The sequence below is a fragment of the Scandinavium sp. genome, assembly GCF_051650185.1.
GTDB lineage: Bacteria > Pseudomonadota > Gammaproteobacteria > Enterobacterales > Enterobacteriaceae > Scandinavium.
Genome location: NZ_JBOFIN010000060.1, coordinates 1 through 42,027, shown reverse-complemented (window position 1 = coordinate 42,027; position 42,027 = coordinate 1). Strand labels below are relative to the sequence as shown.

43 protein-coding genes and 2 pseudogenes are annotated in these 42,027 nt (G+C 55.5%); 12 read left to right on the top strand and 33 right to left on the bottom strand.

Features of this window, described 5'->3' with window-relative positions:
- The 5 genes and pseudogenes from ACRCWW_RS07390 to ACRCWW_RS07370 all read right to left on the bottom strand — a co-directional run.
- Positions 1-105, bottom strand: a pseudogene (locus tag ACRCWW_RS07390) (IS5/IS1182 family transposase); the annotation flags it as partial.
- Positions 106-137: 32 nt separating this feature from the next.
- Positions 138-236 (bottom strand): annotated as a pseudogene (locus tag ACRCWW_RS07385) (D-allose ABC transporter permease); the annotation flags it as partial.
- A complete protein-coding gene (gene alsA, locus ACRCWW_RS07380; protein WP_438681828.1) occupies positions 215-1,747 on the bottom strand; it encodes a D-allose ABC transporter ATP-binding protein AlsA in 1,533 nt (510 codons plus the stop codon). The pseudogene ACRCWW_RS07385 and the gene alsA, both read right to left, overlap by 22 nt.
- A 137-nt stretch (positions 1,748-1,884) precedes the next feature.
- The gene (gene alsB / locus ACRCWW_RS07375; protein WP_438681827.1) at positions 1,885-2,820 is read right to left on the bottom strand and encodes a D-allose transporter substrate-binding protein; all 936 of its coding nucleotides are present in this window, start codon (positions 2,818-2,820) and stop codon (positions 1,885-1,887) included.
- A gap of 59 nt (positions 2,821-2,879) precedes the next feature.
- Positions 2,880-3,770, bottom strand: coding sequence for a MurR/RpiR family transcriptional regulator (locus ACRCWW_RS07370; protein ID WP_438681826.1), 891 nt, complete (start codon positions 3,768-3,770; stop codon positions 2,880-2,882).
- Between the two features lie 352 nt (positions 3,771-4,122).
- Here ACRCWW_RS07370 and rpiB point away from each other — a divergent pair, with 352 nt between their 5' ends.
- Together rpiB and yjdP are read left to right on the top strand one after the other, a co-directional pair.
- On the top strand, positions 4,123-4,572 hold the full coding sequence (gene rpiB / locus ACRCWW_RS07365) for a bifunctional allose-6-phosphate isomerase/ribose-5-phosphate isomerase RpiB (protein ID WP_438681825.1): 450 nt from the start codon (positions 4,123-4,125) through the stop codon (positions 4,570-4,572).
- Positions 4,573-4,641: 69 nt separating this feature from the next.
- Positions 4,642-4,983 (top strand): DDRRRQL repeat protein YjdP, encoded by a 342-nt coding sequence (gene yjdP, locus ACRCWW_RS07360; RefSeq protein WP_438681824.1) that lies wholly within the window; start codon positions 4,642-4,644, stop codon positions 4,981-4,983.
- Here the strand turns inward: yjdP and ACRCWW_RS07355 are convergent.
- Entirely contained in the window at positions 4,980-5,207 is a 228-nt protein-coding gene (locus tag ACRCWW_RS07355; protein ID WP_438681823.1) for a hypothetical protein, read from the bottom strand. The two genes, yjdP and ACRCWW_RS07355, sit on opposite strands and share 4 nt — an antisense overlap.
- Positions 5,208-5,570: 363 nt before the next feature.
- Between ACRCWW_RS07355 and ACRCWW_RS07350 the strand changes: the two genes are divergently transcribed.
- From ACRCWW_RS07350 to ACRCWW_RS07330, 5 genes are all read left to right on the top strand, one after another.
- Entirely contained in the window at positions 5,571-5,840 is a 270-nt protein-coding gene (locus tag ACRCWW_RS07350; RefSeq protein ID WP_438681822.1) for a DUF1471 domain-containing protein, read from the top strand.
- An 84-nt stretch (positions 5,841-5,924) separates the two neighbouring features.
- The gene (locus ACRCWW_RS07345; RefSeq protein WP_438681821.1) at positions 5,925-6,977 is read left to right on the top strand and encodes a DUF4331 family protein; all 1,053 of its coding nucleotides are present in this window, start codon (positions 5,925-5,927) and stop codon (positions 6,975-6,977) included.
- Positions 6,974-7,774 (top strand): DUF4198 domain-containing protein, encoded by an 801-nt coding sequence (locus ACRCWW_RS07340; protein WP_438681820.1) that lies wholly within the window; start codon positions 6,974-6,976, stop codon positions 7,772-7,774. The genes ACRCWW_RS07345 and ACRCWW_RS07340 overlap by 4 nt, the downstream gene beginning before the upstream one ends.
- Positions 7,771-8,340 carry a HupE/UreJ family protein gene (locus tag ACRCWW_RS07335; RefSeq protein WP_438681819.1) on the top strand — a complete coding sequence of 190 codons (570 nt, stop codon included), beginning with the start codon at positions 7,771-7,773 and terminating at the stop codon, positions 8,338-8,340. Before ACRCWW_RS07340 ends, ACRCWW_RS07335 begins: the two co-directional genes overlap by 4 nt.
- Before the next feature lie 18 nt (positions 8,341-8,358).
- A complete protein-coding gene (locus ACRCWW_RS07330) occupies positions 8,359-8,685 on the top strand; it encodes a cupin domain-containing protein (protein WP_438681818.1) in 327 nt (108 codons plus the stop codon).
- Between the two features lie 30 nt (positions 8,686-8,715).
- On the opposite strand, the gene phnP is transcribed toward ACRCWW_RS07330, so the two are convergent.
- The 13 genes from phnP to ACRCWW_RS07265 form a co-directional block, all read right to left on the bottom strand.
- Positions 8,716-9,474, bottom strand: a complete 759-nt coding sequence (phnP, locus tag ACRCWW_RS07325) for a phosphonate metabolism protein PhnP (protein WP_438681817.1) — start codon at positions 9,472-9,474, stop codon at positions 8,716-8,718.
- A 93-nt stretch (positions 9,475-9,567) separates the two neighbouring features.
- On the bottom strand, positions 9,568-9,999 hold the full coding sequence (gene phnO / locus ACRCWW_RS07320) for an aminoalkylphosphonate N-acetyltransferase (protein ID WP_438681816.1): 432 nt from the start codon (positions 9,997-9,999) through the stop codon (positions 9,568-9,570).
- On the bottom strand, positions 9,989-10,555 hold the full coding sequence (phnN, locus tag ACRCWW_RS07315) for a ribose 1,5-bisphosphokinase (protein WP_438681815.1): 567 nt from the start codon (positions 10,553-10,555) through the stop codon (positions 9,989-9,991). Before phnN ends, phnO begins: the two co-directional genes overlap by 11 nt.
- The gene (gene phnM, locus ACRCWW_RS07310) at positions 10,555-11,691 is read right to left on the bottom strand and encodes an alpha-D-ribose 1-methylphosphonate 5-triphosphate diphosphatase (protein ID WP_438681814.1); all 1,137 of its coding nucleotides are present in this window, start codon (positions 11,689-11,691) and stop codon (positions 10,555-10,557) included. The genes phnN and phnM overlap by 1 nt, the downstream gene beginning before the upstream one ends.
- Positions 11,688-12,368: a phosphonate C-P lyase system protein PhnL gene (gene phnL / locus ACRCWW_RS07305; RefSeq protein ID WP_438681813.1), complete on the bottom strand. Its 681-nt coding sequence runs from the start codon at positions 12,366-12,368 to the stop codon at positions 11,688-11,690. The genes phnM and phnL overlap by 4 nt, the downstream gene beginning before the upstream one ends.
- A gap of 103 nt (positions 12,369-12,471) precedes the next feature.
- On the bottom strand, positions 12,472-13,230 hold the full coding sequence (gene phnK / locus ACRCWW_RS07300; RefSeq protein WP_438681812.1) for a phosphonate C-P lyase system protein PhnK: 759 nt from the start codon (positions 13,228-13,230) through the stop codon (positions 12,472-12,474).
- Positions 13,227-14,072: an alpha-D-ribose 1-methylphosphonate 5-phosphate C-P-lyase PhnJ gene (locus ACRCWW_RS07295; RefSeq protein ID WP_438681811.1), complete on the bottom strand. Its 846-nt coding sequence runs from the start codon at positions 14,070-14,072 to the stop codon at positions 13,227-13,229. The genes phnK and ACRCWW_RS07295 overlap by 4 nt, the downstream gene beginning before the upstream one ends.
- Positions 14,065-15,129, bottom strand: coding sequence for a carbon-phosphorus lyase complex subunit PhnI (locus tag ACRCWW_RS07290; protein WP_438681810.1), 1,065 nt, complete (start codon positions 15,127-15,129; stop codon positions 14,065-14,067). The genes ACRCWW_RS07295 and ACRCWW_RS07290 overlap by 8 nt, the downstream gene beginning before the upstream one ends.
- A complete protein-coding gene (phnH, locus tag ACRCWW_RS07285; RefSeq protein WP_438681809.1) occupies positions 15,129-15,713 on the bottom strand; it encodes a phosphonate C-P lyase system protein PhnH in 585 nt (194 codons plus the stop codon). Before phnH ends, ACRCWW_RS07290 begins: the two co-directional genes overlap by 1 nt.
- Positions 15,710-16,162 carry a phosphonate C-P lyase system protein PhnG gene (phnG, locus tag ACRCWW_RS07280; protein WP_438681808.1) on the bottom strand — a complete coding sequence of 151 codons (453 nt, stop codon included), beginning with the start codon at positions 16,160-16,162 and terminating at the stop codon, positions 15,710-15,712. Before phnG ends, phnH begins: the two co-directional genes overlap by 4 nt.
- Positions 16,163-16,888, bottom strand: coding sequence for a phosphonate metabolism transcriptional regulator PhnF (phnF, locus tag ACRCWW_RS07275; protein WP_438681829.1), 726 nt, complete (start codon positions 16,886-16,888; stop codon positions 16,163-16,165).
- Positions 16,889-17,133: 245 nt separating this feature from the next.
- Positions 17,134-17,565 (bottom strand): VOC family metalloprotein YjdN, encoded by a 432-nt coding sequence (gene yjdN, locus ACRCWW_RS07270; RefSeq protein WP_438681807.1) that lies wholly within the window; start codon positions 17,563-17,565, stop codon positions 17,134-17,136.
- Positions 17,566-17,716: 151 nt separating this feature from the next.
- The gene (locus tag ACRCWW_RS07265; protein ID WP_330983707.1) at positions 17,717-18,052 is read right to left on the bottom strand and encodes a zinc ribbon domain-containing protein YjdM; all 336 of its coding nucleotides are present in this window, start codon (positions 18,050-18,052) and stop codon (positions 17,717-17,719) included.
- Between the two features lie 428 nt (positions 18,053-18,480).
- On the opposite strand from ACRCWW_RS07265, the gene crfC reads away from it, so the two are divergent.
- Both crfC and ACRCWW_RS07255 read left to right on the top strand, forming a co-directional pair.
- Complete coding sequence (gene crfC / locus ACRCWW_RS07260) at positions 18,481-20,814, top strand: clamp-binding protein CrfC (protein WP_438681806.1); 2,334 nt, start codon at positions 18,481-18,483, stop codon at positions 20,812-20,814.
- Complete coding sequence (locus ACRCWW_RS07255) at positions 20,811-21,683, top strand: diguanylate cyclase regulator RdcB family protein (protein WP_438681805.1); 873 nt, start codon at positions 20,811-20,813, stop codon at positions 21,681-21,683. Before crfC ends, ACRCWW_RS07255 begins: the two co-directional genes overlap by 4 nt.
- A gap of 89 nt (positions 21,684-21,772) precedes the next feature.
- Here the strand turns inward: ACRCWW_RS07255 and kdgT are convergent, their stop codons facing one another.
- On the bottom strand, positions 21,773-22,771 hold the full coding sequence (kdgT, locus tag ACRCWW_RS07250; protein ID WP_438681804.1) for a 2-keto-3-deoxygluconate transporter: 999 nt from the start codon (positions 22,769-22,771) through the stop codon (positions 21,773-21,775).
- Between the two features lie 742 nt (positions 22,772-23,513).
- On the opposite strand from kdgT, the gene proP reads away from it, so the two are divergent.
- Together proP and ACRCWW_RS07240 are read left to right on the top strand one after the other, a co-directional pair.
- Positions 23,514-25,016, top strand: coding sequence for a glycine betaine/L-proline transporter ProP (gene proP / locus ACRCWW_RS07245; RefSeq protein ID WP_438681803.1), 1,503 nt, complete (start codon positions 23,514-23,516; stop codon positions 25,014-25,016).
- Between the two features lie 222 nt (positions 25,017-25,238).
- Complete coding sequence (locus ACRCWW_RS07240; RefSeq protein ID WP_438681802.1) at positions 25,239-27,779, top strand: penicillin acylase family protein; 2,541 nt, start codon at positions 25,239-25,241, stop codon at positions 27,777-27,779.
- Positions 27,780-27,787: 8 nt separating this feature from the next.
- On the opposite strand, the gene ACRCWW_RS07235 is transcribed toward ACRCWW_RS07240, so the two are convergent.
- The 5 genes from ACRCWW_RS07235 to ACRCWW_RS07215 form a co-directional block, all read right to left on the bottom strand.
- Positions 27,788-28,744 (bottom strand): nickel/cobalt transporter, encoded by a 957-nt coding sequence (locus ACRCWW_RS07235; protein ID WP_438681801.1) that lies wholly within the window; start codon positions 28,742-28,744, stop codon positions 27,788-27,790.
- Positions 28,745-28,845: 101 nt separating this feature from the next.
- A complete protein-coding gene (cbpM, locus tag ACRCWW_RS07230; RefSeq protein ID WP_438681800.1) occupies positions 28,846-29,145 on the bottom strand; it encodes a chaperone modulator CbpM in 300 nt (99 codons plus the stop codon).
- The gene (gene cbpA / locus ACRCWW_RS07225) at positions 29,138-30,064 is read right to left on the bottom strand and encodes a curved DNA-binding protein (protein WP_438681799.1); all 927 of its coding nucleotides are present in this window, start codon (positions 30,062-30,064) and stop codon (positions 29,138-29,140) included. The genes cbpM and cbpA overlap by 8 nt, the downstream gene beginning before the upstream one ends.
- Positions 30,065-30,378: 314 nt before the next feature.
- Positions 30,379-30,681, bottom strand: a complete 303-nt coding sequence (locus tag ACRCWW_RS07220; protein ID WP_438681798.1) for a hypothetical protein — start codon at positions 30,679-30,681, stop codon at positions 30,379-30,381.
- 313 nt (positions 30,682-30,994) lie between these two features.
- Complete coding sequence (locus ACRCWW_RS07215) at positions 30,995-31,204, bottom strand: hypothetical protein (protein WP_438681797.1); 210 nt, start codon at positions 31,202-31,204, stop codon at positions 30,995-30,997.
- Positions 31,205-32,056: 852 nt separating this feature from the next.
- Between ACRCWW_RS07215 and ACRCWW_RS07210 the strand changes: the two genes are divergently transcribed.
- Positions 32,057-32,179 carry a hypothetical protein gene (locus ACRCWW_RS07210; protein ID WP_438681796.1) on the top strand — a complete coding sequence of 41 codons (123 nt, stop codon included), beginning with the start codon at positions 32,057-32,059 and terminating at the stop codon, positions 32,177-32,179.
- Between the two features lie 733 nt (positions 32,180-32,912).
- Here ACRCWW_RS07210 and ACRCWW_RS07205 read toward each other — a convergent pair.
- The 8 genes from ACRCWW_RS07205 to ACRCWW_RS07170 all read right to left on the bottom strand — a co-directional run.
- Entirely contained in the window at positions 32,913-34,319 is a 1,407-nt protein-coding gene (locus ACRCWW_RS07205; protein ID WP_438681795.1) for a VasL domain-containing protein, read from the bottom strand.
- Positions 34,320-34,373: 54 nt separating this feature from the next.
- Complete coding sequence (locus ACRCWW_RS07200) at positions 34,374-34,721, bottom strand: hypothetical protein (RefSeq protein WP_438681794.1); 348 nt, start codon at positions 34,719-34,721, stop codon at positions 34,374-34,376.
- A gap of 162 nt (positions 34,722-34,883) precedes the next feature.
- Positions 34,884-35,327: a type VI secretion system baseplate subunit TssE gene (gene tssE, locus ACRCWW_RS07195; protein ID WP_438681793.1), complete on the bottom strand. Its 444-nt coding sequence runs from the start codon at positions 35,325-35,327 to the stop codon at positions 34,884-34,886.
- 1 nt (position 35,328) lies between these two features.
- The gene (gene tssJ / locus ACRCWW_RS07190) at positions 35,329-35,865 is read right to left on the bottom strand and encodes a type VI secretion system lipoprotein TssJ (RefSeq protein ID WP_438681792.1); all 537 of its coding nucleotides are present in this window, start codon (positions 35,863-35,865) and stop codon (positions 35,329-35,331) included.
- Entirely contained in the window at positions 35,846-36,949 is a 1,104-nt protein-coding gene (gene tssG / locus ACRCWW_RS07185) for a type VI secretion system baseplate subunit TssG (RefSeq protein WP_438681791.1), read from the bottom strand. Before tssG ends, tssJ begins: the two co-directional genes overlap by 20 nt.
- Positions 36,904-38,667, bottom strand: a complete 1,764-nt coding sequence (gene tssF / locus ACRCWW_RS07180) for a type VI secretion system baseplate subunit TssF (RefSeq protein WP_438681790.1) — start codon at positions 38,665-38,667, stop codon at positions 36,904-36,906. The genes tssG and tssF overlap by 46 nt, the downstream gene beginning before the upstream one ends.
- 20 nt (positions 38,668-38,687) lie before the next feature.
- A complete protein-coding gene (gene tssA / locus ACRCWW_RS07175) occupies positions 38,688-40,283 on the bottom strand; it encodes a type VI secretion system protein TssA (RefSeq protein ID WP_438681789.1) in 1,596 nt (531 codons plus the stop codon).
- Positions 40,283-42,027, bottom strand: a 1,745-nt coding sequence (locus ACRCWW_RS07170) for an ImcF-related family protein (protein WP_438681788.1), incomplete at its 5' end; no start/stop codon positions are given. The genes ACRCWW_RS07170 and tssA, both read right to left, overlap by 1 nt.

The window sequence follows — 42,027 nt, the reverse complement described above, 5'->3', positions numbered from 1 at the left end:
GTTGATGAGAGCTTTGTTGTAGGTGGGCCAGTTGGTAATTTTGAACTTTTGCTTTGCCACGGAACGGTCTTCGTTATCGGGAGGATGCGTGATCTGATCCTTCAACTCAGCAAAAGTTCGATTTATTCAACAAAGCCGGCGAGGATAAAAAAGGTGCCGTATTTATCCCAGAATAGCGCGAAGTTGAACGGCTTTTTCTCCTGCGCGTCGCCCTTCATTCTTGTGGTAATGCCCATGCCATAATCTCCTCTTCGCTCATGTCGTCGCGATTGGTCAGGATTTGCGTCAGTCGCCCTTCGCAGAACACGGCGATGCGGTCGCAGACGGCGAGTATTTCGGGAAGTTCGGACGACACCATCAGGATGACTTTTCCGTCATCGGCCAACTGGCGCATCACTTTGTAGATCTCGGCTTTCGCGCCGACGTCGATGCCGCGAGTCGGTTCGTCAAAAATGATCACCTCCGGGTTGCAACACAGCCATTTGGAAATCAGCACCTTTTGCTGATTGCCGCCGGAAAGCTCGGTGATGTTCTGATCGACGCTATGGCATTTGAGCGCCAGCAGCTGGCGCTGCGACTCGGCGGTTTTGCGCTCTTCGCTTTCGGTCAGCAGCCCCATCGCGCCTTTAAAACCGCCCTGTTTCAGACTGCGGCTTACCGCCATGTTCTGGGCGATGGAAAAGTTGGGGAAAAAGCCGTTATCGCGGCGGCTTTCGGTGATATAGCCCATGCCCTTTTTCAACGCGTCCAGCGGGGAGCGCGGGGAGATAACCTTGCCGTTGAGGCAAATTTCGCCGCTGGCGCGTTTATCCACGCCAAACAGGCAGTCCATCAGTTCGGTGCGCCCACTGCCGACCAGCCCGGCAAAACCGAGGATCTCGCCACGATTGACGCTGAACGAGATATCGCGAACTTTTTTGCGATCGCGGCTGCTGACGTTTTTCACTTCAAAAACAGTGTCGCGTTCAACGTTGCCGGTGCTGGCCTTCATGGCGTTGAAGCGGCTTTGCAGCTCGCGACCGACCATAAGGCGCACAATGTCATCGTTGGTGACATCGCTGACGTTGCCGCTGCACACGCTGCTGCCGTCTTTCATCACCGTGTAGCGGTCACAGATGCGGCGGATTTCGGCGAGCTTATGCGAGATATAAACAATCGCCGTGCCCTCTTTACGCAGCTGGTTCATGATTAAAAAGAGATAATCCACTTCCTTATTGGTTAAGGAGGAGGTGGGCTCATCCATAATAATCACTTTGGCATCAAGCATTAACGTTTTGGCAATTTCCAGCATTTGCTTGTGGCTGATCGATAAATTGCCAACCTTTTCGTCCAGACTGACTTTTAAACCCACGCGCAATAACATCATGGCGGCACGGACGCGCATCTCTTTCCAGTCAATCACATTTAAGCCAAAGACTTTTTTCGTGGCATGTCGTCCAATATAGAGATTTTCCAGCACCGTTAATTCGTCGATGACGCTGAGTTCCTGATAAATAATGCCAATACCTAATTTCGCCGCCAGCTTATGATCAAGTTTGTCGTAGCGAATATCATTAATAATAATGGTGCCTTTGGTCGGCTCATGAATACCCGACAACACTTTCATTAACGTTGATTTACCGGCACCGTTTTCCCCAAGCAGGGCGTGAATTTCGCCAGGGAATACAGTTAAATCAACAGATTTTAAGGCGTGAACCGGACCAAAGGATTTGCCGATCCCCGCCATGGAAATATAGGGCGTGAGCATAGCTGGACCTCATATTGAACTAACACCCTCTCCCTAACCCTCTCCCTGAGGGAGAGGGAACCGCGTGGTGCGATTTTTGATTTTCTCCCTCTCCCTGTGGGAGAGGGCCGGGGAGAGGGCATCAGGCCGCACGGAAATTACTTCGTCACCAGCACCGAATCCACCAGCTTAAACTCCGGCGCTTTATCCTGCGGGATAACCTTGCCGGTTTTCGCTGCATCCACCAGCAGCTTCAGGCCTGTGGCGCCAATGTCTGCCGGGTTTTGCGCGACCGTGGCGGTCATTTGCCCGGCTTCTACCATTTTGCGGGCTTCCGGAATGCCGTCGGTGCCAACCACCAGCACTTTGCCGGTTTTACCTGCGTTGGCGACCGCCTGCGACACGCCCATCGCCATGGTGTCATTGGCGCAGTAGAAGGCTTTCAGGTTCGGGTTGCGCTGCAACACGTTTGTGGCGACATCCAGCGCTTTAATGCGATCCCAGTCTGCGGGCTGGCTGGCCACCAGTTTGATTTGGCTGGCTTTTTTGAAGGCTTCCGTCGCGCCATTGCGACGCGCTTCACCGGATGCATTGCCCGCTTTCCCTTCAATAATCGCCACTTCCCCGCCCTGTGCGCCGAGTTTATCGATAATGAAGTCTGCGCCCTTCGCGCCAACCGCCACGTTATCGGTGGTAACAAAAGCTTCCACGTTGCCGCCGGCTTTTTTCAGGTTATCCATATCGATTTTTTCATCGAGGTTCACCAGATAAATATTTTTCTTCCATGCGCGAGCCACCGGCATCACCAGGTTAACGGAAGAGAGCGGGGCAAACGCAATGCCCTTGTAATTCTTATTGCTTAAGTCTTCAAACAGCTGAAGCTGTGACTGGAAATCCCCTTCCGAGGGCGAAGCGAATACATCGACGCTGACGCCCAGCGTTTTGGCTTCTTCTTCAATCCCTTTTTTCATATCCACCCAAAACGGATTGGATAATGTTTTTAAAACCACTGCGTAATCGGCGGCTGCAAAGGCACTGGTGGATAACATCATGCCCACAGCAGCACCGCTGAAGAATTTCAGGTATTTATTCATAGCAATAATCTCAATATAGGGTAGGGGTAGCCGTTCCCTTTAAAAAGAACGGCTTGTTGTTATTTCAGGGCTCCTGGTGAAAAGAAATCCACAATGGCACCCGTTTTTTGCATATTTAACGTAGCCTGTTCAATATTTTGCTGTGCGACGGAAACAAATAAGGCATCTAATAATGTTAATTGTAATATACGCGCGGAGGCGTTTCGCCCTAATAAAGGGGTCTCTGGTGCTGGCGAACAAATAATAAAATCAGCAAGCCGGGCAATCGGTGAATGGTAGCTGTGGGTGATGCAAATAATTTTTGCGCCATTCTTTTTCGCTAACTCGACCGCGGCTTTTAAATCGCTGGTGCGCCCGGAGTGGGAAACCACCAGCACCACATCGCCCTCCTTTAACAAAGAGGCAGACATCATCATGATGTGCGCGTCCTGATAGGCCTGGCAGCGCACGCCGATCCGCAGGAATTTGTGCTGGATGTCCGCACAGATAGCGTTTGAGCCTCCGACACCGTACAGATCGCGCTGTCTGGCCTGAGCAAAAAAGCGGGCCGCGCGGTGGATCTCGTCGACATTGACGATCGACTGACCCTCCATAATGGTCCGCAGGGTGATGTTAAACACCTTGTTAACCACGTCCTCCGGCGCTTCATCAAACGCGAGCTCGGTGGGGAGCACCTGTTCCGATTGTGAGAAGTAATCCACCAGGGCGCTACGCAGGTTACGAAAACCGCTAAATCCAAGCAATTTGGACACCTTCACGATCATCGCTTCCGACACCATCAGGGCCTCGGCAACATCTTTGATCGCCGGGGCATCGCTCAGATTGCCGGGCTTCAGTAACCAGTCAACGATACGGCTTTCGTTCTCCGTCATCCCTTCCTGCTTCATGCGAAGCCAGGGGGCGAGGCCAATGCCGTTCGGCAGGGGTGCATCATTTTCTGACTGACTCATCACGCTCTCTTGTCCTTGAAGTGAAGACGCTACTATATCACCACAGTCTGGACAGAAAATATGCTGACAACTTCACAGTATTTATAAATTCATAAAGTTTTATGTTTTGTGAAGTTGGCCGTGTGTGGGTTTTTATAAAAGACGTTTAAAATCATGTTTATATAAATATTCTTGGTGAGTTGAATTAACGTGGCAGTTCCGCTATTGCTAAAAAATCACATTGCTCTGTAAAGCTGAACGGTGTAGAAGTGAGCACGAACCCGGCATCTTTGCCGATAAAGTGGGCAGTGAACCGGTCTTAAATCACGAAAGTTGTCGGGTTCGTAAAGTTAACAGCTAACACGAGGCGGATATGAAGAAAGTGGCATTCGGATGCGATCACGTCGGGTTTTTGATGAAGGCCGATATCATCGCGCATCTACAGGATCGGGGCATTGAGGTCGTGGACAAAGGCGCATGGTCAACGGAGAGAACCGACTATCCGCTGTATGCCAGCGCAGTGGCTGAGGCGGTTGTCGCGGGGGTAGTGGACGGTGGACTCCTGATTTGCGGCACGGGCGTAGGCATTTCCATTACCGCCAACAAGTTTCCGGGGATCCGCGCCGTGGTGTGCAGTGAACCCTACTCAGCGCAGCTTTCACGCCTGCATAACAACACTAACGTGCTGGCCTTTGGTTCGCGGGTGGTGGGACTGGAGCTGGCGAAAATGATTGTGGATGCCTGGCTGAGTGCCGATTTCGAAGGTGGCCGTCATCAGCATCGGGTGGAGGCGATTGCCGCCATTGAGCAGCGGCGTAATTGAGATTCCTCCGCTACCCGCCCATTCCTGCGTTGATTACGCTCAGGTCAGTCCAACCCAGAGACTGACCTGATGAAACGAACAACCCTTGCTCTGCTGATTTGCACTCTGCCTTTGATGAGCCAGATGGCCCGCGCAGATATTATCGATGATGCTATCGGCAACATTCAGCAGGCGATCAGCGACGCCTATAAGCCAAACAGCGACCACGTTTACCACGACGATCGGGATGACAGCGATAATGCAGATGACAATCGCCAGCAGGACACAACCCGCAGTCGTCAGTATGACGATCGCTATCGCCAGCTTGAAGATCGCCACCATCAGCTCGATGACCGCCAGCGTCAGCTGGACCAGGAACGCCGCCAGCTTGATGATGAAGAACGTCGGTTGCAGGATGAGTATGACCGCTAGCCCCACCAACGGCTGAGCGACATTCCATGTTTCGGCTGCAATCTTCGGTTCAAATAAGAGGCGAACAGCGCCGTTAGCATGGTGGCGAGCAGGTTAATGATCACCATGGCGGCTAACAACGTCAGACAAACGCTGGCGGTCATGCCATGCCACTGCCCCAAAGCGACAAGGTGCGTATATTTCATCAACCACTGAGTGTGCGTGGCGGAATAAAATAAGGTCATAAAAAAGACAGGTAAAGATAGTGGTATTATTAGCACTGTAATAATCATCCTGTTCACTTCTCCCTATGCAATTCATCTGTGAAGAAAGCTCTCTCTTCTGACTATTTCATACTTACTTATTATTGTCTTGATGAGTTTCTCTTGTTGTCGATTTAATTTGTAGTCGAGAGTTACTTCAATTAATTGAAATTAACTTTTAATAAAACTGAAAATTAAAAATAAACTAATTGTGATATTTACTTTAAATTTTGGTGATACTTTGAGGGAGGTTCCTGGCTAATGTTGAATTGCAGCGCGATAAAACTGCTTGTTTAAAGCATTATTTTCGTTATCAGCCACACAGCTTAATGAAGGGAAAAGACCATGATCAACAAAGCAATTATCTTTACCGTGTTAATGGCCGCCAGTGCTGGAGCGTTGGCGGCAACCGAGATTCGCGATTCTCAAATGTCCGGGATGAAAGAGAAACTGGGCAATGTCTCTGTAAACGTGAAAAGTGGAACCTTTGAAGAGGCGATGGCTGCACTCAGTAAAGAAGCCGATGCAAAAGGTGCCGGGTATTATCATATTACATCATTAGAGCGTACCGGGATGAGCTCCGACATCAGGGCCACAGCGGTTATTTATAAATAAAAAATACATGCTTTCCGTGCCTGGTATTGTTGGCCGTAGCTTTCTCCGTGAGCGAGGTTACGGCCCTTTTTTAAGGATGAGTTGATGTCAAAGTTTACGTTCACAGCTGCGCTATTGTCGGCTGCGTGTTTTTCACCCCTGGCGAATGCCAGTCATCATTTTGAATCCGCTCAGGCCATCAAAATCCCCTCCCTTAATCAGCTTGATAATTTTATTTTCCCCGCCAAAACGCCCGGTTATACAGCCATTGTGATGACGGTCAATCATTCTCCAAAATCAGGGGACGGCGGCGTTTTTAATCCGGATGCGCTCTACAATATTCATATTGCTGAATCGGCTGATTTTAAAAAGGGAAAAACCTTTACCTTTAAATTCGAAGCGAATGGCAATGTCACTGCTTTTCAGGAAGCGACGGCTGACACTGCGGTAGGGCAAACGGGTGATGTCCTCGGTCATGCCCCGGCCAACAGTACGGTGACGTTGAACCAGGGGATCAAGCTCTGGACAGGTGCCGCGCAAGATCCGTTTGTCGGGAATTCGCCGGGTCTCCATCGTTTTCGCACTCAGTTAGCAGAGGGAAAATACGATCCGGGTCTGTGGCGTTCAACGCAGGGCAAAAACATTTTTGCAGCCCGAAACTGTGGGGCGATTGTGCTGGAAGTGCCTGATTCGCTGCTGGCAGAGAAAATGAGTGTTTACATGACCACGGATTTTCACAGCAATGATGCCTGGAAACAGGTGCAGTATTCCGCCAACCCGCTCTTCTCCCACATCATGCTTTTCGAGAACGAAGCGCTCAAACGTGAGCATGATGAAAGCCGCCCGCAGAACAGCGATGACATGAAAAACTTCGTCTCTGCCCGTACCGCTCGCGCCAGTGCCTTCGCTCATTCGCAGCCTGATCCCTTTGCCTATGGCGATAAAGTCGCGAACCAGTTGGTGCCTGATGTGCTGACTTACCACGTTGGCGAACCTGCGGTGTTCACAGCGGATAAACGTAACGGGCGCAGTCTGGATGATGATGCGATGAGCGCCATGCTCAGCCTGCTGATTGGGCGTCAAACCGATCAGGCGGTGGCGAACCCGAAACGCTACAGCGACGATTTCCCCTACGTTATTCCCGCGACCCTGAAATGAAGGCTCTGAAACAGGCTGTTGTGGCGCTGGCACTGCTTGCTTGCGGTATCCGTGCTGCACAGGCCCATGAGTTTTGGCTCATTCCGCATGACGCGCAAAGCCACACCGGTGCACAGGTTCTGTTTGAGCTTCGTATCGGCAGCGGCCTGCCGGGTAAACGCTCGGTGCGAATCCCCGGTCTGGTAGCCGATTTCACGGCGACGGATGCGAACGGGACTTATGCCGTCAGCGGACATGATAACTCGCTGGTGCTCGGTCATTTAAGATCGCGTACGGCGGGCGCCACCCTCGCAGCGCTGCAAACTCATCAGGCGCAAATCACGCTGTCTGCCACTGAATTTGAGGCATACCTGCAGGAAGAAGGGCTCGAAAAAATTCTCCTCCAGCGCCGTGAAGCAGGGGATTCCGCACAGCCTGCCAGCGAACTTTACTCCCGCTGCGCGAAAAGCATTGTGCTGGTGGATGGCAAAAGCGAGGGGTTCGATAAAACTCTGGGGCTGCCGCTGGAGCTTATCCCGCTGACGGAACCGCTTCACTACCAGAGCGGAGAAGCCTACCGCTTGCGACTTATTCGTGACGGTAAACCTCTGGCAGGAACTCAGGTGAAAGCGCTGCTTAAAGGTTATTTCCTGAAAGCCAGAACCGATGAAAAAGGTGAGGTGACGTTTACGCTGCCGGGGCCTGGCGTCTGGTTGTTCAGCGCTGAAGATATGGTGCCTTCCCAAAACCCGGATGCGGAATGGGAAAGCGTATGGGCTTCGGTCACCCTGGATGTTGGGGAAAAGGAGGCATTATGAGCATCAGGCGTTTCGCAGGGGCTCTAAGCCTGCTGATGTTGCCCACAATGTCATGGGCGCATGCGGGCAGCAGCGCCGGGTGGTTGCACCCCTTAAGCGGGATCGATCATCTGTTGGCGATGATTGCAGTTGGCGTGTGGAGTGTACAACTGGGTGGTCGGGCGGTGTGGATCGTGCCCGGTGCGTTTGTGGTTTTTATGTTCTTCGGTGGCGTCATAGGGTTTGAGCATATCGAATTACCTTTAACCGAAGTGGGCGTGGCGCTGTCTGTGGTGTTATTAGGGTTGGCCATTGCTTTTCATCAGCGGCTTCCCGTTTGGCTGGCTGCGGCCGCAACGGCGCTGTTTGGCATCTTCCATGGCTATGCCCACGGCTATGAAATGCCGCTGATGCAAAACAAACTTATCTACACCACAGGATTTTTGGCAACGACCGCCACCCTGCATCTGGTGGGCGCTTTCGGCGCGCACTTTATCCAAAAAATCCAGCGCGGAAAAGGCCTGTTGCAATTGTCTGGCGCAGCGTCGGCGCTGTGCGGTATCTGGCTGTTTTTCAACGCGTTATAACAACAAAAAGGTGAGGCAATGACACAACATAACGATACTGTGCAGTTTGGCGATGTCGCCATTCGTATTCTGAGTAACAGCGATGAGATGACGGTTTCTGAACTCGATATTCCGGCGGGTGCGGTAGCGAGTGTGCATCATCACCCGCATGAAGAAGTGAATTATGTGGTCAGCGGAGTGCTGGATTTTATGTGCGATGGCGAAGTAACGACACTGCATCCGGGGCAGGCGATTCGCATTCCACCTGGCCTGCCACACAACATTACCTGCCACAAAGAGGCGCCAGGCAAAGTGCTGAGTGTATGGACGCCTTCACGCAAAGATTTGATCGCTAAACTGGGGTAATGCCCTGCCGCGCCCGGCCATCGTCGGGCGCTACTCCACCACAATCTCCATGCCATCAAATCCGGCCTCAAATCCTTCTGGTAACACATTATCCATCAGCCACTCGTCAAACTGATGGCTGATATGCGTCAGCACCACGCGCGGGCAGCGGATGATCTCATTCAGCGCTATCACGGTATTGAGATCGCAGTGATTACGCGGCGTCTGTGGGCGAGGTTCATGGCTGCAATCGATGATCATCACCTGAGGGTGGTTGTTGAGCAGGAATTTGAGCGTCTTTTCCGGCAGCCCGGCGGTATCGGAGAGCCACGCCACGCGGCTGTGGGCGGATTCCAGCAGGTAGCCAAACGTCAGTTTTGAATGCGTGAGCGGCAGCGGGGTGACCTGCATTCCCTGAAGCTCAAACACCACAAACGGTTCAACGGTGTGGCTGAAATCCAGTATGCCGGGATGCCTGAACAAATCGTCGCAGCCCTCTTCATCCGGTGGGCCGTAAACCGGGATTTTGTCCCCAACGCCCCAACGCAGCGGGAACAGGCCCTGTACGTGATCCATATGATAATGCGTCAGCAAAAACTGACGGAAGCTGCCCGCAGGATGGTGATCCATCAAATCAGGAAGGCCTGCATCCAGCAGCGTCACCGCATTGTTATAGCGAACTTCGGCGCTACAGGGGCGACGACGATAACCTGGATTCAGGCGCGCGCGCTGGCAGGCGACGCATTCGCAGCCGAAGGCCGGAACGAGCTGTGCGCCGCCGGTGCCGGTCAGACGGAGGGAGAGGGACATGGTTTATCCTCGCAGAAAATGCCGGGTGGCGCTTCGCTGACCCGGCCTACAACATCGTAGGCCCGGCAAACAACGTGCCGCCGGGCATGATGCTCACAACGTTTTCTTAAACCGGAAGTGGCTTTGCTGATACCCTTCGCGCAGATAAAAACGGTGCGCGTCGGTGCGCACTTTGCCGCTGGAAAGCTCTATCAGGCTCGCACCCTGTTCGCGTGCTTCCTCTTCGGCCCATTCCAGCAGCACTTTGCCGATATTCAGCCCGCGTACCTGCGGCAAAATCACCAGTTCCTGAATCTCCCCAATCCAGCAGTTCAGGTTGAGCGGGAACATGATTTGCATCCCAATCATCCCTACGACTTCGCCGTTTCGCAGCGCTAACTGGTAGCGCTGATTTGGGTTCTTGAGGTTCGCAGCGAAGCCCGCTGCGAAGGCTTGCCTGTCGTGGGTTTTCTGCTTTAGCTCGCAAATCAGGCCGTAAACGGCTTCGGTGTCATCGAGTGTGGCGCGGCGAAGTTCACAGGGCATGCTGGCTCTCTTTTTGGTTTCCATGGGTACGAATCAGGTGCAAAAACGTCTCCACAGACTGTAGCAGACTGCCGTCGTTATTCAGCGTTAAACAGTCCGTCGGCGTGTAGCGTGCCGCTCTGTCCAGACGCTGAGCAATCTCTTTCTGAGTCTCTCTGCCACGCTGTTCCAGGCGGCTTCGTAACACGTCGGGCGACACCTGCAAGCAGATGGGGAGCAGCGCCTCGGCATAGCGCGCTTTGGTTTGGGCCAGATGCGCTCGCGAGCCGTTCACCACCACGTCAAACCCGGCATGCAGCCAGACGTCAATTTCAATGCCGACGCCGTAATAGAGATTATTCGCATGCCAGCTCAGGGCGAAAAGCTGGCGCTCGGCGCGGGTAAAAAACTCGTGTTCGCTCAGCGCAATATGGTTTTCACTCCCGGCGTTGGCCGGGCGGGTGATATAGCGATGAGCCACTAACATCCGCGCTTCTTCCCGCTGGCGCAGCGCCGCCAGCAGGCTGTCTTTTCCGGACCCGGAAGGGCCGACCAACCAGATGAGCTTTCCTGTCATTAAAAGACCCTCTTGCCCTGACGCCAGACATGATCGATGTGGACGTTTTCGCCTTTGCGATGCACCAGAACGAGGTCGGCGCGTTTACCTTCGGCAAGTGTGCCGCGATCGTCCAGATTCAACGCGCGAGCCGGATTGCGCGTCACAAGAGCCACCGCCTGCGGCAATGTGAAGCTGTTGCGGCTGTCATCGGCGATGCGGAATGCCGCATCTAACAGGCTTGCCGGGTAATAGTCAGAGGAAAGGATATCGAGCAGGCCGCGAGAGGCCAGTTCATGCGCCGCCACGTTGCCGGAATGTGAGCCGCCGCGCACAATGTTTGGTGCGCCCATCAGCACGTTCATGCCGTGCTTGCGGGAAGACTCCGCCGCTTCGAACGTGGTGGGGAATTCAGCAATAACGCTGCCGATGTGATGCGATTCGACGACATGATCGTGTGTCGCATCATCATGGCTTGCCAGGGCAATGCTACGCGCACGGCAGAGCTCTGAAATCGCCATCCGATTCGGGTGTGACCACTCTTCCGCCAGCGCAATTTGCTCGGCTTCAAAGCGCTCCATCTGATCGTTGGTCAGATGGTATTTGCCCTGATAGTACTCGCGGTATTTGGAGCGGTCGGCGTACTGGCGCTGGCCCGGCGAATGATCCATCAGCGACACCAGCGACACCAGTTCACGGTCAACGAGCTTTTCAAACAGCGGCAGGGTGGTGAAATGGGGCAGTTCGCAGCGCAAATGCAGGTGGTGCTCGGCGCGGTTAAGGCCGCGTTTCTGCGTCTCTTCCACGGCGTTGATCATCTTTTCCAGGTTTTCGAGGCGGTCGCCGCCGTCACGCACATCGCCAATCGCCACCGCATCCAGCACGGTAGTAATCCCGCTCGCGACCATCAGCGCGTCGTGGCTGCTCATCGCGGAATGCGCGGGCCAGTCCACTTTCGGGCGCGGGGTGAAGAATTTATCCAGATTATCAGTGTGCAGCTCGATAAGCCCCGGCAGCAGCCAGCCGCCTTCACCGTCCATCGCCTGCGGATTCTGGCTTTGAGTTTCTGCGAAGGTACGGATCACGCCATCCTGAATGTCGATGGAGCCATGAACCACTTCGTTTTCCAGCACTAACTTCACGTTGTTGATAATCATGCTGCGGCTCCCATCGGGTGCAGACGGTCGGCGACAATATTACGCACCGCTTCATCATGGAAAATGCCCACAATCGCCGCGCCGCGCGCTTTGGCTTCGGCGATCAGTTCCACCACGGCAGCGCTGTTTTTCTCATCCAGCGAGGCGGTAGGTTCATCGAGCAGCAGAATGGGGTAGTCGACAATAAAGCCGCGAGCGATGTTCACGCGCTGCTGTTCGCCGCCGGAGAACGTTGACGGGGCCAGGTTCCACAGGCGCTCCGGTACATTGAGGCGTGTCAGCAGGCTGGCTGCTTTGGCATAGCATTCGTCGCGCGGTACGCCGAGATCCAGCAGCGGTTGCATCACCACGTCGAGGGCAGAGATGCGCGGGATCACTCGCAGGAACTGGCTAACCCAGCCGATAGTGCTTTTACGGACCTCCAGCACTTTACGCGCCGGAGCCGTGACCAAATCGACCCATTCGTCGCCATGCTTGATGTGAATATGGCCCGCGTCGGGCAAATAGTTAGCGTACAGCGAACGCAGCAGCGTGGATTTTCCGCTACCGGAATGGCCGTGCAGCACCACGCATTCACCGGCTTCGACGGTCAGTTCCGCTTTGTATAACACCGGCAAATGGATGCCGTTTTGATGATGCAGGACGAAGGTTTTACTCAGGTTTTCAACGCGAATCATGTTGGCCTCTTGGTTCGGGTTGCCGGGTGGCGGCTGCGCCTTACCCGGCCTACAACGGCATGCATTCGTAGGCCGGGTAAGCGAAGCGCCACCCGGCACGAAGTCAGTTCTGCAAGACGGACGACACCAGCAACTGGGTATACGGATGAAGCGGATCGTCGAGCACGCGGTCGGTTAACCCACTTTCCACCACCTGTCCTTCTTTCATCACCATCAGGCGGTCAGCCAGCAGGCGTGCAACGCCTAAATCATGGGTGACAATCACCACCGCCAGATCCAGTTCCACCACCAGGCCTCTGAGCAGGTCGAGCAGACGCGCCTGAACGGACACGTCCAGCCCGCCCGTGGGCTCATCCATAAACACCAGCTTCGGGTGCGTGACCAGATTGCGGGCGATTTGCAGACGCTGCTGCATGCCGCCGGAAAACGTGGTCGGCAGTTCGTCGATGCGTGACGGCGGAATTTCCACGGCTTCCAGCCACTGCTGCGCTGTCTCGCGGATGTTGCCGTAGTGACGTGCACCGGTTGCCATCAGGCGTTCGCCAATGTTGCCTCCTGCGGAAACCTGACGACGCAGGCCGTCCATCGGATGCTGATGCACCACGCCCCATTCGGTGCGCAGCAGGCGACGGCGTTCGCCTTCGCTCATCGCATACAGCGATTTATCTTCGTAAACCACTTCACCCTGCTGCGGCGCAAGGCGGGCAGAAATGGCTTTCAGCAGCGTGGTTTTGCCGGAACCGGATTCGCCGACAATCCCCAGTACTTCGCCCGGCCACAGCTCAAACGACACGTCGGTAAAGCCTTTGCCTGGTGCATAAAGGTGGGTCAGGTTACTGACCGAAAGTAACGGCTGATTCATTGGCTGAGTGCCTCGCTCTGTTGGCGGCAGTAATCGGTATCGGAGCAGACAAACATCCGTTTGCCGGTGTCATCGAGCACCACCTCGTCGAGATAGCTGTGGCGCGAACCGCAGATGGCGCAAGGCTCATCCCACGCCTGCACGGTGAACGGGTGGTCGTCGAAATCGAGGCTTTCCACTTTGGTGTACGGCGGCACGGCGTAGATGCGCTTTTCACGCCCGGCGCCAAACAGTTGAAGCGCGGGCATCTGGTCCATTTTCGGGTTATCGAATTTCGGGATTGGCGACGGGTCCATCACGTAGCGATCGTTCACTTTCACCGGATAGGCGTAGGTGGTGGCGATATGGCCGAAGCGGGCGATATCCTCGTACAGCTTCACCTGCATCACGCCGTACTCCTCCAGCGCGTGCATGGTGCGGGTTTCGGTTTCACGCGGCTCGATAAAACGCAGCGGCTCCGGGATGGGCACCTGGAAAATAAGGATCTGATCCTCAACAAGCGGCGTTTCCGGAATGCGGTGGCGAGTCTGGATAAGCGTCGCGTCTTCGGTGCGCTCGGTGGTGTTGACGCCGGTCACACGTTTGAAGAGGTTGCGAATCGACACAGCGTTGGTGGTGTCATCTGCGCCCTGGTCGATCACTTTCAGCACGTCCGCTTCGCCAATCACGCTGGCCGTCAGCTGAATGCCGCCCGTTCCCCAGCCATAGGGCATTGGCATTTCGCGGCCGCCAAATGGCACCTGGTAGCCAGGAAGGGCGACGGCTTTGAGAATGGCGCGGCGGATCATGCGCTTGGTCTGTTCGTCGAGGTAAGCGAAGTTATAGCCGGAGAGGTTAGCCACGGTTGTGCTCCTGTTGCAGGCGTTTGAGCAGTTCCAGTTCGGCCTGGAAATCGACGTAGTGAGGCAGTTTGAGGTGTGAGACAAAACCTGCGGCTTCGACGTTATCGGCATGCGCCAGCACGAACTCTTCGTCCTGTGCCGGGCCAGCGAGGTGTTCGTCGTAGTCGGGAGCCTGAAGCGCTCTGTCCATCAGCGCCATCGCCATCGCTTTGCGCTCGCTTAGGCCAAACACCAGGCCATAGCCGCGCGTGAAGTGCGGGGCTTCCTCTTCCGGCGCAACGAAGCCGTTCACCATTTCACATTCCGTCATCAGCAGCTCGCCGACGTTTACCGCAAACCCCAGCTCTTCCGGCACGATTTCTATGTCGATATAGCCGCTGCGAATTTCACCGGCGAACGGGTGGTTGCGCCCGTAGCCACGCTGCGTGGAGTAGGCCAGCGCCAGCAAATAACCTTCGTCACCGCGCATCAGCTGCTGTAAGCGGGAAGCACGAGAGCACGGGTAAACCGGCGGCGTGCGGGTGATGTCGTCCGGCGTTTCGCCTGCGTCTTCTTCCGCTTTCGCCAGCCCCTGTTTGCTCAACAGGCTGAAGACGTGTGGGGAAGCGGCGGGCTGTTCATCACTGGTGCGTAATTCAGGTGTTTCACCGTTTGCCAGCAGCGTGAAGTCCAGCAGGCGATGGGTGTAGTCATAGGTGGGGCCAAGCAGTTGACCGCCTGGCACATCTTTGTAGACCGCTGAAATTCGGCGCTCTAAGCGCATCTCTGCGGTATTGAGAGGTTCGCTGACCGCCAGTTTTGCCAGCGTAGTGCGATAGGCGCGCAGCAGGAAGATGGCTTCAACGTTGTCGCCGCTTGCCTGCTTCAAAGCCAGCGCTGCGAGTTCGCGATCGGCGATGCCGCCTTCGGTCATCACGCGATCCACCGCCAGATTGAGCTGCTGCTCGATTTGCGCGACGCTCAGCTCAGCAAGCGTTGGGTCGCCGCGACGTTTGCTCTCCTGCAGGGCGTGGGCGGCTTCAATCGCCTTTTCGCCCCCTTTAACGGCAACGTACATCAGCACACCTCCACGTGGGTTGTGCGCGGGATAGCCAGCAGGCGATCGCCGCAGGTCAGGATCAGGTCAACGCCCAGCGGGAACGGGTGCGGGCGTTCGGTCAGTTCATGCAGAATGCATTCCGGCAGCTGAGGCGCAATCATTCGCTCTTCGTTAATGCCCGCGCCAGTCAGACGCAGCATGCGTCCACCGCTCAGGCTGCTGAGCTGCACAATCAGCGTCGCGCTGGTTTCTGGCGCTACGGCGCTTCCCGCCGACAGCGCATTGAGCTGCTCCGCGCTGATGCTGGCGTCAGTGACCGCAAACAGCGCCTGCTGCGGCCTCTCGACCAGCGGCGCATTGGTATGAAAACGCAGGTTTTGCCGGGCGATATCGTTGTCGACAGAAGCGGACAGCCAGACCGGCGTGTCGTTGTCAGCCAGCGTCAGCAGCACGCTGGTGGTGGCAGGGGTCAGAGGCTGCCAGCCGTGCTTATGCTGCTGCATCGAGACAATCACGCCTGGCTCGCTCATGGCTTTCAGCAGACGACGGAAACTGTGTTGGGCATCCTGCACCGGAAGAGGGAAAGCAGTTTGTAGGGTCATGCGTTGTCTCCACGCACTAAGGTAAAGAAGTCCACCCGGCTGGTGTTCACTTCGGCGTGACGGGCGGCAATGCGCGCCGCGCGCTCGGCTTCCAGCGGGGCAATCAGGGTTTCCATTAAGGTCTGAAAGTGGTCAGGGGTTTGCAGCAGGGCGTCGATCACGGCGCAGCGTTCGGCGTGAGCTTTATCGCGCCCCAGCACCCAGCTGTAACCCAGCGTACCGTCCTGCAAGCGAATGGCCGCGCGGGTCAGCGTGGCATCTCCCGCAAAGAAACGAGCGCCGGTTGCGCCCATGCGGGCCTGGATTTGCACCAGCCCGCTTTCGGGGGCGCGGAGCGTTTCGTAGTCAGGCATGAGCTTCAGAGCCTGCATTCGGGCGTTCAACTGCGCGGGGTCACTGTGGGTCAGGGCGGCGATCCAGCGCTGACGGGTAGCGGTATCGAAAGGCATTCAGTGCTCCATGGTGAATTCAATCATGTCGGCGCGGGTCAGGCTGACGGAGTACTCCGCCGCGTTGACCTGGCCTTCACGATGGTTCAGGGTGCGCACGCAAAGCAGCGGCGCCATATTGGGGATTTCGAGAACGTTGCTCTCTTTCGCCTGAGCGCGACGAGCGCTGATCCGGGTTTGTGTCCGGGTCAGCGTGAGGGTCAGCTCATCGCGCAGAAAATCGTGCAGCGAACCGCTGTTAAACCGTTGCAGGGCTGGCCAGAAACTCATGTCGGCGAAGTAGTGGTCGATCAGACACAGCGCCACACCATTCACCCGACGCAGGGTGCGCAAGTGGATAACGTTGTCGCCTTCCTGAACGCCCAGCGCGTCCGCCACGTGGCTGGAAGCCGGTCGCAGAACAGACAGCAGTTTTTCGCTGGTAGGGTGGCTCCCCTGATCGAGCAGATTCTGGCTGAAGCGCGCCTGAGCGTTGAGCGGGTAATCAAAAGGACGCATCAGCACCAGCACGCCAATCCCCTGACGACGCTGGACCCACCCTTTTTCCACCAGTTGATCGATAGCGCGGCGCAGCGTGTGGCGGTTGACTTCAAAGCGTGCCGCCAGCTGGTGTTCGGCAGGCAAATAATCCCCGCAGCGATACTGACTGCGCAGCTCCTGTTCGAGCTTCGCGGCAATCTCCTCATAGCGAGTCGGATAACTGGTCGGATGTCTGGACAGGTGGATCATAAGCAGGTCCTCTTCACGGTTGAGTTGCCTGATGCCCTCTCCCCAACCCTCTCCCACGGGGAGAGGGGGTTTTTCATTCTCCCTCTCCCTCAGGGAGAGGGCAGGGGAGAGGGTGAGAGCTCATCAGAAACTGCCGACATCCTGACGCGGCAATATGACAGCGCCGTTAAGGCCCGGTGACTGAACGATGAAGAGTTGAGGTAAGGCGTGTGACAGGGCGGGAGGGCCCGCCCGGGAGAGGATTACTGCGGTTGTTTCACGACGTTGATCATCCACGGCACGCCGAATTTATCGCTGACTTTGCCAAATCCATGGGCCCAGAAGGTTTCCTGCCAGTCCATTTCGATTTTTCCGCCCTGTGCCAGCGCGTCGAACCAGCGTTTGCCTTCATTCACATCCTGCGTGTCGAGCACCAGCGTGAAACCGGAATAGCTGACGCTGCCGTTCATGCCATCACTCATCATGATGTCGCTGCCCGCGATGCGGACGTTGGAATGCGCAATGGCGTCAGGCGGAAACTGCATGCCGGACGGGCAGCCTTCTTCGCTGTTCTCCGATTTCGGCATTTCGCCAAAGGTGATTTTGTAGCCGAGCTCCGCGTTCAGTGCTTGTTGGTAGAAGGCATGAGCTTCGGCGCAGTTGCCGCCAAAAGAGATGTAGGGACTTAAAGACATAACCATGACCTCGGATAAAGGGACCCGATAAGTGTAGTTACGTTAGGTGAATGTCACCAGGCGGTACGGTTTGGAGGGCGTTGTAAAAAAATAAATTGTAGGCCCGGTAAGGCGTAGCCGCCACCGGGCAATTGCCACCGGGCACGGGAGATTAATTCTTCTTCACGAACTCTGATTTCAGCTTCATTGGGCCAAAACCATCAATTTTGCAATCGATGTTGTGATCGCCTTCAACGAGGCGGATATTCTTCACTTTGGTGCCGATTTTCAGCATGGAAGAGCTGCCTTTCACCTTCAGATCTTTAACGACGGTGACGCTGTCGCCGTCGGCCAGCAGGTTGCCGTTAGCATCTTTGACAATCAGCGCGTCGGCATCGTCAGCAGGCTGAGCATCGTTCCATTCGTGGGCGCATTCCGGGCAGATAAACATCCCGTTATCTTCATAGGTGTATTCAGAATTGCATTTCGGGCAATGTGGCAGAGACATAGGAACCTCATAAGTGATAAAAATGCGCCACAGGCCGTGAAAATTGCGGCTGAGCGCCAAAAGACTCACTCATTATACTGCATATCCTTACGGTTGTCGGGACTATTTGCCGATGCCTGAGATAACGCTTTGTTGGAATAAATTATTTTTCTTATTCTAAATTGCCGGAGAATGCAGTTTACGTTATGGTGAGCAGGCATTTCTGATTATTACACAGCGCTATCATCTTCCTTCATTTTCGGCCGGAAATTTATATGCAATATATCCTGCCGAACCGTGTTTATAGCGCTACGCTGTATATCTCCTGGTTTTTTTACGCACTGCGTTTTCATCGTGGTGCGGATAATTATATAAAAAATTTAAATCTGGAAATAAAAAAGTCTGACAAATAAAAGTTATAAAGTTTGCGTTAAGGGAATACTTTAACCATGTACACACAGACAATATTTGAACTGAGTCAGGAAGCTGAGCGTTTGCTTCAGTTGGCATTACGACATCTGGATACGGTCACCGCGCTGCCAGGGGGCTTGCAGGCAGAGCAGGGGGAGGCGGAAATCACACCCACAGCGCATTCGGGCGGGCATCTGCTGGCGGCTCAGCAGGACACGCTGAATAACGAATTGCGAAAAATTACCCGGCTGGAAATGGTGCTGGCGATTGTAGGCACCATGAAGGCAGGGAAATCCACCACCATTAATGCCATTGTGGGTACGGAAGTTTTACCTAACCGAAATCGCCCCATGACGGCATTGCCCACCCTTATTCGTCATACGCAAGGGCAAAAAGAACCGGTATTGAATTTTATTCACGTCGAGCCGATTGAACGCTTAATGCACGAGTTGCAGGAAAAGTTGCGGGATATCGACAGAGCCAAACTGGCGCTTAAGCTTGAAGTGGATAAAGACATGAACATTCTGCTGGAACGTATTATTGGTGGCGTAGCGTTTGAAAAATATTATCTGGGTGCGCAGCCTATTTTTCAGTGCCTGAAAAGCCTTAACGATCTGGTTCGCCTTTCCCGGGCGCTGGATGTGGATTTTCCGTTTGCGGATTACGCGGCTATCGAACACATCCCGGTGATTGAGGTGGAATTTGTGCATCTGGCGGGGCTCGGTGAGAACCCCGGTCAGCTGACGCTGCTGGACACGCCAGGGCCCAATGAAGCCGGGCAGCCGCACTTGCAGAAAATGCTCAATGAACAGCTGGCCCGCGCCTCGGCGGTGCTGGCGGTGATGGATTATACCCAGCTGAAGTCGATTTCTGATCAGGAAGTCCGGCAGGCGATCGCGGCCGTCAGCAAATCGGTGCCGCTGTATGCGCTGGTCAATAAGTTCGATCAGAAAGACCGTAATAGCGACGATGAGGAGCAGGTTCGGGCGACTATCTCGGGCACGCTGATGAAAGGCTACATCACGCCAGGGCAGATCTTCCCGGTCTCGTCGATGTGGGGCTATCTTGCCAACCGCGCGCGGCATGAGATTTCGACCTATGGAAAACTGCCCGATCACCAGGATCAACGCTGGGTGCAGGATTTTGCCGAAGCCGCGCTTGGCAGACGCTGGCGCACGGCGGATCTGGACGATCTGACTCACATTCGCCACGCCGCGGACTTGCTGTGGGAAGATTCGCTGTTTGAAAAACCGATCAACATGTTGCTGCATGCGGCACATGCCAATGCCTCGCTGTTTGCTCTGCGATCGGCATCGCATAAGTTACTGAACTATGCGCAAACCTCGCGGGATTTTCTCGATTTTCGCCTGCAAGGATTGACCGTTGCGGCAGATCAGCTGCAGGACAATATCGCTCGTCTTGAAGAGGATATGGCTCGCTTTACGGTGCGCCAGCGGGTGGTGAGCGAAGAGATCAGCCATGAAGTGGAACAGGCGATGGAAGCCGCACAGGGCTTTATCGAGCTACAACAGCGTGAAATCCTGACGCTGGTGGAGAACAGCTTCAGTGCGGACAATCTGCATCAGATGAGCGTGGCGCACGGCGCGGAATTACGCTGGTCGCAACAGGACGAGGGCGGGGAGCTGATCCTTGAGGATGAAGAGCAGGCAAACCGCCTGCTGAGCATTATTCGTTCTGACTGTGAGAGCACGATTTTTTCCTGTCAGCAGGGCATTATCCGCGAGCTGTCGCTGCGTTTTAGCCAACTGGAAACCTCGCTCAGCCGAACGCTTGACGATGCGTTGCGCCCGATAGAGTCGCACGTCAAAGAGGAACTTCATCGTGCCGGGTTCCGCACGCGGATTACGCTGCCGGTGTTTCAGTCAGGATCGTTACAAATCACGATGCCGCAATGGTTTAACGGGGCTATCGCGGCGGAAGAGAGCCCGGTGGGCAGCGCCCGCAGCGGTATGCGAGAAACGGTCAGTCGCTGGCTGAATAATCCCAACTGGGGCTGGGATGATTACGTGATGACCAAAACGCGCTACATCATTGATGTTAATGCGATTAGAGGTCGAATTGTCGACAGCGTCGCGACCTTCTGTTCACAAATCCTTAAAGCTTTGGCGGCGCAAGTCGATGTCTCTGTTACGGCGGGAATGGCGACGTTCTTCGCAGAGTTTTCGCAAAGCCTCAGCAGCTTGCAGAAAAGCCTGCAGGAGAGCCTGACGCTCCGCCAGCAACATCAGTCCACGGTGACCGTGCTTTGCCAGAAGCTTCAGCAAAGTCTGGCGACGGTGCGCTGGATTGAAGAGGATGCGCGCCTGTTGCGCGATGACATTCAAACCCTTTTTGCGGCTGAACAGAGATGAACACGCGATTGCTGGAGGGGCCGGGCCGGGCGCTTGAGTCCCTCCATGCCCGATTTATGGTCGACCTGGTGCTGGGGATTGATAACCCGCGCCAGCATGCGCTTGCCCCGCAACAGCAGCAGTTTCGTGAGCGTCTGATGAATGAAATCGTGGCGCAGACGCAGCTGCGGCCGTGGTCTGCGGCGGGCTTATTCAGCGACAACCCGGCGATGCGGCTGGGTCTGGCGGAAAAACTCGCCAGCCAGTTCGATCCCGGGCATCTGGCGCTCACCCGGATGAGCGATTATCTGCTGATCTTGCAGGCCAAAAGCCACGCTTCAGTGGAGTTACGTCAGCAGTATGGTCTGGTGGGCGAGCAGTTCAGCCTGCGGGCCGGGCATAAACAACGGGCGCTGACGCAGCGCGGGCTAATGGTACAGTCTGGTTTGCACAGCGACGAAGTCTTTACCCGCTGGCACGCCGGGCAATACGATGGCTGGTCACTGGCAGGGCGGTGCTATGTCGCCCTGGAGGAGCTGCGCTGGGGGGCATTTGGCGATACCTGGCGGCTGGCGAATCCCGAAGTGCGCGCGTTGCTCAAAGACAGTTTGCGTACCATGACCGCACAGTATCTGGCGGAAGGCATTGGTGCGGCGAAGGAGACTCGCCATTCTTATCATCAGTGGCTGGCTTCGCCAGCGTCAGTGGGGCTGATGGATCATAAAGAGATGCTGGCCTGGATGGGCAGCAACTGTGATGCGGTTCGACAGCCGGTGTGCTGGTCCGTGACTCAAACCTGGCAGCCCGTTGCGCTGGGTATGCCGAGACTCTGTTCGGCAACACGGCTGGTGGATGCCATGATTGAAGAGCTGTTTGTCGATGAGAGCTGATTGCCGGATGGCGGCGTAAACGCCTTATCCGGCCTACGAAAATCAGTTTTTGCAGGCCGGGCAAACGCAGTGCCGCCCGGCATCTGACATTAATGATGCAATGACTCTGCGGCCACCGCTTCAGGCTGTTTCGCCGTTTGTGGCTGACCAAAGCGTTTGGCATACAGCGCGGTAATGATCGGGACCAGAATCGCCGTCACAATCACGCTCGCGGCGACCAGCGCGGTGGCTGAAGCGGCGACCGGTTCGAAGGCCGGGTTAATCTGCGCGATAATCACCGGGTTTGCCACTGCCGCTCCCGCAGCGGAAGACGCCGCCACCCCTGCCGTGCCATTTCCGCCGCCAATCAGACGATCCGCCAGAATCAACGGAATACCGGTGATGATGATCACTGCCACGCCCAGCACGATACCCAGCAGGCCGGTATCCATAATCACGCTCAGATTGATGGTATTCCCCAGTGCGAAACCGAAGAACGGGATCAGCACCGGTGTCGCTTTGCTGAAGAACGCGCGGAAGTCATGATCCAGGTTGCCGAGGGCAAAGCCAATCAGAAACGGCAGAACGGCACCGATGAAGTGGTGAGGCTCGAAAGAGGCGAGGCCAGCGGAGCCGAGGATAACCATCGTCATCAACGGGCCGGATTCCAGCGACATCAGGACAAACGCGCCGGATTCTTCTTTGGTGCCGTACTGGTTCATCAGGCTGGCGTACAACCCACCGTTGGTCATGTCCATCGCAGAGACCAGCGCCAGCACCGACAGGCCGGCGAAGAAGCCAGTCTGAATTCCGCCTTCCGGAATGAAGGTGGCGGCAATCATCGCTACCAGCCACGCGACGGCTATTTTCGTCACCACCAGCGTGCCTGACTTACGTAATACCGTGCCGGTCGCGCGTAAATCAATTGAGGCACCAATACAGAAAAACCACACCGCCAGAATCGGCACTGTTCCGCCAATCATACCTTTAGTGAACGAGCCAAAATAATTACCGGTGTCCGGTGCAAGGGTATTTAAAACCGCGCCGAGAAGCAGCGGCACCAGCATCATCCCACCAGGGATACGTTCAATCGTGGCTTTGATTTTCATCATCTATCCTCGCTTCCAACGGCATCATGGCCGGGAAGATATAAAAGAATTTTCATCAACAGACTGACCAATGTGCTGGCTGGTATCTGTTTGTTTATGCAAGCTAAAGTATTCAGAGGTGTTGTTTGCAGCCACTGAGCGTCGGTGTTGCGTGCTGACTGCGTGGTTATGATGCGATCACTGGAATAATGATTCAATGAAAATAAAACAGTGTTTTAGTTATATTTGTCACATATTTGAAGGAAAGCTTTGTCGGGGTTTTAAATATGATTTTGCTGTGAACTAAATGTAAAGAATTGTCGGTTGGGAAATCGTTAGCGTATTAATGATACCCACGGCGAATCGTGCTTAATTAGCGAGAATATCGGCGTTTTTTGTACGGGAAATGAGGGGGGCTAGCCGGGGAAATTCAGGGATTAAGATTGAACTTATTTACGTTTCATGAATCAACTTAACAGTAAGGATATTTTTCCGTGAAGTTGATCACACATATAAACACTGTTAGGGTAAAGACAGAAATACGAGAAACACCCCTGCTCATTGACCTTTTGGTCAGCACCTTTTACTGCCAGAGCAGGCGTCAACAGGTTCGGTTGTACAGGCTGTAACCAGTCAGTGTAAGTAAACCTGCTACGCTTGAAATGAGGAGCACAGCAATTCGCCGCTCCACTACCGCACCGCTGCGAACCCCCTTGTTCGCCACCTTTGCGTGCGCTCACGGCGATAGTTAACGAGGACAACAATGCTAAAAAGGAAAAAAGTTAAGCCGATCACGCTTCGTGATGTCACCATCATCGACGACAGTAAGCTGCGCAAAGCGATCACCGCCGCTTCGCTGGGTAACGCGATGGAATGGTTCGACTTCGGCGTTTACGGATTTGTGGCCTACGCACTCGGTAAGGTCTTTTTCCCGGATGCCAACCCTGGCGTTCAGATGATTGCCGCGCTGGGGACCTTCTCCGTTCCCTTCCTGATCCGCCCACTGGGTGGTCTGTTCTTCGGCATGCTCGGCGACAAATACGGTCGTCAGAAAATACTCTCAATCACCATCATCATCATGTCGATCAGTACCTTCTGTATCGGTCTGATCCCCGGCTATGCCACCATCGGTATCTGGGCTCCTGTCCTGCTGCTGCTGTGTAAGATGGCGCAGGGCTTCTCGGTCGGCGGCGAATATACCGGAGCGTCTATCTTTGTCGCGGAATACTCGCCGGACCGTAAACGCGGCTTTATGGGAAGCTGGCTCGACTTTGGTTCCATCGCCGGTTTCGTGCTGGGTGCGGGCCTGGTGGTGCTGATTTCCACCATTGTGGGTGAAGATAACTTCCTTGAATGGGGCTGGCGTCTGCCGTTCTTCCTGGCGCTGCCGCTCGGCATTATCGGGCTTTATCTGCGTCATGCGCTGGAAGAGACCCCGGCCTTCCAACAGCATGTTGAGAAGCTGGAGCAGGGCGACCGTCAGGGCCTGCAGGAAGGGCCGAAGGTGTCGTTTAAAGAGATTGCCACCAAACACTGGCGCGCGCTGCTGGTGTGCGTGGGGATGGTGATTTCGACCAACGTCACCTACTACATGCTGTTGACCTACATGCCGAGTTATCTCTCGCATAACCTGCATTACTCGGAAGATCATGGTGTGCTGATCATCATCGCGATTATGGTCGGGATGCTGTTTGTGCAGCCGATTATCGGCATGCTCAGTGACCGCTTCGGCCGTCGTCCGTTTATCCTGGTCGGCAGCGTGCTGCTGTTCGTGTGCTCCATCCCGGCATTTATCATGATTAACAGCGATGTTGTCGCGCTGATTTTCTGTGGCTTGCTGCTCCTGGCGGTGATCCTCAACTGCTTTATCGGGGTGATGGCTTCTTCCCTGCCGGCGATGTTCCCGACGCATATTCGCTACAGTGCGTTAGCCAGTGCGTTTAACATTTCAGTGCTGGTTGCGGGTCTGACGCCAACGCTGGCAGCCTGGTTGGTGGAATACACTCAGAACCTGATGATGCCAGCTTATTACCTGATGGTGATTGCGGTTATCGGCCTGCTGACCGGTATCTCGATGAAAGAAACCGCGAACCGTCCGTTGAAAGGCGCGACGCCTGCGGCTTCGGATATCCAGGAAGCGAAAGAAATTCTGCAAGAGCATCACGATAACATTGAGCAGAAGATTGAAGATCTCGATACGCAGATTGCTGAGCTTCAACAAAAACGCTCTACGCTGGTCGATCAGCATCCGCGCATTAATGAATAACAGCATTCATTAGCTTCGCTTAAGACGCCCTCCATTTCTGGGGGCGTTTTTTTTGGCGCTTGATCCGCTTCTTTATGATTCGTTTTATGTGACTTGTGATTAAAGATGAATCAAAAATGGTTAGCGTGCTCACAATTCCTCTGCAAACTACTCATGAGTTCTGGATAACACGAGGTTCTCTGCCAGGATGAATCCGCGTTAACTCACCTGTAAGAGGATTCAATGAATAATAAAAATCATAAAATAATGAACTGTATTGCCGCCGCCCTGTTCACCCTCAGTGGCAGCTCCGCCCTGGCAGCAAATTCAACAACAGACGTAAAAATCATTCGTGATGGCTATGGCGTGCCGCATGTTTACGCGAACGACACCCGGCGGCTGTTCTATGGCTACGGCTATGTCGTGGCACAGGATCGTCTGTTCCAGATGGAAATGGCGCGGCGCAGCACTCAGGGCACAGTCAGTGAAGTGTTGGGCCGCAAGTATCTCGACTTCGACAAGGACATCCGTACCAACTATTGGCCTGCGTCCATTCAGGCACAGATTGACGCTCTGCCGCCAAAAGAACGGGACATTCTTGAAGGCTACGCCGAAGGGATGAACGCGTGGATCGACAAAGTGAATGCTCAACCTGAGAAGCTGATGCCGCAGCAGTTTACGAAGCTGGGGTTCAAACCGCAGCACTGGCGAGCCTTTGATGTGGCGATGGTTTTTGTCGGTACCATGGCAAACCGTTTTTCGGACAGCACCAGTGAAATCGATAACCTGGCGCTACTGACCGCGCTGCGTGATAAGTACGGTGCGGACAAAGGCATGGCGGTGTTTAATCAGCTGAAATGGCTGGTGAACCCTGATGCCTCCACCACGATTGAAGGCAAAGAGAGCCGTTACCCTTTACGCCTGAACAGCGAAGCGACGCAGCTTGCTTACCAGCTTCCTCGATACACGCAGACGCCGCCCATGCTTGAACGGCTGGCGAAGGGGGATGACGGCGCTTTGCTGGCGCTTTCGGGTAAAGAAAACAGTAACACCATTGCGGCACAGTTTGCTCGCAGCGGTGCGAACGGGCTGGCCGGCTATCCGACAACCAGCAACATGTGGGTGATTGGCAAAGCCAAAGTGCAGGGCGCCAACGCCATCATGGTGAACGGGCCGCAGTTCGGCTGGTATGCCCCAGCGTATACTTATGGCATCGGTTTGCATGGCGCAGGATACGACGTGACCGGCAATACACCATTTGCTTACCCGGGTTTGGTGTTTGGTCACAATGGCCATATTTCCTGGGGGGCGACGGCAGGCTTTGGTGACGATGTGGATATTTTTGCCGAGAAGCTCGATGATGCGCATCCTGGCGCGTATTACCACAACGGACAATGGCAAGCGATGCAGCGCCGTGATGAGCAAATCCCGGTGAAAGGCGAGAAGTCAGTGCCGTTCACGGTCTGGCGAACGGTGCATGGCAACGTGATTAAGACTGATAAGTCGACGCACACGGCCTATGCCAAAGCCCGCGCGTGGGACGGCAAAGAAGTCGCATCACTCCTGGCCTGGACTCACCAGATGCAGGCGAAAAACTGGAGCCAGTGGAAGCAGCAGGCCGCACAGCAGGCGCTGACCATCAACTGGTATTACGCCGATCAGCAGGGCAACATCGGCTACGTGCATTCCGGAGCCTATCCTCAGCGCCAGCCGCAGCACGACCCACGTTTACCCGTGCCCGGCACCGGAAAATGGGACTGGAAGTGCATTTTGCCGTTCAGCACTAACCCTCAGGTTTACAACCCGGCTTCCGGCTACATTGCGAACTGGAATAACTCTCCTCAGCAGGGCTATGTGGCCTCCGATCTGTTTGCCTTCCTGTGGGGCGGCGCCGATCGTGTTGATGAGATCAAACGTTTAATCGACAAGCAGCCAAAACTCACTCGTGAACAGGCGTGGGATATCATTCGCCACACCAGCCGTCAGGATTTGAATTTGCGTCTGTTTTTACCGACGTTACAGGCGGCGGTGAAAGGGCTTTCGGAAAGCGACCCGCGCGCGAAACTGGTTCGCACCTTATCTGGCTGGGACGGCAGCAATCACCTGAATAGCGACGGAAAAACCTGGGCTGAGCCGGGCTCGGAAATCCTGAACCTCTGGCTGACCAGCATGCTTAAACAGACCGTTGCTGCGGCTGTGCCTGCACCGTTCGACAGCTGGTATACCGCCAGCGGCTATGAAACCACTCAGGATGGGCCGACGGGATCGCTGAACATCAGCGTGGGCGCGAAGATCCTGTATGAGGCGCTGAAAGGGCAGCAAAGTCCGGTTCCACAGGCCATTGATCTTTTCCACGGGCAAACGCAGCAGGAGGTGGTGCTCAACGCGCTCGACGAGAGCTGGAAGACCTTATCGCAGCGCTATGGTGCGGACATGACGCAGTGGAAAACGCCAGCCATGCACTTGACCTTCCGGGCGAACAACTTCTTTGGCGTGCCGCAGGCATTGCCAGAGGAAGCCCGCCATCAGGCGGAATACCAAAACCGTGGCACGGAGAATGACATGATTGTGTTTTCGCCAGAGGAGAAGCCGGGCAGCGTGCTGGCGTGGGATGTGGTGGCGCCAGGGCAGAGTGGGTTTATTGCCCCGGATGGCACGCCTGCAAAACACTACAACGATCAGCTTAGCCTGTATCAAACCTTTGGCCGTAAGCCGCTGTGGCTGAACGCCGAAGAGGTGAAGCAGCACAGCGAATCTGAAGAAGTGCTCCATGTGACGCGTTAATGCCGGTATCAGCAGCCAGCGGCAATGTAATCGCCGTTGGCGCTGATCGGGATAACGGTCAAAAACAGCACCACGGCAAACAGGACAATCAGCAATCCGCCGACAATTTTAATCGCAGGCACCAACCATGGGCGCGGGTTGGCACTCTCACCAAACAGCGCCACGGTGCGTTCCCGCGCATAACGTACGGCGAGCGAAAGCCCCAGAATCGATAACGCCGTGCCCAGCGCCATCACCATCACCGCAATAATTCCCCAGGTCACGATGCCCAGCGCATTGGAAAACAGCAAAATCATGATTGCCCCGCTGCACGGGCGAGCCCCAATGGCTAATACAATGCCTGCCCGGGTTTTCCAGTCGGCCTGTGCGAGGTCTGCGCCAACGCCGTGATGGCCGCAGCCGCAGCGATCACCATGATCATGGAGAGGCTTAAGACTTTGAATGCTGAGTTTGCGTGGACGCAGGCTTTTCAGGGCCTGCCAGATAACAAAGGCCCCGAAGCTGCCAATCAGCACGGCACTGATTTTTTCCACATACCAGCGGCTCTCGCTGAGATCACCCGACGCCAGATTGAGGCCGACGGCCAGAATAAACACGAACAGAATAGCGCTCACGCCCTGCATCAGGCTGCCGATAAACGGCACCACCCGCGCGGCAAGCTGGCTTTCGTTATGAGTACTGATGTAGGTGGTGACGATAAACTTGCCGTGTCCGGGGCCGATGGCGTGCAAAACGCCATAAACAAAAGCGCCGACCAGGAGCCAGACGCCGCCGCTGTACTGGTGATTATTCAGTTGCAACAGGTACATCACCAGATAGCGGTGCAGCGTGATTTGGGTGGCGAGACACCATTGCAAAAAAGCTGGCCAGTGGCTGTGAAGCTGAAAAGCCAGCGCCAGCAGCGCCACTAACAGAAAGAGCGCGCCAGGGATTCGCCAGTCACGTTTAGCGGCAAATGTCGTCATGATGAAGTTACTTTGTCAAAAAGGGCATGGTGAAAGTATAAGGGAAGGCGGCAATCAAAAGGCCAGCCCGCAGGCTGGCTTTGTGTCAAAAATTGTCTGGCTTATTCGATAAACCGCTGCAGGCGTTGAAGCAGCAGACGGTTTTCCTGCCGCAGGCGTTCATTTTCATCCAGCAAAGTGAGCGTGACGGCGATACCCGGCCAGTCCAGCGCCAGCTCGTGGCGCAGGCGTAATGCACGATGCACAACCGTAACGGCATGATCGTCGAATTGCCAGGCCGCGTCGGTGTTCTTGCGAGGTTCTATCACTCCAAGCCCGACAATTTCATCCAGTTCTTCTTCCGAGACGCCGGTGTGCAGGCAAAATTCGGTTACGGTAAAAGTGATGGTGACATTAGCCATGATTTTTCCCCCACGTTTTACGCGGACTGAAGCTGGCTTGTGCTTCGGCCAGTTGCTGCCAGAGTGCCGTGCTCTTCTCATCAGGTTTTGGCGGCATCACAATCTTAATGACCGCAAACAGATCGCCGGTATGCTGTTTATTCACCAGACCTTTGCCTTTGATTCGCAGGCGCTGTCCTGCCTGGCTGCCCGCAGGGATCGTGACCAGAACGCTCTCTTTGAGCGTGGGCACTTCCACTTTGGCGCCGAGTGCGGCTTCCCACGGTGCGAGTGGCACCACCACTTCGAGGTTGTGCCCCACGATGTCGAACAACGGATGCGGCGCAATGCGGATTATCAACCACAGGTCGCCGTTTGGCCCACCATTCTCACCCGGCGTGCCCTGGCCTTTCAGGCGGATGCGTTGACCGTCACCGACGCCTGCCGGAATTTTGACATTAAGGGTTTTTGGGATTTCCTGCTCGACCATGCCAAAGACGTTATAGACCGGCAGCTTAAAGCTGAGGGTACGCTGATGCGCGTCGAGCGTTTCTTCGAGGAAAACAGCCACTTCGATTTCCACGTCGTGACCACGGGCGGTGTGAGCCTGGCGCGATTGCTGGGCACGATGACCGAACATCGACGAGAAGATGTCGTCGAAATCCTGCTGGCTGTAGCTTTCTTGCTGCCCGGTATGGGCATGCTGGCGAAACTGCGGATCGTTGCGATGCTGCCAGAGCGTGTCATATTCCTGGCGACGCTGTTCGTCGCTCAGCACTTCCCAGGCTTCGGCCACTTCTTTAAAGCGGGCTTCGGCATCGGGCTCTTTACTGACATCGGGATGGTATTTACGAGCAAGTCGACGATAGGCGGTCTTAATGGTTTTGAGATCGTCCGTCGGCTTCACGCCCATGATGGCGTAATAGTCCTTTAATTCCATAGCATTATCTCTTATGAATCACGAACAGAACGGGTTCCCTGGAACCGTTGCCCTTGTAAGTGTAGGGCAAAAAAGCTCGTTCGGGTGATGCCTGCCGTGGTGCAGGGGAAATAAATGCCAGAACCCTCCCTGGGACAGAGTATACAGACCTGTGAGCCTAACAAAGATATCTGAGCGAATGGATAACCAGTTCGACTAATGAATATGATGTTTTCGTCTTAAAAAAACTGACTGTATAGTGTTTGCCGCGTTTATTAATAGTGCTTTATTATATTATGCCTGACCTTATTTCAGCTAAATAAAAAGAACAACCATTAATAGTATGGAACTGCATTACGTTGTGAGTGTGGCTTATTTTTAAGCAGATGGGAGATTTCAACCGTTATTGAGTGCATCTCTTCATCCTCGGTAACCGTCATCATCCTCTCAGCCAGCATTCGATAGCGGTTGTCATCGTAGGAGAAGGCCGCGAGCAGTAGCGTGGTGATAAATTTTAACCTCACAGAGGTATCATCACAGGGTTCGTCGGCGCCTTGTTTTGTATTGTGTTGACCCTGGATAAATTCGTGATAGTAGTCGAGCAAATCGAGGAGGTCATTTTTAAGTGATGTTGCCATTTTTTCTCCGGGCAAAAGCTATACATATATTTAGGCATTGTTGAATATGGTTATTCTCACTATTTTAAATGAACTATTCCACATTAGTTGGCAGGATTTTTGTTGAAAGCGTAATTCTATTCATTCGAACGCCATTTTGGCTTCATGATTTATAATGGTTTTATGTGTTTTAATGTCCATGATTAGAATTTAATTTCAACTTATATGAAGCATCGGTTTTGGGAAAAGAACGAGCGTCGGCTCGAAGGATTGCGTTGGGAGGGAGGTAAAAAAGTACCAGCCTGTGGCTGGTACTCTCGTGGGCTTACTGGAATTAGTATCTTTTGCTCGGGCTAAAGTCGTTGTATGAGTTGTTCAACGAAAACTGGTTATCACACAGTTCAGCACGACGGCGGTCACAGGCTTTCTGGAACGTGGCCTGCGATCCTGGCGTCAGAGTGTCTTCGATACGAGCAATCAGCTTTTCCAGCACGTGCTCTTCCTTTACACAGCGTAGCTTTTTCAGGTAGTGATCGACGGTCATAGTGCCTCCTTGCTGGCTTCAGATGGTGAAACAATCATCATGCTTCGCGCGAAGGATACACGCTATGGCGTAGTCGAAGGTATTCAATTGTATTTGTAAATATGTTGAATTTAGAGGCGAAAATCGGGGGAACGAGAGAGTTATCAGCGGCATAAGGGCAATATTGGCGATAAACGTGCGGCTGTATTTTCAGAAATTTCAGGGGGCGGGTAGGGGAAATGTCTGTATGGGGGTAGGGAAGCAAATGCTAAAAAGCAAAAACCCGCCTTTTGGGCGGGTTCTTTAGAATAGTGGTGCCCGGACTCGGAATCGAACCAGCGGGTTAACGTACTGTTTTCTATATAGTCCTATTTTTCAGTATTTGTCAAGACCACCAGCTCGACCGCCGGAAGATAATTTCTTGGCTGAAGCCACCAATCCTGAGTGTATTTTCAACTCGCGTCAATCGTCCGACTGGAATTGAACCAGCCATTCACGGAGCATAAATTTATGGTGGCAGCTCTTACAGACTATCTGCGGATCATCCAGTGATGACACTGTTCGACCTTCCGTCCCCAGATTATCAGACTGGCATTTCAGACATCTGACTCCCTGCTCTCCAGGTGTAAACCTCATCATCCAGCGTGGACGAGGGGTTACTGGTACGCCTTTGATGCCATCAAGAAGGGGTTTCATGCGATTACGATATGCCAATAATAACCCTTCGGAACTCATCGTGCTCGCCTTCAGGCCCCGCCTGGGGTTCCACTGCGCCCACATAAGTACCAGCGTTTGATAGAGTCGTCCGTAGAGTATTTTCGGCATTTTGCTGAAAACCGTTCCCGTTGAACTGGAGAAGGGCCGCTTACACGCATGACAAATGTACCTGTCGTCACCAGCCGGGTTGCTAACCCGGTGATTGTGGCAATACGGGCATTCATGCACCTGACTCAGCAGCGGGTTCTGGTCATCGAGTTCATCGATCAGTTGTTGTAATACGGGCTCACGTGACCAGACCGTAACGAGGTGTTCGTATTCTGCGTTGGTGGTCTGTGCAAACTCCTTCCGGAACCACGTTGGTACAGTCGGCTGTGAGCCATCACGAAGGGTTCCTCTGGGCATGTCCGGGTGCATGACAAACCGGTGCAGACATATCCGGCAATGTAAATTGGGGTTGGCCGCAGGCTCTTCGGTATCGTAAGCAATGTGTTTTCCCCCGCAGGCCGGACAACACAAGCCCTGAACCGCAGGTGAAAAACCATGAAGATACCGCGGTAGTTCTGTAACCGGCGCAGGCAGACGCTCAAGTAATGGGCGAAGGCGTAGGGCGTATTCCTTCCATTCCTTTTTGTTGTGGCAACCGCTCAGCCAGACAACATCCTGGATATATTCATTCAGCCAGTGTGAGGCCAGTACGGCGTAGAGAATGTAATATTTACGCCTGTGCAGGTCGGTAAAAATCGTGCCGGTCGCGGGTGATGACTGTCGCAGACAATCTGAGCAACGATACTCCCATTCCCTGGTGTTTTGTGTATACCGGGGACTTCCACACCAGGGGCACTGGGTAGGGAGATGTATTGCCGGATTACGTTTGTTCAGCCGGAGTGTGGCCTCTCTTAGCACGGGCTCGGAGCGCCATAGCATCACCATTTTATTCCGGTCATGCGGATTAAGATGCTGAAATGCCTTATCAAACCAGTCTGGTAGGGGGTAGGGATGATAATGAGGGTCACGGGGTTGCATGGCTGCCTCCCTCGGGCTGATATTTCTGCACGTTTTTTTCCGTTAATGTATCCGTCTTCTGCGCCGACAATTGCTCCAGCAAATAGATCAACGAATCCAGGTGGCGTGAAACCTGCTCAATATTAGCCTGCGGAGCATCAGTCTCTCCAGAAGCCGAATTCAGTTGCCGAAACTGCTCTTCCACCGGAACCGCACTGGCAAACGTGCTGGTGATGCGCCAGACTATCGTCTTCAGTTCACTGCCCGTCATGTATTTACCTTTCTGTCTGTCCAGCGCATCAAGTTGTGCTGACAGGGCCCTGAGCTGCATCATCCCGTCATGCCAGCCATTCAGCTCGCTGGCAGGCAGCGCTCTGGATGCCTGATAGCGTTCCCAGCGCTGTACCAGCGCCCGGGTCGCCGGGTCATCCGGCCACAGTGCTTTCGCCTGCGAGACCATGCCCCAGCCATAGCGAAGCCGCCAGCCAGGTGCCAGCGTCGTTATCCAGTTGACCTGGTTCGTCATGCGCGCAAGCCACATTCCCGAATGCGATTTCCAGTTCTGCGTTCCACGGAAGGCTTCGATTTGCGAGGGAGTCATAGGTTCCGGTACCCAGGCGACTGATGCCGCCATCGCCTGAACTGCTTTATCCGGGCGGTGAAGCGCCTTCCAGCCGAATACGGTGACCGCGCTGAGCAGCAATGCAGTTGCCATGCCGGCGATAAATGCAGGCCAGCGCTTTGGTGGTGTCGGGATATCTTCGGTCACCTCAACCCCGATTTCCGGCTCCTTCCGGATGACATACACCAGACGGCTTGCCGGGGCGTCTTCCGTTATGACCACGTCCTGTCCGGATACCGTGTTCCCGACAGACTCATCCTCTGACTGAGGACTGTTCTCCAGCCGGGTTAACGCGCTGCGTATCAGTTGCATTACGGGATTCATCTGACAGGCATGTTCCAGCTCCTGACGCCTGAGAATATCCTTCATCTCCAGAAGCCGCGTTTCAGTGAGTATCAGGGCTGGCATATCCGCAGGTCCCAGTGAAAAGGTGCGGAACAGTTTCTGCACACGCTGCAGGAGGCCGTTGATTATTTCTGCCCGGGCGTGTGCCGGCTGCGGCCAGAGCTGGGCCCACTGGTGGTTCAGCAGCGCCGTCAGAATGGCGAGTCCCTCGTTCAGACCACTGACCCGCGCCAGATGGCTGCGGGCAAGGGTATACCAGGCACCGGTCTGCAGCTCCACGCCGTTGATTTCAAACAGGGAGAGTGACAGGGCTTCCACCTGTTTCCAGTTAACGTCCGGGCGTGCCGGATGCGTCAGCTTACTCATCTCATCGCGCAGCGCCATAAACTCAGGCAGTGAGCGCGGGTCGCCACCGGTTCTCACCTGGCGGGGTTGTTCGTCATGCATGTTCGGTTGTCCGTGGGCATAAAAGCGAGCAGGGCTCAGAGTCAGGTGCAGGGGTTACTCTGGCAGCAAAGGGGAAATAATGGCAAAGAACGTCTCTTCATCAAACCGGGCAGGTTTGCTGTCGGGTGTGCCGGCCGGACACCCGGACCAGTCATCAAGCCCGGCGCTGCGCATAAACAGACGATACAGCGGCCGGCTATCATCCTCTGCACACAGGCGGACTTCAACACACCCGGTCACGCCCTGTCCGTACAGAAAAATGGGGGTAAACCGGATACTCCGCTGCTGGTAGTGCAGGGCAATGCCGGGGACTGAAAACGTGCTACCGCCTATGAGAAATTCGACCAGAGAGGTGATGGTAGTGTCGGTGTGCACCTCTGTTCCGGTAAGCCATGTCTCCATGGTTTCCTGTAACCGGGTTATCTTCTCGCGGAAAGCCGCAATATCGGCCTCCGCTTTAGAGTTAAAAGCAGCACTGCGGGGCCGCTGGTCCTGTAATTTCTTCAAAAACTGTGCTTTTGCTGACATACATTCCCTGTGCTGGCGGGGTAAAGGTTAACGCGCTCAGAGACGCTGCTGGTTATCAAGATAGTGCTGCTGTCGCAGATGTCGGATAAGAACACGACCTTCCGGCATAAACTCCGTGCCGTAGCGCACCAGCCCAATGCCTTTGAGTTCGGCATCGAGGGCATAACGCAGCTCGCCAGGGATTTCCTGGTCAAGCAGCACAACGTCTATTTTTTTCAGACGTGGTTCGTATGTGAGCAGCACGGCTGACAGCTTACCCATCAGCTGATGGGCGGTGCCCGGCAGACCCTGCAGAATTTTGGTCATATCCGGCAGTCCGTAGTCCGGCAGGTGCGCCAGGGTGCCGGCGCGGCAGTTGAGAATACGCTGCATATTATCCAGCACCGACATGATGACCTGGTTTTGTTCGCTGACCTGATGGAGGTCGAGACCGCCTGTAAAATTGCCGTACAGGCTCTCATAGAGGGAAGGGCGGGGCATCTTACTTATCCTTTACCGGAATGAGCGTCAGTCGGTTATTGCCAGCCTCGATAACACGAGCCTTGTCCGGGTCGAGGTCATCACGGCTCAGCACTATTCGCCAGGTGTTGTTCACCTGGTCCGGTGACATAAACATGCCAGCCACCGCCACATACTGCGCATTTTCATCCATCGGCATATCCACCATGACTGCTCCGCCTGGCTGCAGGCGAATATCTTTCTCCGCCACCAGGTCTGCCTTGATGGCCTGACTGTCGGCCTTAAACAGTGACGGATAGTCTGTGGTGTCGAAGGTTTTGCGGTCTTTCAACTGGTATACACGCAACACGGTGGACAGGGCCACACCCCCGGCGTTGCTGTTCACCGCCTCACGGGCACGAATATCCAGATGCAGGGTCTTTATCTGCTTATAAAAAATCGATTTGGTCACAGCGACAGTGCCGTCCGTGACGCTCTGGGTCAGCCCACAGCCTGCCAGCATCAATGTGATACCTGCGGCCAGCGCAGGCATGGTGGTTTTACCAGCGATAATCGCCATTTTCATCGGTCTCCCTGCGGTGAATATTTTCCTGGACGCGCTGATAGCGGCCCAGATTAATGGTGATTGTTTTGGGGTGTGATGCTGTCCTGGCCGCATTCAGCGGTCGCATCACGGCAGTACGGCCCAGTTGCACTGCGCCTGCTTTGGGTTTCGTGCTCATCGTCGCGTCCGGCAGCAGGCTGCGGTCGACACATAGCTGCAGGCGGACATCAAGGCGGGAGCCCAGGTAGACATGCAGCAGCGCCATCAGGTCGGTATGAAGCTCGCCACCCGGCAGCCAGCCCTGCACTTCAGTCGGGTCGGTGGTCGTCAGACGCATCAGCACCTGGCTGTTCACATCGGTGGCATAATTGCCCATCACCGGACGATTTGTCAGGGTGACGGGCTGGCGGACACTCATGGTCAGCGGCTTTTTCAGCGGCACCCGGCGTTTGTCGTGATGCCAGATTTTCGCCTGTGTGTTGGGGGCCAGCAGACGCACCAGTGAGGCCATGCCTTCCGCTGTACGTCCCGGCAGTAACATCACCGGCAGCAGTGCGAGGAAGCGTGACGCAGGGGCGGCGATGGTCTCTGTACAGCCGTCAATGCCGAGCCCCGCCAGTCCCAGCAGGTACTGCGAGATATTGTCCTTACCGCCGGCTTCAAAGCTCGCCGGGTAAGAGTATTTGCGCCAGATGCGGTAGTACTGGGCAATCAGCCGGTGGTTGAAGATATCCAGAAAATCGGCGGTGGCTTCATACCCTTCGCGACGCTGGGTGATGTCATCGATATAGTGCGTCGGCAGCGGGGACTCCACACCGTAGAGCCCCATAAAAGTGATGCGCACCGTCGTCGGCAGGTGGGGATGCTCAGGCGGCTCAACCCCTTTGATTTCGGATGCCGGGAAGCCCATTCCCGGATGCGGCCGGAAGCGCACCGGCTCATGGCGTACCTGCCAGTTGCTGCCGATAACCGGTTTATCCGGCTGGCTCTGTTCCAGCAGCTGGCAGAAACGGTAAAAGTTAATGTACGGCAGCCGGTCGCCCAGTTGCGTTATCAGCCGGGCAGGCGCGGACTGTGATTCTCTTTCCACCGGATGCATTTTCCTTCTGGCTGAACGATAAGGGTGAGCTGGTTAAACTGATTCATGTCGGCATAGAGTGCGAAAAAGCGATTGAGCATTTCACCAAACAGGTGGATATCGCCCTCACCGGTGAAGCCGTTGCTGTCGAGGGTCAACTCGATATCCAGACCCCGCAGCAGGTAGCCCTGCTCAAAACGTTGCAGTCGGTGGTGTTCGACATGCTGAATCGCCTCCAGACGCCGGGTATTCAGTTCATCTTCCTGCCAGTTATAGAGCGCCAGCGTCCCGCGCAGTACCTCGGCGGTGCTCATCATGTTCAGGAACCCGGAGCCCAGGTGACTCAGCACCCGCCAGTGAAAACGGTCTTCCGCTGGCGGATAAACCGGCAGCGTGGGCTTACAGAGGTTGCGCACTGAGAGCGGTGTACTCACTACCTGCTCACAACGGTCAAGCAGGGTACTCTGCAGCGCCCTGCGGGGTAGCTGACCGTTGGTGCCGGTGATTTGCAGCGACACCGCTTCACGGTCGACAAGCCGGTCAGCTTCCCACTGGTGACCACCCAGAATCAGCCAGGTGTCATACAGTCCTGTCACGCTGCGCTTTACCCGGGTGTGGTAGTAGCGAGGTGGTGCGTGACGGCGCATCATCCCGCCCTTGTGGCGGAAGCTGCTGAATGGCACGTATTCGGCATCACTGGTGCGGTTCGAGCCGGTAACCGAATCCACCGCATAAATCTCGGTGTGTCCGTCCTGCAGTCGTTTAGGGCGCAGCAGGTACTCACTTTCAAGCCCGGTGATGGTGAGCGGGTCCGCTTCCAGGGTGAACAGGTTAATCACTGGTACACAGTGCAGACGAACCGCGTCATCGGTGACCGGCAGGTCGGATGGCCACGGTGTACTGAACACCACTTCAATGTCGAAGTACTCTGCCCCGGCAGGCGGCGTAATGCCGTCCAGGCCGTTGAGATGGACAAACATAAACTTGTCGCGGAAAGTGAAGTACTCCAGCAGCAGCTGGTAGCCGCTGAACGCGGTGTCGCCTTTCGGCCACAGCCCGTCCTCCTCCGCAAATCCCCCCGGCGAGAAATATCCGTCAAGGCGGATGCGGTCAGTCTGACCCGGCAGACGCATATACAGGGCCGCCTGACGTTTGGTCAGCATCAGGTGAAGCTGGCTGCTGGCCGGGGCATCCGCCCCGAGATAGAGGCTCAGGTGGCTGAGGTCAGCATGAGACCAGTCTGCCTGGCTGCTGCAGGCAAAGCGCAACCGCAGCAGCGAACGACCATCCGGCTCGGTGGTCATGGTGACGCCCGAGACACTCAGGGGATTGAGCATCACATCCTGTGTGGTGCGGTAGCGGCAGACGGTGTTCTTCGGTCCCACCGGACGGGAGTATACTTCAAAACCAGCGGGCACGACTTCTGCCATTTTCACGGCATGAAGGGCAGGGGTGAGGGCCACCACCGACAGCGATGGAATGGTGCGCAGGTAGTGCGGCCAGAGCATGCTGACCAGCCCTTCGGTGAGCTCCGGCAGGTCGTCGTCAATCTTCTCGCGCAGCCGTCCCATCGAAAAAGCAAAACCTTCGAACAGACGTTCAACATACGGGTCAGGTGTGCCGGCTTTATCCAGGTCCAGCATCGCAGCACGGTCAGGGTGGGTCTGAGCAAACTCTTTGGCGGCTTCACGGAGGTAGCGCATTTCCGCGTCATAATAGCGCAGGGTCAAATCTTCCATTTATTTCTGTTCCTGTGGATTTAACCGCAAAGCACGGCGGCACGGGCAGGATCGACGGCGATCAGCCCGGCAAGTAACTGGTCCATTACCGGTGTAAGGCGGGCTTTATCAGCCTCACTACGGCCGGCTTTCATACGCAGGAGTTTCAGATGACGGGCATGTACTTCAAACAACAGTTCAGGCTCCCAGTCACTAAGCGTCACGTCTCCGGCACGTTCACCCAGCTCAGCAAACAGGTGTACCGCCAGTTCATTTTTACCGTACTGCTCGGCAATGCGGCCCATCAGCAGCCGCAGCAGCCACTGCTGACGCCCGGAGGTCATGCCGGGCCGTTGTTGTAACCAGGCCAGAGCCGTATCCAGACCTTCACTGTCAGCCAGTGCCACGGCTTCCGGCTCCAGCGCCAGAATGTCATCGTTTCCGGCAGTTGCCGGGGCGGATGGCGTGTCATCACCCCATCCACCGACGGTATCCAGCACACTCTGCTGGATCCAGTTCAGTGTCACTTCGTCTGCAAACGGGGTACCGTCACTGAATGCCAACGTCTCCAGCCCGGACAGACGCGATAACAGCCCTTTCAGGTCAGCCGCGACAATGTCGGCCAGCGTCTCCTGCCCGGATTTCGTCAGGGCCTGGTGGATATACCACTGCAAATCCAGCCAGAGGTGATTGGCACCGCGGGAAAACGTGCTGTCAGCCATTTCCAGCATTTCAGCCCAGTTCTGCTGCAGGTAGAGGCGCTTGAGTAACGCACGCTGATCTGCCCTTGGCGGCTCGATGCGTGTGTTCCCCTGTGCATCCGGGGCCGGGATAGCCCGCAGGGTGTCATGGCGCAGGCTTTTCATCAGATGGTGTGCTGACAGCCAGCCGTCCGGCTGCTCGCGCAGGTATTCGGTGAGTGTGCGGGCCTGAGCCAGCAAATCCTGGCCGGACGTGATACGCCCGATGGCCGGGGCATCGCTGTGACTGCTCGCGGAATGCGTTTCGCTGGTGCTGGCGTTCTGCGGTACCACCGCATCCACGCCGCCGGCTTTCTGCAGGCGATTTTCCAGCGCGCCGTACAGCGCGCTGAGTTCCGGACGGGTTTCATCCGGCTCGTTTTCCGTAAGCCCGGCTATCAGCAGCAGCGCCCCGGTGGTGCGTACGGCCTCTTCCCTGACCACTTCCGGATACAGGGAAAGCGAGTCAGTCATGCGCGACCCTGCCAGCCATTCCAGTGCCGCTTTACGGCTGCGGTCACGCTGCGGGTGCAGTTGTGTGCCAAAGCGCTCCAGCAGACCGGCCAGCAGTTCGAGTCCGTCGGACAGCCCCTGCTCACCTTCGCGGTGCAGCTTCGCCCAGCAGTAGTAAGTTGCCACACGAATATCTTTGGCGGTGGTGGTCAGCAGTTTCTCTGCCAGCCGGCAGATGAGTTCGGTATCCGCGCCGGAGAGTTTGTTGACCTCCTCGCGCATTTGCTGGAAATCATCGTCATAGCCCGGGTCCTCGCCAACAGGTGATGAACCGGACAGCGGCTGCAGCCAGCTGTCCCACTGCGCCACCCGGTCACGGGTGGCGGCAAGCAGGGGTGCCTGCTCTGTCTGGCAGGCACTGAGTAAAGCATTGAGTGTGCTCATCAGTATGCCTCCCCGTCGTCACTGACCGTATCTGTAGCCGGGTCTGACGGCGCGATACCGGTGGTACTGAAGATGGTTTCCGGCAGGCGGAAGTTACGCAGTTTCAGCAGCGCCAGCGGGCCTTCGCCAGCTTCGGTACGCAGGGTGTAATTGAGCGTGCGACCGTCCTGTGCCTTCCAGCTCAGGCTGTAGCTGCTGCCGACACCCGGGTAAGCACTGACCGCGGCTTTATCGAGCAGGCGAATTAAGCCCCAGGCGCCAGGAATATCAGCGTACTGACGGGTGCCCGCCTGCGTGCTAATCCAGCTGAGGTTCGCCCCCGGAGCCTCAGTATCTGCAGGCCAGGTGAAGCGCTTCCATGCTGGCAGCTGGTTCACATACGTCAGCTTCTGGCTGTCGATAATCATGTTGGTCTGCATCACGCCTTCAGCCGTACCAGGACGCAGTTCGAAGTTCATGCCGGCATTGCCTTCGGTGAAGGCCACATCCGAAATATGACTCAGGGTGTTAATGGCATTGAGGAACGCCGGGTTAAACGCCAGCCCCTGCGAGTTGATGCTGTCCGGCACCCAGTGGTTGCCCTCTTTGTGCAGCACCCCTTTGAGGCGGGTCTGCAGGAACTGGGCGATACGTCCGGAATCCGCATTGAGGTATTTGGCGAGCAGTGGCAGGGAGACATCACTGCTGGCGTTGTTAAACGGATAACGCCCACCGAAAGCACTGTTCCACTCAGCGACCACCGCCTGCTGCCACTGGGCATTGAGGCTGTCGGCAGCCGGGGTCAGTACCTGCTGCCAGGCCTGCTCCATCGGATTCACAAACACCGTCCGGCCAAAGCCGCTCCACTCCTGTCCCAGACCGGCGGCAATCAGGCTGCCGTAGTCACGGGTTTCGGTCAGGTCCACGGCCTTGCCCTGGAATACGGTCTGCGCAATGGTCTGGGTCATCGCCTGCGGGTCAGCAGCATTGGTCACCTGCTGCAGGCGAAGACGCACCTGCGTCACGCGGGTCAGGAACGACTGCAAACTTTGCTCCTGTGCTCCCGTGCGGTTCTTGTCCATCAACGCCAGCACCGGGCCAAAGGTCGCATCCAGCGGGCCGTGAACGCCGGCACTCTGGTCAATCGCATCCTTGTTATCACCGCCAAGCAGATTTTTGGCCGATTTCACCAACGAGTCCGAAATGGCTTCACCGGTCTGCCCGGTGCGGCCCTGCACATTGAGGGTGTTCATCAGCGCCACCAGAGGCGACTGGCGCACGTCGGCCATCAGTGTCAGCTGGTCAATGGAATCCGACAGCGTGGTGGCCCGGTTCCAGCGCAGGCTGTTGAGAAACTCCAGCCAGGCCCCGCCAAAGTCAGCGAAGTAGCGCTCAGTCAGACGCTTCTTCAGAGCTTCCGGAGAAGTTTCATCCTGCGTTTTCGCCTGGCGCTTACTGTCAGTCAGTACCCAGTCGAGCTCGTCCCGGCGCGCCTTCACCACCTTCTCGATGGCCGGCTGTACGGCCTGCTCCCAGGCCTGGCGGGTGAACATGCCCGGTACGACTTCCGTGGTGCTGAACAGACGGGATGCATCGGTATCGCCGGTCATGTCTTCGAGACGCATGTCGACATACAGATGTGCCACCTGAGAGAGCATCTTCTGGTACAGGGTCGACTCACTGTTACGCACGCCCATCAGACGAACCAGCAGGGAGCGCGCCTGGCTGACCATGCTTTCATCTGCCCGTAATTTCCACTCAGGAT

Excerpts from the sequence above, each read along its gene's own strand:
- alsA (WP_438681828.1), bottom strand. The coding sequence starts at position 1,747 with ATGCTCACGCCCTATATTTCCATGGCGGGGATCGGCAAATCCTTTGGT.
- alsB (WP_438681827.1), bottom strand. The coding sequence starts at position 2,820 with ATGAATAAATACCTGAAATTCTTCAGCGGTGCTGCTGTGGGCATGATG.
- ACRCWW_RS07370 (WP_438681826.1), bottom strand. The coding sequence starts at position 3,770 with ATGAGTCAGTCAGAAAATGATGCACCCCTGCCGAACGGCATTGGCCTC.
- rpiB (WP_438681825.1), top strand. The coding sequence starts at position 4,123 with ATGAAGAAAGTGGCATTCGGATGCGATCACGTCGGGTTTTTGATGAAG.
- yjdP (WP_438681824.1), top strand. The coding sequence starts at position 4,642 with ATGAAACGAACAACCCTTGCTCTGCTGATTTGCACTCTGCCTTTGATG.
- ACRCWW_RS07355 (WP_438681823.1), bottom strand. The coding sequence starts at position 5,207 with ATGACCTTATTTTATTCCGCCACGCACACTCAGTGGTTGATGAAATAT.
- ACRCWW_RS07350 (WP_438681822.1), top strand. The coding sequence starts at position 5,571 with ATGATCAACAAAGCAATTATCTTTACCGTGTTAATGGCCGCCAGTGCT.
- ACRCWW_RS07345 (WP_438681821.1), top strand. The coding sequence starts at position 5,925 with ATGTCAAAGTTTACGTTCACAGCTGCGCTATTGTCGGCTGCGTGTTTT.
- ACRCWW_RS07340 (WP_438681820.1), top strand. The coding sequence starts at position 6,974 with ATGAAGGCTCTGAAACAGGCTGTTGTGGCGCTGGCACTGCTTGCTTGC.
- ACRCWW_RS07335 (WP_438681819.1), top strand. The coding sequence starts at position 7,771 with ATGAGCATCAGGCGTTTCGCAGGGGCTCTAAGCCTGCTGATGTTGCCC.
- ACRCWW_RS07330 (WP_438681818.1), top strand. The coding sequence starts at position 8,359 with ATGACACAACATAACGATACTGTGCAGTTTGGCGATGTCGCCATTCGT.
- phnP (WP_438681817.1), bottom strand. The coding sequence starts at position 9,474 with ATGTCCCTCTCCCTCCGTCTGACCGGCACCGGCGGCGCACAGCTCGTT.
- phnO (WP_438681816.1), bottom strand. The coding sequence starts at position 9,999 with ATGCCCTGTGAACTTCGCCGCGCCACACTCGATGACACCGAAGCCGTT.
- phnN (WP_438681815.1), bottom strand. The coding sequence starts at position 10,555 with ATGACAGGAAAGCTCATCTGGTTGGTCGGCCCTTCCGGGTCCGGAAAA.
- phnM (WP_438681814.1), bottom strand. The coding sequence starts at position 11,691 with ATGATTATCAACAACGTGAAGTTAGTGCTGGAAAACGAAGTGGTTCAT.
- phnL (WP_438681813.1), bottom strand. The coding sequence starts at position 12,368 with ATGATTCGCGTTGAAAACCTGAGTAAAACCTTCGTCCTGCATCATCAA.
- phnK (WP_438681812.1), bottom strand. The coding sequence starts at position 13,230 with ATGAATCAGCCGTTACTTTCGGTCAGTAACCTGACCCACCTTTATGCA.
- ACRCWW_RS07290 (WP_438681810.1), bottom strand. The coding sequence starts at position 15,129 with ATGTACGTTGCCGTTAAAGGGGGCGAAAAGGCGATTGAAGCCGCCCAC.
- phnH (WP_438681809.1), bottom strand. The coding sequence starts at position 15,713 with ATGACCCTACAAACTGCTTTCCCTCTTCCGGTGCAGGATGCCCAACAC.
- phnG (WP_438681808.1), bottom strand. The coding sequence starts at position 16,162 with ATGCCTTTCGATACCGCTACCCGTCAGCGCTGGATCGCCGCCCTGACC.
- yjdN (WP_438681807.1), bottom strand. The coding sequence starts at position 17,565 with ATGTCTTTAAGTCCCTACATCTCTTTTGGCGGCAACTGCGCCGAAGCT.
- ACRCWW_RS07265 (WP_330983707.1), bottom strand. The coding sequence starts at position 18,052 with ATGTCTCTGCCACATTGCCCGAAATGCAATTCTGAATACACCTATGAA.
- crfC (WP_438681806.1), top strand. The coding sequence starts at position 18,481 with ATGTACACACAGACAATATTTGAACTGAGTCAGGAAGCTGAGCGTTTG.
- ACRCWW_RS07255 (WP_438681805.1), top strand. The coding sequence starts at position 20,811 with ATGAACACGCGATTGCTGGAGGGGCCGGGCCGGGCGCTTGAGTCCCTC.
- kdgT (WP_438681804.1), bottom strand. The coding sequence starts at position 22,771 with ATGAAAATCAAAGCCACGATTGAACGTATCCCTGGTGGGATGATGCTG.
- proP (WP_438681803.1), top strand. The coding sequence starts at position 23,514 with ATGCTAAAAAGGAAAAAAGTTAAGCCGATCACGCTTCGTGATGTCACC.
- ACRCWW_RS07240 (WP_438681802.1), top strand. The coding sequence starts at position 25,239 with ATGAATAATAAAAATCATAAAATAATGAACTGTATTGCCGCCGCCCTG.
- ACRCWW_RS07235 (WP_438681801.1), bottom strand. The coding sequence starts at position 28,744 with ATGACGACATTTGCCGCTAAACGTGACTGGCGAATCCCTGGCGCGCTC.
- cbpM (WP_438681800.1), bottom strand. The coding sequence starts at position 29,145 with ATGGCTAATGTCACCATCACTTTTACCGTAACCGAATTTTGCCTGCAC.
- cbpA (WP_438681799.1), bottom strand. The coding sequence starts at position 30,064 with ATGGAATTAAAGGACTATTACGCCATCATGGGCGTGAAGCCGACGGAC.
- ACRCWW_RS07220 (WP_438681798.1), bottom strand. The coding sequence starts at position 30,681 with ATGGCAACATCACTTAAAAATGACCTCCTCGATTTGCTCGACTACTAT.
- ACRCWW_RS07215 (WP_438681797.1), bottom strand. The coding sequence starts at position 31,204 with ATGACCGTCGATCACTACCTGAAAAAGCTACGCTGTGTAAAGGAAGAG.
- ACRCWW_RS07210 (WP_438681796.1), top strand. The coding sequence starts at position 32,057 with ATGACAAATGTACCTGTCGTCACCAGCCGGGTTGCTAACCCGGTGATT.
- ACRCWW_RS07205 (WP_438681795.1), bottom strand. The coding sequence starts at position 34,319 with ATGCATGACGAACAACCCCGCCAGGTGAGAACCGGTGGCGACCCGCGC.
- ACRCWW_RS07200 (WP_438681794.1), bottom strand. The coding sequence starts at position 34,721 with ATGGAGACATGGCTTACCGGAACAGAGGTGCACACCGACACTACCATC.
- tssE (WP_438681793.1), bottom strand. The coding sequence starts at position 35,327 with ATGCCCCGCCCTTCCCTCTATGAGAGCCTGTACGGCAATTTTACAGGC.
- tssJ (WP_438681792.1), bottom strand. The coding sequence starts at position 35,865 with ATGGCGATTATCGCTGGTAAAACCACCATGCCTGCGCTGGCCGCAGGT.
- tssG (WP_438681791.1), bottom strand. The coding sequence starts at position 36,949 with ATGCATCCGGTGGAAAGAGAATCACAGTCCGCGCCTGCCCGGCTGATA.
- tssF (WP_438681790.1), bottom strand. The coding sequence starts at position 38,667 with ATGGAAGATTTGACCCTGCGCTATTATGACGCGGAAATGCGCTACCTC.
- tssA (WP_438681789.1), bottom strand. The coding sequence starts at position 40,283 with ATGAGCACACTCAATGCTTTACTCAGTGCCTGCCAGACAGAGCAGGCA.